General features: G+C 67.1%; 49 protein-coding genes and 2 tRNA genes (2 of these 51 cut by a window edge). 17 read left to right on the plus strand and 34 right to left on the minus strand.

The window, feature by feature from the left end:
- The 4 genes from VA613_RS04395 to dnaE form a co-directional block, all read left to right on the plus strand.
- Positions 1 to 9 carry the 3' portion of a PsiF family protein gene (locus VA613_RS04395; RefSeq protein ID WP_407702865.1) on the plus strand. 294 nt of this gene lie to the left of the window's left edge, so 9 of the gene's 303 nt are visible here — the last part of the coding sequence; its start codon lies beyond the left edge, outside the window; its stop codon occupies positions 7 to 9.
- Positions 10 to 80: 71 nt separating this feature from the next.
- Positions 81 to 1,226 carry an elongation factor P maturation arginine rhamnosyltransferase EarP gene (gene earP / locus VA613_RS04400; RefSeq protein ID WP_324780645.1) on the plus strand — a complete coding sequence of 382 codons (1,146 nt, stop codon included), beginning with the start codon at positions 81 to 83 and terminating at the stop codon, positions 1,224 to 1,226.
- A gap of 43 nt (positions 1,227 to 1,269) precedes the next feature.
- Positions 1,270 to 1,830, plus strand: a complete 561-nt coding sequence (gene efp, locus VA613_RS04405; protein WP_324780646.1) for an elongation factor P — start codon at positions 1,270 to 1,272, stop codon at positions 1,828 to 1,830.
- A 105-nt stretch (positions 1,831 to 1,935) separates the two neighbouring features.
- Positions 1,936 to 5,382 (plus strand): DNA polymerase III subunit alpha, encoded by a 3,447-nt coding sequence (dnaE, locus tag VA613_RS04410; protein WP_324780647.1) that lies wholly within the window; start codon positions 1,936 to 1,938, stop codon positions 5,380 to 5,382.
- A gap of 233 nt (positions 5,383 to 5,615) precedes the next feature.
- On the opposite strand, the gene VA613_RS04415 is transcribed toward dnaE, so the two are convergent.
- The 14 genes from VA613_RS04415 to ispB form a co-directional block, all read right to left on the minus strand.
- Positions 5,616 to 5,885, minus strand: coding sequence for an acylphosphatase (locus tag VA613_RS04415; RefSeq protein ID WP_324780648.1), 270 nt, complete (start codon positions 5,883 to 5,885; stop codon positions 5,616 to 5,618).
- A gap of 7 nt (positions 5,886 to 5,892) precedes the next feature.
- On the minus strand, positions 5,893 to 8,049 hold the full coding sequence (metG, locus tag VA613_RS04420; protein WP_324780649.1) for a methionine--tRNA ligase: 2,157 nt from the start codon (positions 8,047 to 8,049) through the stop codon (positions 5,893 to 5,895).
- 196 nt (positions 8,050 to 8,245) lie between these two features.
- Entirely contained in the window at positions 8,246 to 8,848 is a 603-nt protein-coding gene (locus VA613_RS04425; RefSeq protein WP_324780650.1) for a DUF924 family protein, read from the minus strand.
- A gap of 16 nt (positions 8,849 to 8,864) precedes the next feature.
- Entirely contained in the window at positions 8,865 to 9,116 is a 252-nt protein-coding gene (locus tag VA613_RS04430) for a CDGSH iron-sulfur domain-containing protein (RefSeq protein WP_324780651.1), read from the minus strand.
- Between the two features lie 124 nt (positions 9,117 to 9,240).
- On the minus strand, positions 9,241 to 10,623 hold the full coding sequence (locus tag VA613_RS04435) for an efflux transporter outer membrane subunit (RefSeq protein WP_324780652.1): 1,383 nt from the start codon (positions 10,621 to 10,623) through the stop codon (positions 9,241 to 9,243).
- On the minus strand, positions 10,616 to 13,717 hold the full coding sequence (locus tag VA613_RS04440) for an efflux RND transporter permease subunit (protein ID WP_324780653.1): 3,102 nt from the start codon (positions 13,715 to 13,717) through the stop codon (positions 10,616 to 10,618). Before VA613_RS04440 ends, VA613_RS04435 begins: the two co-directional genes overlap by 8 nt.
- A 1-nt stretch (position 13,718) precedes the next feature.
- Positions 13,719 to 14,828 carry an efflux RND transporter periplasmic adaptor subunit gene (locus VA613_RS04445; RefSeq protein ID WP_324780654.1) on the minus strand — a complete coding sequence of 370 codons (1,110 nt, stop codon included), beginning with the start codon at positions 14,826 to 14,828 and terminating at the stop codon, positions 13,719 to 13,721.
- Positions 14,829 to 14,837: 9 nt separating this feature from the next.
- Positions 14,838 to 15,428, minus strand: a complete 591-nt coding sequence (locus tag VA613_RS04450; RefSeq protein WP_324780655.1) for a TetR/AcrR family transcriptional regulator — start codon at positions 15,426 to 15,428, stop codon at positions 14,838 to 14,840.
- 245 nt (positions 15,429 to 15,673) lie between these two features.
- A tRNA-Sec gene (locus VA613_RS04455) sits at positions 15,674 to 15,766 on the minus strand.
- A gap of 5 nt (positions 15,767 to 15,771) precedes the next feature.
- Positions 15,772 to 17,700 carry a selenocysteine-specific translation elongation factor gene (gene selB / locus VA613_RS04460; protein ID WP_324780656.1) on the minus strand — a complete coding sequence of 643 codons (1,929 nt, stop codon included), beginning with the start codon at positions 17,698 to 17,700 and terminating at the stop codon, positions 15,772 to 15,774.
- Between the two features lie 10 nt (positions 17,701 to 17,710).
- Entirely contained in the window at positions 17,711 to 18,811 is a 1,101-nt protein-coding gene (locus tag VA613_RS04465) for a transglutaminase-like domain-containing protein (protein ID WP_324780657.1), read from the minus strand.
- A gap of 49 nt (positions 18,812 to 18,860) precedes the next feature.
- Entirely contained in the window at positions 18,861 to 20,285 is a 1,425-nt protein-coding gene (gene selA, locus VA613_RS04470) for an L-seryl-tRNA(Sec) selenium transferase (protein ID WP_324780658.1), read from the minus strand.
- A 421-nt stretch (positions 20,286 to 20,706) separates the two neighbouring features.
- Positions 20,707 to 20,783: transfer RNA gene (locus VA613_RS04475), tRNA-Pro, on the minus strand.
- A gap of 84 nt (positions 20,784 to 20,867) precedes the next feature.
- Entirely contained in the window at positions 20,868 to 21,836 is a 969-nt protein-coding gene (ispB, locus tag VA613_RS04480; protein WP_324780659.1) for an octaprenyl diphosphate synthase, read from the minus strand.
- 168 nt (positions 21,837 to 22,004) lie between these two features.
- On the opposite strand from ispB, the gene rplU reads away from it, so the two are divergent.
- The 3 genes from rplU to cgtA all read left to right on the plus strand — a co-directional run bounded on the left by rplU (position 22,005) and on the right by cgtA (position 23,731).
- Positions 22,005 to 22,316, plus strand: a complete 312-nt coding sequence (gene rplU / locus VA613_RS04485) for a 50S ribosomal protein L21 (protein WP_324780660.1) — start codon at positions 22,005 to 22,007, stop codon at positions 22,314 to 22,316.
- A 12-nt stretch (positions 22,317 to 22,328) separates the two neighbouring features.
- On the plus strand, positions 22,329 to 22,592 hold the full coding sequence (rpmA, locus tag VA613_RS04490; protein WP_324780661.1) for a 50S ribosomal protein L27: 264 nt from the start codon (positions 22,329 to 22,331) through the stop codon (positions 22,590 to 22,592).
- Positions 22,593 to 22,672: 80 nt separating this feature from the next.
- Positions 22,673 to 23,731: an Obg family GTPase CgtA gene (gene cgtA / locus VA613_RS04495; RefSeq protein WP_324780662.1), complete on the plus strand. Its 1,059-nt coding sequence runs from the start codon at positions 22,673 to 22,675 to the stop codon at positions 23,729 to 23,731.
- On the opposite strand, the gene VA613_RS04500 is transcribed toward cgtA, so the two are convergent.
- From VA613_RS04500 to VA613_RS04545, 10 genes are all read right to left on the minus strand, one after another.
- Positions 23,728 to 24,000, minus strand: a complete 273-nt coding sequence (locus VA613_RS04500) for a hypothetical protein (RefSeq protein ID WP_324780663.1) — start codon at positions 23,998 to 24,000, stop codon at positions 23,728 to 23,730. The two genes, cgtA and VA613_RS04500, sit on opposite strands and share 4 nt — an antisense overlap.
- A gap of 66 nt (positions 24,001 to 24,066) precedes the next feature.
- Complete coding sequence (locus VA613_RS04505; RefSeq protein ID WP_324780664.1) at positions 24,067 to 26,184, minus strand: nitric oxide reductase activation protein NorD; 2,118 nt, start codon at positions 26,182 to 26,184, stop codon at positions 24,067 to 24,069.
- Between the two features lie 16 nt (positions 26,185 to 26,200).
- Entirely contained in the window at positions 26,201 to 27,013 is an 813-nt protein-coding gene (locus tag VA613_RS04510; protein WP_324780665.1) for a CbbQ/NirQ/NorQ/GpvN family protein, read from the minus strand.
- Positions 27,014 to 27,024: 11 nt separating this feature from the next.
- On the minus strand, positions 27,025 to 27,468 hold the full coding sequence (locus VA613_RS04515) for a DUF4124 domain-containing protein (protein ID WP_324780666.1): 444 nt from the start codon (positions 27,466 to 27,468) through the stop codon (positions 27,025 to 27,027).
- Between the two features lie 4 nt (positions 27,469 to 27,472).
- The gene (locus tag VA613_RS04520) at positions 27,473 to 28,384 is read right to left on the minus strand and encodes a YkgJ family cysteine cluster protein (RefSeq protein WP_324780667.1); all 912 of its coding nucleotides are present in this window, start codon (positions 28,382 to 28,384) and stop codon (positions 27,473 to 27,475) included.
- Between the two features lie 183 nt (positions 28,385 to 28,567).
- Positions 28,568 to 30,589 carry an adenylyl-sulfate reductase subunit alpha gene (aprA, locus tag VA613_RS04525; RefSeq protein WP_324780668.1) on the minus strand — a complete coding sequence of 674 codons (2,022 nt, stop codon included), beginning with the start codon at positions 30,587 to 30,589 and terminating at the stop codon, positions 28,568 to 28,570.
- Between the two features lie 21 nt (positions 30,590 to 30,610).
- Positions 30,611 to 31,096, minus strand: a complete 486-nt coding sequence (gene aprB, locus VA613_RS04530; RefSeq protein WP_324780669.1) for an adenylyl-sulfate reductase subunit beta — start codon at positions 31,094 to 31,096, stop codon at positions 30,611 to 30,613.
- Positions 31,097 to 31,218: 122 nt separating this feature from the next.
- Complete coding sequence (sat, locus tag VA613_RS04535) at positions 31,219 to 32,427, minus strand: sulfate adenylyltransferase (RefSeq protein ID WP_324780670.1); 1,209 nt, start codon at positions 32,425 to 32,427, stop codon at positions 31,219 to 31,221.
- A 166-nt stretch (positions 32,428 to 32,593) separates the two neighbouring features.
- Positions 32,594 to 33,007, minus strand: a complete 414-nt coding sequence (locus VA613_RS04540) for a hypothetical protein (protein WP_324780671.1) — start codon at positions 33,005 to 33,007, stop codon at positions 32,594 to 32,596.
- A 108-nt stretch (positions 33,008 to 33,115) separates the two neighbouring features.
- Complete coding sequence (locus tag VA613_RS04545) at positions 33,116 to 33,826, minus strand: type 1 glutamine amidotransferase (protein WP_324780672.1); 711 nt, start codon at positions 33,824 to 33,826, stop codon at positions 33,116 to 33,118.
- Between VA613_RS04545 and VA613_RS04550 the strand changes: the two genes are divergently transcribed.
- On the plus strand, positions 33,825 to 34,478 hold the full coding sequence (locus VA613_RS04550) for a retropepsin-like aspartic protease family protein (RefSeq protein WP_324780673.1): 654 nt from the start codon (positions 33,825 to 33,827) through the stop codon (positions 34,476 to 34,478). The two genes, VA613_RS04545 and VA613_RS04550, sit on opposite strands and share 2 nt — an antisense overlap.
- 60 nt (positions 34,479 to 34,538) lie before the next feature.
- Here VA613_RS04550 and folE2 read toward each other — a convergent pair whose 3' ends face one another.
- The 4 genes from folE2 to VA613_RS04570 form a co-directional block, all read right to left on the minus strand.
- On the minus strand, positions 34,539 to 35,348 hold the full coding sequence (gene folE2 / locus VA613_RS04555) for a GTP cyclohydrolase FolE2 (RefSeq protein ID WP_324780674.1): 810 nt from the start codon (positions 35,346 to 35,348) through the stop codon (positions 34,539 to 34,541).
- 61 nt (positions 35,349 to 35,409) lie between these two features.
- The gene (dxs, locus tag VA613_RS04560; protein ID WP_324780675.1) at positions 35,410 to 37,266 is read right to left on the minus strand and encodes a 1-deoxy-D-xylulose-5-phosphate synthase; all 1,857 of its coding nucleotides are present in this window, start codon (positions 37,264 to 37,266) and stop codon (positions 35,410 to 35,412) included.
- 1 nt (position 37,267) lies between these two features.
- Positions 37,268 to 38,161, minus strand: a complete 894-nt coding sequence (locus VA613_RS04565) for a polyprenyl synthetase family protein (protein WP_324780676.1) — start codon at positions 38,159 to 38,161, stop codon at positions 37,268 to 37,270.
- On the minus strand, positions 38,148 to 38,390 hold the full coding sequence (locus tag VA613_RS04570) for an exodeoxyribonuclease VII small subunit (RefSeq protein ID WP_324780677.1): 243 nt from the start codon (positions 38,388 to 38,390) through the stop codon (positions 38,148 to 38,150). Before VA613_RS04570 ends, VA613_RS04565 begins: the two co-directional genes overlap by 14 nt.
- A 243-nt stretch (positions 38,391 to 38,633) precedes the next feature.
- Between VA613_RS04570 and VA613_RS04575 the strand changes: the two genes are divergently transcribed.
- The 3 genes from VA613_RS04575 to VA613_RS04585 all read left to right on the plus strand — a co-directional run bounded on the left by VA613_RS04575 (position 38,634) and on the right by VA613_RS04585 (position 41,085).
- Positions 38,634 to 39,746, plus strand: a complete 1,113-nt coding sequence (locus tag VA613_RS04575; RefSeq protein WP_324780678.1) for an aromatic ring-hydroxylating oxygenase subunit alpha — start codon at positions 38,634 to 38,636, stop codon at positions 39,744 to 39,746.
- 73 nt (positions 39,747 to 39,819) lie between these two features.
- Positions 39,820 to 40,686: a DMT family transporter gene (locus VA613_RS04580; RefSeq protein WP_324780679.1), complete on the plus strand. Its 867-nt coding sequence runs from the start codon at positions 39,820 to 39,822 to the stop codon at positions 40,684 to 40,686.
- Positions 40,687 to 40,716: 30 nt separating this feature from the next.
- Positions 40,717 to 41,085, plus strand: a complete 369-nt coding sequence (locus VA613_RS04585; protein WP_324780680.1) for a SpoIIAA family protein — start codon at positions 40,717 to 40,719, stop codon at positions 41,083 to 41,085.
- A gap of 28 nt (positions 41,086 to 41,113) precedes the next feature.
- On the opposite strand, the gene VA613_RS04590 is transcribed toward VA613_RS04585, so the two are convergent.
- The 3 genes from VA613_RS04590 to pip are packed head-to-tail and all read right to left on the minus strand — an operon-like array spanning position 41,114 to position 43,688.
- The gene (locus VA613_RS04590) at positions 41,114 to 41,866 is read right to left on the minus strand and encodes a DUF3025 domain-containing protein (protein ID WP_324780681.1); all 753 of its coding nucleotides are present in this window, start codon (positions 41,864 to 41,866) and stop codon (positions 41,114 to 41,116) included.
- Positions 41,863 to 42,744, minus strand: coding sequence for a tetratricopeptide repeat protein (locus VA613_RS04595; RefSeq protein ID WP_324780682.1), 882 nt, complete (start codon positions 42,742 to 42,744; stop codon positions 41,863 to 41,865). Before VA613_RS04595 ends, VA613_RS04590 begins: the two co-directional genes overlap by 4 nt.
- Positions 42,726 to 43,688 carry a prolyl aminopeptidase gene (pip, locus tag VA613_RS04600; RefSeq protein ID WP_324780683.1) on the minus strand — a complete coding sequence of 321 codons (963 nt, stop codon included), beginning with the start codon at positions 43,686 to 43,688 and terminating at the stop codon, positions 42,726 to 42,728. The genes VA613_RS04595 and pip overlap by 19 nt, the downstream gene beginning before the upstream one ends.
- Positions 43,689 to 43,904: 216 nt before the next feature.
- Here pip and VA613_RS04605 point away from each other — a divergent pair, with 216 nt between their 5' ends.
- The 4 genes from VA613_RS04605 to VA613_RS04620 all read left to right on the plus strand — a co-directional run bounded on the left by VA613_RS04605 (position 43,905) and on the right by VA613_RS04620 (position 48,021).
- Positions 43,905 to 44,294 (plus strand): hypothetical protein, encoded by a 390-nt coding sequence (locus tag VA613_RS04605; protein ID WP_324780684.1) that lies wholly within the window; start codon positions 43,905 to 43,907, stop codon positions 44,292 to 44,294.
- A gap of 75 nt (positions 44,295 to 44,369) precedes the next feature.
- The gene (locus VA613_RS04610) at positions 44,370 to 45,473 is read left to right on the plus strand and encodes an FIST signal transduction protein (RefSeq protein ID WP_324780685.1); all 1,104 of its coding nucleotides are present in this window, start codon (positions 44,370 to 44,372) and stop codon (positions 45,471 to 45,473) included.
- A 27-nt stretch (positions 45,474 to 45,500) separates the two neighbouring features.
- Entirely contained in the window at positions 45,501 to 45,764 is a 264-nt protein-coding gene (locus tag VA613_RS04615; protein WP_324780686.1) for a hypothetical protein, read from the plus strand.
- A gap of 16 nt (positions 45,765 to 45,780) precedes the next feature.
- Positions 45,781 to 48,021 carry a putative bifunctional diguanylate cyclase/phosphodiesterase gene (locus tag VA613_RS04620; protein ID WP_324780687.1) on the plus strand — a complete coding sequence of 747 codons (2,241 nt, stop codon included), beginning with the start codon at positions 45,781 to 45,783 and terminating at the stop codon, positions 48,019 to 48,021.
- A gap of 55 nt (positions 48,022 to 48,076) precedes the next feature.
- Here VA613_RS04620 and acnA read toward each other — a convergent pair whose 3' ends face one another.
- The 3 genes from acnA to lysS all read right to left on the minus strand — a co-directional run bounded on the left by acnA (position 48,077) and on the right by lysS (position 52,874).
- On the minus strand, positions 48,077 to 50,881 hold the full coding sequence (gene acnA, locus VA613_RS04625) for an aconitate hydratase (protein WP_324780688.1): 2,805 nt from the start codon (positions 50,879 to 50,881) through the stop codon (positions 48,077 to 48,079).
- Between the two features lie 96 nt (positions 50,882 to 50,977).
- On the minus strand, positions 50,978 to 51,328 hold the full coding sequence (locus VA613_RS04630) for a DUF3147 family protein (RefSeq protein WP_324780689.1): 351 nt from the start codon (positions 51,326 to 51,328) through the stop codon (positions 50,978 to 50,980).
- 40 nt (positions 51,329 to 51,368) lie between these two features.
- Entirely contained in the window at positions 51,369 to 52,874 is a 1,506-nt protein-coding gene (gene lysS, locus VA613_RS04635; protein WP_324780690.1) for a lysine--tRNA ligase, read from the minus strand.
- Between the two features lie 341 nt (positions 52,875 to 53,215).
- On the opposite strand from lysS, the gene recQ reads away from it, so the two are divergent.
- Positions 53,216 to 55,012, plus strand: coding sequence for a DNA helicase RecQ (gene recQ, locus VA613_RS04640; RefSeq protein WP_324780691.1), 1,797 nt, complete (start codon positions 53,216 to 53,218; stop codon positions 55,010 to 55,012).
- Between the two features lie 240 nt (positions 55,013 to 55,252).
- Positions 55,253 to 56,379: the 5' portion of a GNAT family N-acetyltransferase gene (locus tag VA613_RS04645; protein ID WP_324780692.1), read on the plus strand. It continues 1,033 nt past the right edge of the window; 1,127 of the gene's 2,160 nt are visible here — the first part of the coding sequence; the start codon lies at positions 55,253 to 55,255; its stop codon lies beyond the right edge, outside the window.

Raw genomic sequence — 56,379 nt, forward strand, 5'->3', positions numbered from 1 at the left:
AAGGACTGAGGGGCCGGACGCCGGCGCGACAGGGGCTCCGCAGGGAGCCCCTTTGTTTTGCGGTGCGGTAGCATGCGGGCATGCGCGTCAGCTGGGACATCTTCTGCAACGTCATCGACAACTACGGCGACATCGGCGTCGCCTGGCGGCTGGCGCGCGGCCTCGCGCGTGACGGCGATCGCGATGTCCGCCTGTGGGTCGACGACCTGCGCGCCTTCCGCCGCATCTGGCCGGCGATCGATCCCGCTGCCGACGCCCAGGCCTGTGCGGGCGTTACGGTGCGCGCCTGGCGCGAACCGTTCGCCGCGGTCGAGCCGGCGCAGGTGGTCGTCGAGGCCTTCGGCTGCGCGCTGCCCGGCGTCTACCTGGAGACGATGGCGCGGCGCTCGCCGGCACCGGTCTGGATCAATCTCGAATATCTGAGCGCGGAAGCGTGGGTGGAGGCGCACCACGGGCTGCCGTCGCCGCACCCGCGGCTGGCGCTGACCAAGTTCTTCTTCTTTCCCGGCTACACGCCGGCGACCGGCGGCCTGCTGGTCGAACCCGACCTGGCGCAGCGGCGCGCCGCGTTCCTCGACGCGGGCAGGGCGGAATTCTGGCGGGCGCTCGGGCTCGGCGCGCTCGTGGCCGGCGAATTGCGGGTGTCGCTGTTCGCCTACGAGAATCCCGCGCTCGCGGGGCTGCTCGATGCCTGGGCGGCGGGCCCGCAGCCGGTGACCTGCCTGGTGCCGGAGGGACGCATCGTGCCGCAGCTCGCCGCGTGGTTGGGCGTGCCGACGGCGGAGGCCGGCGAGCGCTTCCGGCGCGGCGCGCTGGAGCTGCGCATCCTGCCGTTCACCGACCAGGATGCCTACGATCGCCTGCTGTGGGCGTGCGACCTCAATTTCGTCCGCGGCGAGGATTCCTGCGTGCGCGCCCAGTGGGCGGGTCGTCCGCTGGTCTGGCAGGCCTATCCGCAGGCGGAGGGGGCGCACGCGGACAAGCTCGAAGCGCTGCTGGCGCGATACGTTCACGGCCTGGGGCGGGCTGCGGCCGCCGCCGTCGGCGGCCTGTGGCGTCACTGGAACGGCCTCGCGCCGGCGCCCGATCCGGCGAGCTGCTGGGTCGCCTGGCGCGCGCAGCAGGCGGCGATCGAACAGCAGGCGGCCGCCTGGCTCGACGCGCTGGGGCAGGCCGGTTCGCTCACCGAAAAGCTGGTGGAATTCGCCGAAAACCGGTTAAAATAACGAGTTTTCTCAAACCCTTAGCTCTCTCCGCAGGACACACACCATGAAAACCGCAATGGAACTCCGCGCCGGCAACGTCGTGATGATCGGCAAAGACCCGATGGTCGTGCAGAAGGCCGAATTCTCGAAATCCGGCCGCAACGCCTCCGTCGTCAAGATGAAGCTGAAGAACCTGCTCACCGGCTCCGGCATGGAATCCGTCTACCGCGCCGACGACAAGTTCGACACCGTGACGCTTGACCGCAAGGAATGCACCTATTCCTACTTCGCCGACCCGCTGTACGTGTTCATGGACAGCGAGTACAACCAGTACGAAGTCGAAGGCGATAACCTCGGCGATGCGCTGAACTACCTCGACGACGGCATGCCGGTGGAAGTGGTGTTCTACGACGGCAAGGCAATCTCGGTCGAGATGCCGACCACGGTGATCCGCGAGGTCGAGTACACCGAGCCCGCCGTGCGCGGCGACACCTCCGGCAAGGTCATGAAGCCTGCGCGCATCAAGCCCACCGGCTTCGAGCTTCCGGTTGCCGCGTTCGTCGAGATCGGCGACATGATCGAGATCGATACCCGCACCAACGAATTCAAGCGCCGCGCCAACTGAGCCGATCGCTTGCACGGACAAAAAGGCAGCCGCGGCTGCCTTTTTGTTTTTCGGCGCCTTCGGCTACGGCGTTAAAATGGCTGCCTGATTGTCCGCCGCCTTCCCATGACCGACCCGCGCTTCGTCCACCTCCGACTGCACAGCGAATTCTCCGTCTCCGACGGCCTGGTGCGGGTCGACGAGGCGGTCGACCGCGCACGCGCCACCGGCATGCCGGCGCTGGGCTTCACCGACCTTTCCAACACCTTCGGCTGGATCAAGTTCTACCGCGCCGCGCGCGGCGCCGGCGTGAAGCCGGTATTCGGCTGCGACGTCTGGGTGACCAACAGCGCCGACCGCAACCGGCCGTCGCGCCTGCTGCTGCTGGTGCAGCATCGCGAGGGCTATCGCCGCCTCTGCGAAATCCTGTCGCGCGCCTACCAGGAAAACCTGTACCGCGGTCGTGCCGAAATCGATCCGGCCTGGTTCGCCGAGGGGACCGAGGGGCTCCTCGCACTGTCGGGCGGCGACGCCGGCAATGTCGCCCAGGCGCTGCTCGACGACAAGCCGGCCGCCGCGCGCGCGGCGGCCGAAGCCTGGGCTGCACTGTTCCCGGGACGCTACTACCTCGAATTGCAGCGCTTCGGCCAGCCGCACACCGAGCGCCTGATCGACGGCCTGCTCGACGTCGGCGCCGCCCTGAACCTGCCTGCGGTTGCCACCCATCCGATCCAGTTCCTCGCGCCCGACGACTTCAAGGCGCACGAGGCGCGCGTGTGCATCGCCGAGGGCATGATGCTCGGCGACCCGCGCCGGCCGCGGCCGTTCACCGCCGAGCAGTATTTCAAGTCGCCCGACGAGATGGCCGGACTGTTCGCCGACCTGCCGGAAGCGCTCGCGAACAGCGTCGAGATCGCCAAGCGCTGCAACCTCACGCTCGAGCTGGGAAAAAGCAAGCTGCCCGACTTCCCGACGCCGGACGGCATGAGCCTCGACGACTACATCCGCCAGCGCTCCTACGAAGGCCTGCATGAGCGCATGGCGCACCTGTATCCGGACGAGGCGGCGCGCGCGGCGAAGCTGCCCGAGTACACCGAACGCCTCGAATTCGAGCTCGGCACCATCATCCAGATGGGTTTCCCGGGCTACTTCCTGATCGTGTCGGACTTCATCAACTGGGCCAAGCACAACGGCGTGCCGGTGGGGCCGGGGCGGGGCTCGGGCGCGGGCTCGCTGGTCGCCTACTGCCTGTCGATCACCGACCTCGACCCGCTCAGGTACGACCTGCTGTTCGAGCGCTTCCTCAACCCCGAGCGCGTATCGATGCCCGACTTCGACGTCGACTTCTGCCAGGACGGGCGCGACCGCGTGATCCAGTACGTGAAGGACACGTATGGCCACGCCGCGGTGTCGCAGATCGCCACCTTCGGCACGCTGGGCTCGAAGTCGGTCATCCGCGACGTTGGTCGCGTGCTCGACATGCCCTACACCTACTGCGACAAGCTCTCCAAGCTGGTTCCGGTCGAAGGCGTGAAGCCGGTATCGCTCAGGAAGGCGCTGGAGATGGAGCCGCAGCTCAAGGAACGCTACGACCAGGAAGAGGAGGTGCAGGAGCTCTTCGGGCTGGCGGAGAAGCTCGAGGAGCTTACGCGCAACGTCGGCATGCACGCCGGCGGCGTGCTGATCGCGCCCGGGAAACTCACCGACTTCTGTCCGCTCTATCGCGCCGAAGGTTCCGAGGCGGTGGTGTCGCAGTTCGACAAGGACGACGTCGAGGCGATCGGTCTGGTGAAGTTCGACTTCCTCGGCCTGCGCACGCTGACCATCCTCGCCGAGGCGGTGCGCTTCGTGCAGCGCCAGCCCGGCATGGAGACCTTCCGGCTGGAGGACCTGCCGCTCGACGATCCGGCGGTCTACAGGCTCTTCGCCGACGGCAACACCACGGCGGTGTTCCAGTCGGAATCGCGCTCGGCCAAGGATCTGGAGAAGAAGCTCAAGGGCGACTGCTTCGAGGACATCATCGCGCTGATGGCGCTGAACCGGCCGGGCCCGCTCGGCTCCGGCATGGTCGACGACTTCATCGTGCGCAAGAACGAGCAGCGCAAGACCGGCCGCGGCAAGGCGGAGTGGTATTTCCACCCCGATCTCGAAGACACGCTGAAATCGACCTACGGCATCATCGTCTACCAGGAGCAGGTGATGCTGGTGGCGCAGATCCTCGCCGGCTACTCGCTCGGCGGCGCCGACCTGCTGCGCCGCGCGATGGGCAAGAAGAAGGCCGAGGAAATGGCCAAGCAGCGCGAGATCTTCCTTGCCGGGGCGAAGGGCCGCGGCGTCGATGATGCGCTGGCCGGGCGGCTGTTCGACCTGATGGAGAAGTTCGCCGAATACGGCTTCAACAAGTCGCACTCGGCGGCGTACGCGCTGGTGGCCTACCACACGGCCTGGCTCAAGGCGCATTACCCGGCCGAGTTCATGGCGGCGACGATGTCCTCGGAAATGTCCGACACCGACAAGGTGCGCATCTTCTACGAGGACTGCCGCGCCAACGGCCTTGCGATGCTGGGACCGGACATCAACTTGTCGGGCTACCGCTTCGACCCGGTCAGCAAGACCGAGATCCGCTACGGCCTGGGCGCGATCAAGGGCAGCGGCGAGGCGGCGATCGGCGCGATCGTCGCCGAGCGCGAGGCGAATGGTCCCTACAAGGGCCTGTTCGACCTGGCGCGCCGCGTCGACAAGCGCTATCTGAACCGCCGCGTGCTGGAGGCGCTGGTCAAGGCGGGCGCATTCGATTCGCTGAACGACCACCGCGCGAGCCTGATGGCGTCGATCGGCCCGGCGCTCGATGCCGCCGACCGCAAGGCGAGGAGCGGCGGCCAGGTCGGCCTGTTCGGCGAGGCGCTCGACGGCGGCGAGGAGCCGGTCGACGTGCCGCGCTGGCCCGAGCAGGAGAAGCTCGCCCAGGAAAAGTCCGCGCTCGGCTACTTCTTCAGCGGCCACCCGTTCACCGCGTACAGCCAGGAGGTCGCCCGCTTTGCCAAGAAGCGCCTCGACAGCCTGGAGCCCTCGCGCGACCCGGTCCTGCTCGCCGGCATCGTCGTTTCGCTGCGCACGCAGATGACGCGGCGCGGCAAGATGCTGATCCTGCTGCTCGACGACGCCACCGCGCAGGTCGAGGTCGTGATCTTCAACGAACTGTTCGAGCAGAACCGCCACCTCCTGAAGGAGGACGCGCTGCTGGTGATCGAGGGCAAGGTCAACCGCGACGACTATTCGGGCGGCGTGCGGGTGACCGGCGACCGCATCTACGACCTCGCCGGGGCGCGCACCCGCTTCGCGCAGGGCCTGCGGCTGGCGTGCAACGGCGAGTCGAGCGGCCGCAGGCTGGCCGAACTGCTGGCGCCCTACAAGGCCGAGGAGGGCGGCTGCCCGGTCTGGGTCGAGTACCGCAACCACGACGCCCGCTGCAGCGTGCGGCTGGGCGAGGACTGGCGGGTGCGGCTGGACGACCGCCTGCTGGAATCGCTGGGCGGCTGGCTCAAGCCCGAAGCGGTCAGCGTCCTGTACTGAAGCGGGGCCGCGCCTGGCACAAAACTACCAATCCGGCAATTCGGCCCTTGAAAGTGCTTGACAAGCGTTTTCTTATATAAGATTATTCTAATAACACTGAGGACGCCGCAACGGCTCCTGGGTGTTGTCTCCTCCAATCCTCCTCCTTTGGTGGATCCTCTGCCCGACTCCTCCCCGAGTCGGGCATTTTTTTGCCCGGCATGCCCGTGGGGCGCGCCCTGGCCGGCGGGCGGTCAGTCGACCTGCTTCACGAAGCCATTGAACCGCCCCTCCGCCGCACCGATCTCGACGCGGTCGACCCGCGCCAGCGGCGGCCCCCGGTGCGCCCATTCGATCAATGCAGCGACCGCCTCGGCCGGGCCCTGCACCACCGCCTCGACCTTGCCGTCGGGCGTGTTGCGCACCCAGCCCGCCACGCCGAGGCGCTCGGCCTCCTGCCGCATCGCCTCACGGAACCACACGCCCTGCACGCGGCCGTGAATGCGCAGGTGGTGCGTCTTCACCGCAGGCTCACTTCACCTTCATGCCGGGCTCGGCGCCGGAATCGGGCGACAGGATGAAGAGGCCCGGGGCGTCGCCGGAGGCGGCCAGCACCATGCCTTCGCTCATGCCGAACTTCATCTTGCGCGGCGCGAGGTTGGCGACCATCACCGTAAGCCGGCCGACCAGCGCCTCGGGCGCGTAGGCCGACTTGATGCCGGCGAACACCTGGCGCGTGCCGAGCGGGCCGAGGTCGAGCGTCAGGCGCAGCAGCTTGTCGGCGCCCTCGACGTGCTCCGCGTTGGCGATGCGCGCGATGCGCAGGTCGACCTTGGCGAAGTCGTCGATCGAGATCGTCTCGGCGCCAGCGGCAACGTTCGCCCCCTCTCCCTTGGAGGGAGAGGGTTGGGGATAACCAGCGACTTGCCCGCTTGCGGGCCTAGTCGAATGGCTAGTGGTTTTATCAGAGGGTGATGCCACCTTGGCCGCCCCGTGTGCCTGCGCTTCGGCGTGGCGCGCCGGTGCGGGAGCAGGGGTCGGTTCGAGGTTCTGCTTGTTGGCGTCGATCATGGCGTCGATGGCTTTCGGGTCGATGCGGGTCATCAGGTGGGTGTATTCGTTGATGCGCTGGCGGATGAACAGCGTCGGTGCGTCGTCCCAGCCGAGCGGCTTGACGTTCAGGAAGGCTTCCACCTGCTCCGCCAGTTTCGGCAGCACGGGCTTCAGGTACAGCGTCAGCAGGCGGAACAGGTTCAGCGCGACGGTGCAGACCTCGTGCAGGCGGTAGACCGCGGCTTCGTCCTTGGCCAGTTCCCACGGCTTCTCGTCGGCGACGTACTGGTTGGCGCGGTCGGCCAGCGCCATGATCTCGCGCAGCGCCTTGGCGTAGTCGCGCGCCTCGTAGTACGCCGCGATCGTGTCGGCGGCGGCCTGAAATTCTCCGATCAGCTCGATGTTGGCCACGCCGTCGGCGAGCCTGCCGTCGAACTTCTTGTGGATGAAGCCGGCGGTGCGGCTGGCGATGTTGATGAACTTGCCGACCAGGTCGGAATTCACCCGCGCGACGAAGTCGTCGAGGTTGAGGTCGATGTCCTCCATCGTGCCGTTGAGCTTGGCCGCGTAGTAGTAGCGCAGCCACTCGGCGTTGAGGCCCTGATCGAGATAGCTCGCGGCGGTGATGAAGGTGCCGCGCGACTTCGACATCTTCTGGCCGTTGACGGTGAGGAAGCCGTGCGCGTACACGGCCGTCGGCAGGCGGTGGCCAGAGAACTTCAGCATCGCCGGCCAGAAGAGCGCGTGGAAGTAGAGGATGTCCTTGCCGATGAAGTGCACCAGCTCGGCCTTCGAATCCTGACCCCACCAGGCGTCGAAGTCGAGGCCCTTGTCCTTGGCGTATTTCGCGAAGCTCGCCATGTAGCCGACCGGCGCGTCGAGCCAGACGTAGAAATACTTGCCCGGCGCGCCGGGAATCTCGAAGCCGAAGTAGGGCGCGTCGCGGCTGATGTCCCAGTTGGAAAGCCCCGAGGCGAACCACTCCTGCATCTTGTTGGCGGCCTCGGCCTGCAGCGTGCCCGACTTCGTCCACTCGGCGAGGAAGGCCTCGCAGTCGCCGAGCCTGAAGAAGTAGTGCTCGGAATCCTTGTGCACCGGCGTCGCGCCCGACACCGCCGACACCGGGTTCTTGAGCTCGGTCGGGCTGTAGGTCGCGCCGCACACCTCGCAGTTGTCGCCGTACTGGTCGGCCGCCCCGCACTTGGGGCATTCGCCCTTGATGAAGCGGTCCGGCAGGAACAGGTTCTTCACCGGGTCGTACAGTTGAGCGATGGTCTTGACCTCGATCAGGCCGGCATCCTTCAGCGCGAGGTAGATTTTCGACGCGAGCGCGCGGTTCTCGTCCGAGTGCGTCGAGTAGTAGTGGTCGAAGCCGATGTGGAAGCCTGCGAAGTCGCGCGTGTGCTCGTCCCACACGCGGCCGATCAGCGTCTCGGGCGTGATGCCTTCCTTCTCCGCGCGCAGCATGATCGCAGTGCCGTGGGTGTCGTCGGCGCACATGTAGCGGCAGTCGTGGCCGCGCATCTTCTGGAAGCGCACCCAGATGTCGGTCTGGATGTATTCGACGAGGTGGCCGAGGTGGATGCTGCCGTTGGCGTAGGGCAGGGCGGAGGTGACGAGGATCTGGCGGGACATGGGCGGGCCGGAAGGCGCAAAAGCCGCCATTTTAACGGTTTGTGGGGAGTGGGGAGTGGGGAGCGGGGAGTGGGGAGCGGGGAGCGGGGAGCGGGGAGCGGGGAGCGGGGAGCGGGGAGCGGGGAGCGGGGAGCGGGGAGCGGGGACTTCGTGTTCCCCTCCCCCTTTAGGGGGAGGGGCAGGGGAGAGGGTGCCGTCAGAAGCGCGATCCAGGCAGCTTCAGGAATTCGAGTTCGTCCGCGCTCGACGGGCGGCCGAGGACGGCGTTCCGATGCGGAAAGCGGCCGAAGCGGGCGACGACGTCGCGATGCTTGATCGCGTAATCGAGGAAGTTGTCGAACAGGGCGCGTTCGGACGGGATGGCTTCGTGCGCCAGCTGTTCATAGAGCGTCACTGCCCGCTCCTGCATCGCCAGCGACTCGGCATGCTCGAGCGGCAGGTAGAGAAACACGCGCTCGATCGGCGCGAGCAGCCGGTCCTCGCCGGCATCCAGCGCAGCGAGGCTCTGCGCCAGTGCCTGCGGATCGGTCGCGAAGGCTTGCGGACGGTCGCGGTGAACGTGGTGCGGGAATTGGTCGAGCACGATCACCAGTGCGAGGCGGCCGCGCGGCGTGGCCGCCCAGCGATCGAGGCGGCCGGCGGCGGCATCGACCAGCGTGTCGGCAAAGCGCTCGGCGACCGCCCGGTCGTTCTCGGGCGACTTGCCGAACCAGAGCCGCGTCTGCCGGCCGGCGACCTCGGCGGCGCTGCCGGGCGCGCCGAACCAGAAGCCCGGCACGTCCTCGGCTGCGGTGCTCATGCGCGCTGTGCCGGGATCAGAACGCGTCGTCGGGCAGGTCGTTGTGGGTGCCGTCGCAGAAGGGCTTGTCCTTGGTGTGCTTGCAGTTGCACAGCCACACCGTGGTCTTCTCCTTGATCACGAAGGGCATGGGCTCGAGGCCGGTCCCCTCGTGCGAGCCGTCGCAGAAGGGCTGCGTCATCGAGCGGCCGCACGAGCACCACCAGTATTCGCCGGGCTCGAGCTCGAGTTCGGCGGGGTTGCGGTCGTAGACGACGGGTTCGGTCATGGGAGGCTCCTGGAAAAAGCGCCCATTCTAGACGCAATGCACACCGGCAAGACCGTATGGAAATTGGGGCAATTGGCCGGCGCGGGAACGCTGTCGGCTCCCGCGCCGGCCGCAGGCGGCGGCGTCAGGCGCCGCCGCCGAGTGCCTTGTAGAGCGCGACCTCGGCGCCGACCAGCTGCAGGCGCGAGGCGACCACGGCCTGCTCGGCGCCGAAGGCGCCGCGGCTGGCGTCGAGCACCTCGAGGTAGCTCGCGAGCCCGGCCTGCTCGCGCGCCTTCACGCGCTCGAGCAGGGCGTGCTGGGCGCGAAGGTTGGCCTCCTGCGCGGTCAGCTGCGCTCGGTAGGTGGTGCGCGCGGCGAGCGCGTCGGCGACTTCGCGGAAGGCCTGCTGGATGGTCTTCTCGTAATCGGCGACCGCCTGGACCTTGCGTGCCTGCGCCACTTCCAGGTTGGCGCGGTTGCGACCGGCGTCGAACAGCGGCAGCGTCAGCACCGGCTGGAACAGCCAGGCCTCGCTGCCGGCGCCGAACAGCCCGGACAGGGCACTGCTTGCGGTGCCGAGATTGCCGGTCAGCGCGATGCGCGGGAAGAAGGCCGCGCGCGCCGCGCCGATATTGGCGTTGCTGGCGATCAGCCGCTGCTCGGCGGCACGCACGTCCGGGCGCCGCAGCAACACCTCGGACGGCAGGCCCGGCGCGAGTTCCGCCAGCGCCGGCTGGCGCGAGACGGCAGGCACCGCCGGAAGCGGAACCGCCATGCCGGTGAGCAGGCGCAGGGCGTTCTCCGTCTGCGCCCGCTGCCGATCGAGGTCAGCTGCCTGGGCGCGCACCGTTTCGACCAGGCTCTCGGCGGCGAGCACGTCGAGATCGCTCGCCAATCCGGCATCGTGCCGCTTGCGGATGAGGCCGAGGCTGTCCTCGCGCGTCTTCAGCGTGTCGCCGGCCAGCTGCGATTGCTCGGTCAGCGCAGCGAGCTGATACCAGGTGCTGGCGACGTCGCCGACGAGGCTTACGCGGAAGCTCCGTGCGGCTTCGTCGCTCGCCAGGTATTGCGCCCGGGCCGCGTCGCTCAGCGCGGCCACGCGCCCCCAGAAGTCCAGCTCGAACGCGGTGATGCCCAGGTTCACGTCGTAACGGCGGGTGGTGCGCGCGACACCGATTCCGGTGAGGTCGGCCGGCGTGCGGGCGCGGCTGCCGTCCGCCTGCGCCGCCACCGTCGGGAAGCGGTCGGCGCGGGCGACGCCCGCCAGCGCGCGCGCTTCCTCGACCCGGGCCAGCGCGATCCGCAGGTCGCGGTTGTTGGCGAGCGCTGCCTCGATCAGCGCGTGCAGCGCCGGGTCGGGGAAATAGGCCTGCCAGCCGGGCAGCGCCGAGGCGGTCGCCGGCAGGTCTGCGGCAAAGGTCTGCGGAACCGGCGCGGCCGGCCGCTGATACGCAGGGATCATCGAGCAGCCGGCCAGCAGCGCGGCGGCGATGGCCGCCGCGGTAACGGATTTGCGTTCAGTCATGTTTCGGCTCCTCCCGACGCCGGGTGGGGAACAGCTTGCGGATCACCACGAAAAACACCGGCACGAAGAAAATGGCGAGGACGGTCGCGGCGATCATCCCGCCGACCACGCCGGTGCCGACCGCATGGCGGCTGGCCGCGCCGGCGCCGGTGGAGATGGCGAGCGGCAGCACGCCGAGGATGAAGGCGAAGCTCGTCATCAGGATCGGCCGCAGGCGCAGGCGGCAGGCCTCCAGCGTGGCGGCCATCAGGTCCATGCCCTCCTCGTGCAGCTGGCGCGCGAACTCGATGATGAGGATCGCGTTCTTCGCCGACAGGCCGATGATTGCGATCAGGCCGACCTTGAAGAACACGTCGTTCGGCAGGCCGCGCAGATAGACCGCCAGCACCGCGCCGAGGATGCCGAGCGGCACGATCAGGATCACCGAGAAGGGGATCGCCCAGCTCTCGTACAGCGCTGCGAGCGCCAGGAACACGACCAGCAGCGACAGCGCGAACAGGATGGGCGCCTGCGCGCCGGCGAGCCGTTCCTCGTACGAGGTGCCGGACCACTCGAAGCCGTAGCCCGGGGGCAGCTTGGCGGCGATCTGTTCCATCGCCTGCATGGCCTCGCCGGTGGAATGGCCGGGGGCCGGCGTGCCGGCGATCTTCATCGACGGGTTGCCGTTGTAGCGGTCGAGCTTGGGCAGGCCGACGATCCACTTCGGCCGGGCGATCTCGCCCAGCAGGACAATGCCGCCCGCACGGTTGCGGATCGGCAGCTTGAGCAGGTCCTCGGGGGTCTCGCGCAGGTCGGCGTCGGCCTGCATCTGCACCTTGAGGATGCGCCCGTTGCGCACGAAGTCGTTGACGTAGGAGACGCCGATGGCCGAGCTCAGGGTGTCGTTGAGATCGGCCATGTCGATCCCCAGTGCCTGCGCCTTGTCGCGGTCGATGTCGAGGAAGACCTGCGGGCCGGGCTCCTGGCCTTCCGGACGTACGCCGGCCAGGCGCGTGTCCTGGCTCGCCATGCCGAGCACCATGTTGCGCACGTCCATCAGCGCCTCGCGACCCTGGCCGGAACGGTCCAGCAGGCGGAAGTCGAAGCCGCCGACCGCCCCGAGTTCCGGGATCGACGGCGGGTTCACCGCGAACACCATCGCATCCTTGATGCGCATGAAGGTGCCCATCGCGCGCCCGATCACGCCCGTGGCCGAGTGCTCGGGCCCGATGCGCTCGTCCCAGTCCTTGAGGCGGGTGAAGACGAGCGCGGCGTTTTGCCCGCGGCCGAAGAAGGAGAAGCCCACCACGCCGATGACGCGCTCGACTTCAGGCTGCTTCAGGTAGAACTGCTCCACCTGCGACAGCACCTTCACCGTGCGTTCCTGCGTGGCGCCCCCGGGCAGCTGCACCATGGTGATGAAGTAACCCTGGTCCTCGTCCGGCAGGAAGCTCCCCGGGAGCCGGGAGAACAGCCAGCCGACGGCGACGACGATGGCGAGGTAGATCACCATCCAGCGGCCGCTGCGCGCGAGGATGCGCGCGGTGAGGCCGCGGTAGCGGGTGGTCATGCGGCCGAAGAAGCGGTTGAACCAGCGCTTCTCGTCCGCCTCGGCCTCGCCCGGCTTGAGGAGCGTGGCGCACATCGCCGGCGTCAGCGAGAGCGCCATCAGCACCGAGAACGCCATGGTGAGGATGAGCGTGGCGGCGAACTGCCGATAGATCGCGCCGACCGAGCCGCCGAAGAACAGCATCGGCATGAACACCGCGGACAGCACCACCGAAATACCCAGGATCGCGCCGAGGATCTGGTCCATCGCCTTGAGCGTGGCCTGTAGCGGCGGCAGGTGCTCCTCGCGCATGATGCGCTCGACGTTCTCCACCACCACGATGGCGTCGTCGACCAGCACGCCGATCGCCAGCACCATGGCGAACAGCGTCAGCACGTTGATCGAGAAGCCGAAGGCGTAGAGGCCCGCGGTCGCGCCCGCCAGCGCGACCGGCACGACGACCGCCGGAATCAGCGTGGTGCGCCAGTGTCCGAGGAACACGTACATCACGATGAACACCAGGATCATCGCCTCGCCGAGGGTCTTCACGACCTCGAAGATCGAGATCTCGATGAAGCGCGACGTGTCGTAGGGGACGGCCCAGTCGACGCCCTGCGGGAAGAAGCGCGCGAGCTCCGTCATGCGCGCCTTGACCGCTTTCGCCACGTCGAGGGCATTGGCGCCGGGTGCGACGCGGATGGCGATCGCGGCGATCGGCTGGCCGTTCATGCGGGCATAGCGTTCGTAGGTATCGCCGCCGAGTTCGACGCGGGCGATGTCCTTGACCTTCACCGTCGCGCCGTTCGGCAGCGCGCGGACGACCACGTTGCCGAATTCCTCCGGCGTGTTGAGGCGGCCGCGCGTCACGATCACCGCATTGACCTGGGCGCCCGACGCGGCCGGCGCCTGGTTCAGTTCGCCGGTGGCGAGCTGCACGTTCTGCGCCTGCAGCGCGCGCTTGACGTCGGCGGGCGTCAGTCCATAGGCGGTCAGCTGCTCCGGCTTGAGCCAGATGCGCATGGAGTATTCGCTGCCGAACAGGATCGCCTCGCCCACGCCGGGCACCCGCAGCAGGGGATCGAGCACGTTGGCGGCGGCGTAGCTGCCGAGGTCGATGGCGTCGCGCTTGCCGTCCTTGGAATAGATCGCGACGAACATCAGGTAGTTGCGCTGGGGCTTCGTCACGGGCACGCCGAGCCGCCGCACGTCCTCGGGCAGGCGGGCCTCGACGCGCTTGTAGCGGTTCTGCGCCTCCACCGAGGAAATGTCGACGTTGGTGCCGGGCTCGAAGGTGAGCGTCAGCGTGCCGGCACCCAGCTCGGACGAGGCCTCCATGTACAGGAGGTGCTCGATGCCGTTCATCTGCTGCTCGATCAGCTTGATGACCGTGTCCTCGACCACCTGCGCCGAGGCACCGGGGTAGGTGACGTTGAACGCGATCTGCGGCGCCGCCACCGGCGGATACTGCGAGACCGGCAGGTTCTTCAGCGCGATGACGCCGCCGAGCAGAATGAGGATGGCGATGACCCACGCGAAGATGGGCCGGTGGATGAAGAAGCGTGCCATCTCAGTTCCCCTGCTGCTGGGGAACCGGCTTTACCACCGAGCCGGGCTTGGCCTTCTGCACGCCGTCCACGATCACGGTCTCGCCGCCCTTGAGGCCCTCCTCGATGGTGAAATCCGAGCCCGCCATCGGGCCGACCTTGACCGGCCGCGGCATCACCTTGTTCTCCGCGCCCACCAGCAGCACGAACTGTCCCTGCGGGCCCGACAGCACCGCGCGCTGCGGCACCGTGATCGCGTCGCTTTCGACGGCCTGCGGCAGCCGCACGCGGACGAAGGTGCCGGGCAGCAGCAGGCGCTGCGGGTTGGGGAACTCCGCCTTCAGCGTGATCGCCCCGGTGCTGGGGTCGACGCTGAGGTCGCTGAAGAAGAGCTTGCCCTTGTGGGCGTAGGTCTGGCCGTTCTCGAGGATGAGCTCGACGACGCGGCTGTCGGTCGCCTTCAGGCGCCCGGCGGCGAGCGCGCTCTTCAGCCGCAGGACGTCGGCGTTGGGTTCGGTGAACAGCACGTTGACCGGGTCCAGCTGGTCGATGATCGCGAGCAGGGTGGCCTCGCCGTGCCCGACCAGCGCGCCTTCGGTGACCAGCGTGCGGCCGATATGGCCCGCGATGGGTGCCGGAACCGTGGTGTTCTCGAGGTCGAGGCGCGCGCGCGCGAGCTGCGCCTGCGCCTGCTTCAGCGCAGCGCGGGCGAGGTCGACTTCCTGCTGGCTGACCGCCTTGATCGGCAGCAGCGATTCGACGCGGGACAGATTGAGCTTCTTCACCTCGACGTCGGCTTCGGCCGCCTGGGCCGCGGTGCGATAGGTGCGGTCGTCGAGCCGGAACAGCGGCTGGCCGGCCTTCACGTCGCTGCCTTCGGTGAACAGGCGCTTCTCGACGATGCCCTCGACGCGGGCGCGCACCTGCGCGGTGCGCACGGCTTCCACGCGGCCGGGCAGTTCCCGCGTCAGCGTGGCGGCGGCGCTGCCCACCTTCACCACGGTCACCTCCGCCGGCGGCATGCCGCCGGGCGGGCCGCCGGCGCCGGCGCCGGGGCCGCCGGCACCATTCTTGCCGCCGGGACCGCAGGCGGCGAGCAGGGGCAGAACGAGCAGCAGGGTCATCCGTTTCATGGTGTGTCCTTATTCGGGGGCAAAGGTACGCAGGAAGCAGTCCACCACCCGCGCCGTCTTCGCCGGGTCGAGGAAATCGGTCTGCAGGTCGATGAGACCGCGCAGGCGGTCGAGATCCAGCAGCATGGCCGTCAGCATCTCGGCGGCGAAGTCGGGATCGTCGCGCCGCAACCGGCCCGACGCCATGGCCTGCGCCAGGTAGTGGGCGAGGCGCTTGCGGGTCGCTTGCGGGCCCTGGCGGAAGAACTGCCTGGCGAGATCGGGAAAGCGCGGGGCTTCGGCGACCATGGTGCGGAAGATCGCAAGGCCGGTCGGGCTCAGCAGGCGGGTGCGGTAGGCGTCGCCGAACGCGAGCAGCGTGGCGCGCAGGTCGCCGTCGCCCTCGAGGGTCACCAGCACCGACTGCACGGAGTGGCGCACGACCTCGCCGAACAGCTCGTCCTTGCTGTGGAAGTGGTTGTACAGCGTCTGTCGCGCAACCTGCGCGCGGGCGGCGATGCGGTCGATGCTGACCTGATAGCCCTCTTCGCGAAAGGCTTCGCAGGCCGCCTCGAGCAGGCGCTGGCGGGTGCCGTGCGGGGTTTCGACATCAGGGGACATGCCGGTCCGTGCGAAAAAGTAGACGGGGTAGTCTAGTCGCCTGCCGAAACGGGCGCAAGGCCTGTCAGCGGGTGGGGAAGGCCGCTGTGAAGCGATCGTGCAGGCGGATGCGCGAGGACCGGGCCGGCCACGCTGCAGGGGCGATCTCGCGATTCCGGCGCGTGCAGCGTGGGCCGCGCCCGCCCCTTCGTTGCCTGCGCAAGGGGCCATGCCGGGCTGCAAGCGGGGCATCAGGCCAGGACGGGCGGAAGAGAGCAGGAGTCGAACCTACCAGGGGCCGCATGGCGGCCCCTCCCGGTTTTGAAGACCGGGCGCCCCACCGGGGAACGATCTCTTCCGTATTTCATGACGGCGTCCACTCGGGTATCGCACCCTCGTGGCGCACCAGATGGTCATCGCGAATGCGCCGAGTGTAGCCGACGCGATCGAAGAACTCGAGGATCTGCGTCGCCACCTTGCGGCCGCCGCCGCCGTCGCCATAGATGACGTCGCGCAGGCTGGCGACGCGCGCGCCGCCCGCTTCCTCGTTGAGCTTGCGCACGATGGCGGCCAGCTCGGCGACCGCGGCGGCGGTGAAATAGTGATCGTGGGCGACCGGATAGAGCTCGCCGGCACGCGCGATGCGCCTGAACAGCTGGCGCACGGCCTCTTCCGGCGTGCCCGTGGCTCGGGCCACGTCGCGCACCCGCGGCGGGTTGTAAGGCGTGGCATCGAGCAGCGGCTTCAGCGCGGCGAAGCGCGCGCGATCGGCATCCGAGACGCTGGCCCGGTGGTCGGGCAGATGCAGCCAGGCGCGGGTCGGGACGATCCGGTTCGCGGCCAGCAGCTCTGCGCTTGCCGCATCGAAAGCGGCACGCGACAGCTTGGCCGCCCCCATGCGGCGCAGCCGTTCGCGCTCGACGCCGATCATGTCCGGCGCGCGCGCGTGCTCGCGTGCCAGCGTCTCGAGCAGGTTGGTCTTGAGCGCCTCCCAGGCGGCAGCGGTGAACCCGAGCGATGCGCTGCCATCGCGAATCACGCGCAGGCCGACGCGCTGCCACAGGGATACGGCCTCATCCTCCGCGAGGTTCCAGTTCACGCCGAAGCGGTCGAGATCGACGCCCGCCGTGGCCTGTTCAGCCAGCAATCGGAGTGCGATGAACGGGTCGTCGGCGCGCATCGCATCGAGCAGGGCTAGACGGTCCGGCGTGCGCTTGTGCCGCGCAGGCGGGAAGATGTCGAGCACGCGCCCGCCGGCGACGGTGCGCTGCGCCCCGGCATCGCGCAGGATGAAGCGGTCGCCGTGCAGCGCCAGGGTTTCGCGCTCGAGCAGGATCTCGGCCAGTGCAATCTCGCCGGGCCCCGCTTCCTTGCAGTCGAGCAGGGCGACGCGTCCGAGGATGTCCGCGGTGCCGAGGTGAACGTGCACGGCCTGCATGTGCGCCAGCGGCTGCCCGCCAGCGGGAACGCGCACCTCGCCCTGGAAGCGCGCCAGCGGGACGGCGAGGGCCCCGTTGACCACCCACATGCCGCGCGCGACGTCCTTCTTCTCGAAGTCGCCGGTGAGGGCGAGCGCGCAACGCTCGCCCGCCCGCCCGCTTCGTGCCGGGCGATCCTGCACGTGCAGGCTGCGCACGCGCGCCTTCAAGCCGGGCGGCGAGAGGATGGCGATATCGCCGACGCCGACGGTTCCCGCATGCGCCGTGCCGGTGACCACCGTGCCGATGCCGGCAAGCGAAAAGCAGCGGTCGATGGCCAGCCGGAAGCGGCCCGCTGCCGGGCGCCGGGGCAAGGCCGCGGCGGTCGCGTCCAGATGCGCGCGCAGCGCGGCCACCCCCTCGCCCGTGCGCCCCGATACTGCAAACACGGGACTGCCGGAAAGCTCCGTGCCGGCGACGAGTGCCGCCACTTCCCGCTGCGCCTCGGCAAGCCGTTCAGGCGAGACGGCATCGATCTTGGTCAGCGCGATTGCGCCATGATCCAGGCCCAGCAGGTCGAGCAGTTCGAGATGCTCGCGCGTCTGGGGCATGGGGCCGTCATCGGCGGCGACGACCAGCAGCACGAAGTCGATGCCGGTCGCGCCGGCGAGCATGTTGTGGATCAGTTTTTCGTGCCCCGGCACGTCGACGAAGCCGAGCACCGACCCGTCCGCAAGCGGCGTGTAGGCATAGCCGAGGTCGAGCGTGATGCCTCGCGCCTTCTCCTCGGGCAGGCGGTCGGCATCCACGCCGGTGAGCGCCTTCACCAGCGTGGTCTTGCCGTGGTCGATGTGGCCGGCGGTGCCGATCAGCATGCTGATCGCCTCAAGCGGTGATTTCCTTCGCGCTCAGCGCATAGGCAAAGCCGGCAGGGTCGAGACTGTCGAGTCGTCCCTTCGCGTTCTCGCCCTGCGGGTACATGAGAAAGGGAATCGGCGCGCCGGCGGAACCCGGCAGCTTCAGATCATGGGCGAAGTTGTAGGCGAGCCAGTTCATTTCCCATGCGCCGAAAAGCTTCTGGCGCACGGCGACCACCCTGGCGTCCGCCAGGCTCAGATTGCCGGGCGGCTCCTCCAGTACCACCTTGCGCACGTCGGCGGGATCCACCGGCACCCAGCCGAAGTCCGTCAGCCAGACCTCGGCTCGGCAATGCTGTGCCTTGCTGATGTCTCCGCTCTTGCCGAGGCACTGGTAGCCGAAGCGCGAGTCGGCGACGCGTATGCCATAGACATCGCGCGCCGGCAGGCCGACGGCATGCGCGAGGCCGACAAAGAGCGAGTTGAGGTCGGCGCACTTGCCGCTGAGGTCGCCGGTTTCCAGCATGAAGCGGATGTCGCCCAGGCCGCAGCCGCGGGTCTTGGGGTTGCGCTGGGTGTTGTCGACGATCCACTCGTAGATCGCCCGGGCCTTGTCGAGGTCGGTCCGTGCCCCCCGGGTGATTTCGAGCGCGGACTTCCTGACTATGCCGTCAGTGGGCAGCAACGCGGTGGGCCTGGTGTACAAGCGGCGCGTGGCCGCATCCAGGGGGGCGACCTTGCCTGGCTGGCCGAGATCGATGGCGCGGTCACGCGTGGCAAAGCGGCTCACGACTTCCAGCATGGGCCTGGATTCGCCGGCCTCCCAGCGGGCCGCAAGCATGCGCGCGCCATAGATGGGGTCGCGCCATTCCTGCACGATGCTGGCATTGCCCTGCCAAAGATTGCCCATGGGCCTGATCCAGTCGGCCTCTTCCACCGATGGCAGGGGTACCCAGGCCCGCGTTACGCCATCCGCGGTGGGCTCGACGTGCGTGGTGACCTCGAACACCCGCCAGCCGTGGCTCGGACTGGGCGCGAAGCTTGGGTCGGCCGCACCGGCAAAGCGGTCGAACCCGAACCCGGCCGCGGCCACTGCCGATGTTTTGAGGAAAGTACGACGATCCATCATTGCGTTCCTCCTTTTGAATGAACCGCCGCGGTGCGGAAGCCACCGTGGCTTACCTGCCTCCGGAGAGGCTGCGTGATGCGCCGAGTCGACTCAGGGCCGAAAGCCGGGCAGCGAATTCGGGTTCCTCGTCGGGCGCGAGACAGCGCAGGTCCAGCAGCAGCGCGCCGTCCTCGATGCGGCCGACGACCGGGCGTTCGAGGCCGCGCAGCGCGGCCTCGATGCGGTTGAGCACGCCGCCTTTCCTGCCCTGCGCGCGGACGGCGAAGCCGGCCGAGGGCAGGCGGTCGACCGGCAGCGAGCCCGAGCCGATCTGCGACTTGAGCGACGCGATTTCCACGTCGACCGGCAGGGAAGCCAGGGCGGCCTGCAGGACAGGCAGCAGCCGTTCAGCCGCCGCGCGAATCTCGGCTTGCGGGCGAGTGAGCTGGCCGAGCGCCGTCAGCCGCTCGTGCAGGCGGTCCGGGTCGCGGTAGAGGCGCAACACCGCTTCCAGTGCGGCGAGCGTGATCTTGCCCACGCGCAAGGCGCGCTTGAGCGGGTTCTTCTTGATCTTCGCGATCAGATCCCGGCGGCCCACCAGCAGCCCCGCCTGCGGGCCGCCCAGGAGCTTGTCGCCGGAGAAGGTCACCAGGTCCGCGCCGGCGGCGAGGTTCTCGCGCGGGGTCGGCTCGTGCGGCAGGCCCCAGCGTTCGAGCTCCGTCAGCGTACCGGAGCCGAGATCGACGACGAAGGGCAGGTCGTTTGCATGCGCCAGATTCGCCAGCTCGCTTTCCGGCACCGCGTGGGTGAAGCCCTGGATCGTGTAGTTGCTGGCATGCACCTTCATCAGCATGGCGGTGCGCGGCGACAGGGCTTCGGCGAAGTCTTCCAGATGCGTGCGGTTCGTGGTGCCCACTTCGACGAGCTTCGCACCGGCGCGCTTCATGATGTCGGGCACGCGGAAGGCGCCGCCGATCTCGACCAGTTCGCCGCGCGAAACAATCACTTCCTTCTTCTGCGCCAGCGTGTTGAGCAGCAGGAAGACGGCGGCGGCATTGTTGTTGACCACCGTCGCGGCTTCGGCACCGGTGAGCTCGCACAGCAGGTCGCTGACGACGTCGTCGCGGTCGCCGCGCCCGCCACTCCCGATGTCGTATTCGAGCGCACAGGGGCTGCGCGCGGCCGCGACCAGCGCCGCGACCGCTTCCTCCGGCAGGGGCGCGCGGCCGAGATTGGTGTGCAGCACCGTGCCGGTGAGGTTGTAGACCGGGCGCAGCTTGGGGGTCGCCTGCGTCCTCGCATCGGCGCCGATGTCTGCGACCAGGCGTGCGGTCCCCGGCAGCGGCGCGCCGGCGCGGATCGCGTCGCGCGCCTTGGCCAGCGCAGTGCGAACGAGCTGGGTGACGATGGCGCGGCCGTGGATATCGACGAGCGAGGCGACCGCGGGCTCGGACAACAGGCGATCGACGGAAGGCAGCTGCGAGAGCGGATTCATGGCTTCACCCGACCGGGCAGAAACGGGAATGTCTGGATTCTAGTCGCTAAAAACCGGATGGTGCGGTGACCGGGCTTCCCATGCCCGCATGCGGCATGCCCTGGCTGCCCGCCGGCAGGCGAATCCCGCAGCCGGCGCGCATTCGGCTGGCCGCAGGAACGGATCGGGAAGCCAATGAGTCGGCCTGTCGGGCCCGGCTGCCGAGGTATGCAAGAGCCTGCCGCCGGGAGCGGCTCCCCGCGCGGGCCATCCGAGCGGGGCCGGCTGCCCAGGGGAAACGCTTGCTGAAGCTTGCCAGCGCGCCGTGCTTGGGAATTGCGTGCAGCGAGACCGCTTGTCGCACGAGCCGGGTACTTCAGCGAGACACCGGAATTCAGGCTGCCAGGGGCCGGCAGGCCGTCGAATCGGCTGTAGGAAATCGTGGTCGGGGTGAGAGGATTCGAACCTCCGACTCCTGCGTCCCGAACGCAGTACTCTACCAGGCTGAGCTACACCCCGAGGCAGATGGCGGGTCCAACGTGCGCTGAACCCTGGCTTGTAAAACTACCGGGAAACGTTCCAGAAAACGTCTTTGCGTCGCGGTCAAAAACTGCGGTCAACCGCGAAAGCCGCTAATTGTAGCAAAGCTGATTTGGAATTTGAATCCGGCAACGAAGAAATTGCTTCGTTCGCCGTCTGGATTTCCCGCTGCGCGACCTCACGCGTGTACTGCAGCGCGCGCGTATCCTTGATGGCGGCGAGCACGCTCTGGAATTCGGTCAGGCCGCCGTGTTCGATGGCCTGGCGGATGCTGGCTGCCTGTTCCGGGGTGCCGTGCTTCATTGCATACAGCAGCGGCAGGGTGGGTTTGCCTTCAGCCAGGTCGTCACCGATGTTCTTGCCGGTCTTGAGGAAATCACCGGAGTAGTCCAGCACATCGTCGATCAGCTGGAACGCGGTGCCAAGATGCATGCCGTAGCGCGCCAGCGCGTCCTTTTCCGCGTCGCTGCCGCCACCGATGACGGCGCCCAGCCGGCTCGCGGCCTCGAACAGCTTGGCGGTCTTGTAGCGGATGACGCGCAGGTAGTGCTCTTCGTCGATGTCGGGGTCGTGGCAGTTGAGCAGTTGCAGTACCTCGCCCTCGGCGATGATGTTGGTGGCGTCGGACAGGATGCGCATGACTTCCATGTTGTCGATTCCCACCATCATCTGGAAGGCGCGCGTATAGAGGAAGTCGCCGACCAGCACGCTGGCGGCATTTCCGAACAGGGCGTTGGCGGTTTCACGGCCGCGCCGTAGTTCGGATTCGTCGACCACGTCGTCATGCAGCAGCGTCGCGGTATGGATGAACTCGACGACCGCCGCCAGTTCGTGGTGCGCGCGCCCCGAATAATCGAAGCAGCCGGCCGACAGCAGGACCAGAGCCGGACGCAGCCGCTTGCCGCCGCTGTTGATGATGTACTCGGAAACCTGGCGGATCAGCACCACGTCGGAATACAGGCTTTGGCGAATGACATGGTCGACGGCGCGCATGTCGTCGGCCAGGAAGGATTGCAGGCTCTCCAGGGACACGATAGGGCAGGGGCGTTGGTAAATCCCGCCATGGTAGCAGCCCGGCCGCGGTTTTTCACCGCGCGCGCCCGGATAATCGTGGGCGCGGCCCGTCAAAGCGTTTGACTTGGCACTTCTTCGCCGCTAGAATTTCGCGTTTTCCTGGGTTCGAATTGGTTGGAGACCCCCATGTACGCAGTCATCAAAACCGGCGGCAAGCAGTACCGCGTGAGCGCCGGCGACAAACTGAAGATCGAGAAGCTCGATGCCGACGTCGGCAGCGAAATCACCTTTGACCAGGTCCTGATGGTGGGCGACGGCGCCGACATCAAGATGGGCGCGCCCCTGCTGCGCGGCGCCACGGTCAAGGCCACGGTGCTCAATCAGGCCCGCGGCGACAAGATCAAGATTTTCAAGATGCGCCGTCGCAAGCACTATCGCAAGAGCCAGGGCCATCGCCAGTACTACACCGAAGTGCAGATCGCCGGCATTTCCGCATAAGGAGCACACAACATGGCACACAAGAAAGCAGGCGGCAGCTCGCGCAACGGCCGCGATTCGGAATCGAAACGCCTGGGCGTCAAGCGCTATGGCGACCAGCTGGTTCAGGCCGGCAACATCCTGGTTCGTCAGCGTGGCACCCAGTTCCATCCGGGTGACAACGTCGGCATCGGCAAGGATCACACCCTGTTCGCCAAGGTCGCCGGCACCGTCAAGTTCGAGATCAAGGGCGCAGCCCGTCGCAAGACGGTACGCATCGAGCCGGTCGCGGCCTGATCGATTTGCACTGAATCCGACTTGACCGCCAGAAAGCCCTGTCCGCCGGATGGGGCTTTTTTGTTTGTGGGGACTTTCCAATGAAATTCATCGACGAAGCGAAAATCCAGGTCATCGCCGGCAAGGGCGGCGACGGCAGCGCTTCGTTCCGCCGCGAGAAGTACATCCCCAAGGGCGGTCCGGACGGCGGCGACGGCGGGCGCGGCGGCAGCGTGTACGCCGTGGCCGACTGCAACATCAACACCCTGGTCGAATTCCGCTATACGCGCATCTTCAAGGCGCAGAAGGGCGAGAACGGGCGCGGCGCGCAGTGCTACGGCAAGGGGGGTGAGGATCTCACCATCCGGGTGCCGGTCGGCACGGTGTTCACCGATCTCGACAGCGGCGAAGTCGTGGCCGACCTCGCCGAGAACGGGCAGACCGTGTGCCTGGCGCGCGGCGGCAAGGGCGGGCTCGGCAATATCCACTTCAAGTCGAGCACCAACCGTGCGCCGCGCCAGCACACGCTGGGCGAGCCGGGCGAGGAATTCGAGCTGGGGCTGGAACTGAAGGTGCTGGCCGACGTCGGCCTTCTGGGCATGCCCAACGCGGGCAAGTCGACCTTCATCCGCGCCGTGTCGGCGGCGCGCCCCAAGGTGGCCGACTATCCGTTCACGACGCTCGCGCCGAATCTGGGCGTGGTGCGGGTCGACAGCGAGCGCAGCTTCGTCATCGCCGACATCCCCGGCCTGATCGAGGGCGCCGCGGAAGGCGCCGGCCTGGGGCACCAGTTCCTGCGCCATCTGCAGCGCACCCGCCTGCTGCTGCACCTGGTCGACATCTCGCCGCGCTGGGAAGGCGGCGATCCGGTGCGCGAGGCGCGCGCGATCGTCGAGGAACTGAAGAAGTACGACCAGGCGCTCTATGAAAAGCCGCGCTGGCTGGTGCTGAACAAGCTCGACATGGTCGACGAGGCCGAGCGCGAGGCGGTGGTGGCGAAGTTCGTTGCCGATTACGGCTGGGACGGCCCGGTGTTCGCGATCTCGGCGCTCGATGGCACCGGCTGCAGCGCGCTGACCTACGCGGTGATGGATTACCTCGACACGCAGGCGCGGCCCGCGGCCGAGGTGGATGCGCCGGCAGAGCCGGCCGGCGACTAGGGCTCCTGGCCTTCTTCGTCCGCGTCGCCGCCCACCCGCTTCCAGTCGTTTTCGACCAGCGTGACCTGGTAGCGGGCCCAGCGCGCAAACTCTTCCGGGCTGCAATGGCCCTTCTTGCGGCGGCACGTGCCGGCGATGCCCTTGAAGTGATACACGATCGTGCCGGTCGCCGCGTCGGCGGCGATCTCGGCGAGCTGGCGCACGCCCCAGGTGCGGCCGTAGGCGCCGTTGCTGTAGAAATATCCCACTTTCAGTTCGTCGATTGACATGGGCCTGGCCTGGTTACCTTCTCCCGCGGGCGGGAGAAGAATGCGGAGAGGGGGAGCGTAGCAATTTCATGTCGTGATGCGGCGGTAGATGTCGGTCACTTTTACGGGCAATTGTCGCACGTCGTCGAGGATGATGTAACGCGCCGCGCCGTACATGTGCGGCAGGTAATCGCGGGCGTCGCGGTCGAGCGTGATGCAGAAGGGGTGGATGCCGGTGCGCGCGGCTTCCAGCAGCGCCATGCGGGTATCCTCGACGCCGTACTGGCCGCGGTAGACGTCGAAGTAGTCGTCGGGGCGGCCGTCGGACAGGGTCACCAGCACCCGCGTCTTCGCCTCGACCTGATTCAGGAGCTTGGTCATGTGCCGCAGTGCGAAGCCCATGCGCGTGTATTCCTGCGGGCGGATGCCGGAGATGCGCGCCTTCACCTCGTCGTCGTAGCGGTCGTCGAAGGTCTTGATGCGGAACAGTTCGCAGCGCTTGCGCGTGGTGCCGGAGAAGCCGTAGATCGCGTAGCGGTCGCCGAGCAGTTCGAGCGCCTCGCACAGCAGGATCAGGGCCTCGCGCTCGGCCTCGTTGATCCAGCCCTTGGTCGAGCCGCTCATGTCGACCAGGAAGGCGACCGCGATGTTGCGCTCCGCGCGGTGCAGCCGCACGAACAGGCGGTCGCTCATCTCGCGGCCGTCGCGGGCGTCGGCGAGCGCCTCGACCAGCGCGTCGAGGTCGATCTCGTCGCCCTGTGCCTGCCGCTTCTCGAAGCGGTTCTCGTCGCGCAGCGCCTCGAACTTGCGGCGCAAATGGCGCACCAGGCCGGCGTGGCGGTCGAGCGTGTCGCGCACGAAGCCATCGTAGACCGGAGCGACTGCCTTCTCGCGCATGGTGCACCAGTTCTTGCGGTAGTGCTGGCGTCCGTGATCCCACTCGGGGTAAAGCTCGGCGCCCTTCTCGTGGTAGGTGCCGTGCCACACGGCATCAGGATCCTCCGGCCGGTCGAACACGAGATTGGGGTCGTATTCGCCTTCGCCCGCCGGGACGAGGTAATCGGGCGGAATGTCGCCGAAATCCAGATACACCGAAGTCAGCAGCTGCTTCACGTCGTCGGGCGGCGCGACCGGCGCGCCGTCGAGCGTGATGTCGAAATCGAGCGCACCGTTCTCTTCGCGCGGCGTCGCGTCGATCGCGGGTGGCGCCGGCGGGGCGGCCGCGTCCTGCGCCTTGGCGGCGGCGTGTTCGTCCGCGAGCTGCGCCAGCTTGACGCGCAGGCGCGCCTTCTCCTTGTCCAGGCGTTGCGCACGGGCCGCGGCGACGGCATCGGGGCGCAATTCCCCCTGGAAGCACCAGGCCGGAAAATCCGGCAGATGATAGGCGCGCTCGAGGAGCGCGAGGCTGTCTTCGACCTGCGCGTCGGACGCACGCAGGCGCTCGGCCAGCGGCTGCCATTCGCCTGGAAGCGTGTCGCCCAGGATGCCCATGAGCCGCTGGATCTCGCGATGCAGGCCCGGCAGCTCGCGCGCGATGCAGGCGGTCAGGCGCAGGGTCTCGAGCGCGTTGAACTGCTGCAGGGCGCGACCGGGATGCGGATAGCCGGCGCAGGCCGCGGCGAGGTCGGCGCGCAGTGTGCCGAAGCGCGTCTGCGCCCACAGCAGGGCGACGGTCGCCTTCGTCAGCTTGAAGTTGTCGTCGCGGCTCGGCAGCCGCGTCGTGATGGCGGGCAGGACGATCTTCTCGCTGTCGGTGTAGATGCCGTCGCCCTGTTCGATCTTGAGCTTGCGGCCCGCGAGCCCGCGCACGAAGTTGCCGAGCACGCCGGCGATGTCGTCGAAGAGCGCCCCTTCGGTATGCGTCTGCCCCGCGCGTGCGTAGCCGTCGACCTGCTCGGCGATCGACAGCGCGGCATAGATGCCGGCGCGATCGTAGGTGTCGCACAGCTGCACCGCCCACGCCTCGATCGCGCGCGGGTCGAGACGGCGGATCAGGTCCGGCGCCCGCTTGGCGAAATGGAAAGCCAGCGTGATGTGGGTACTGGCGACGCGGCGGATCCAGTCGAGCACGAAGTCCTGCTCGTCGCGTTCGAGCCTGGACAGCGCGCGCGCGACCGGGCCGACGGCATGGAAGGTGAATTCGGTCTCCAGCCAGACGTCGAGCAGCGGCTCGATCTCGGCACGGGTCAGTTGCGGGCTGGCCATGGGCCGCGGCGTCGCGTCAGAACAGCGAGGACGAGAGTTCCTGGATCGCGGTCAGCATGTCGGCGTCGTCGGTGACCGCTTGCGCCACCGCACTGCGGCACGCCACCACCGGATCGACGCCGCTGGAAATGAGCTTGCCGGCATGCACCAGGAGCCGCGTCGATGCGCCTTCCTCGAGGCCGCTGCCCTTGAGGTTGCGGGTCATCTGGGCGAACCTGACCAGCTTTTCCGCCATGCCCGCGTCGATGCCCGATTCGTTGACGACGATGCGGCGCTCCAGCTCGGCTGCGGGATAGTCGAACTCCAGCGCGACGAAGCGCTGCCGGGTAGACTGCTTGAGATCCTTCAGCACGCTCTGGTAGCCCGGGTTGTAGGAAATCGCGAGACAGAACTCGGGCGGCGCCTCGACCAGCTGGCCGAGCTTCTCCATCGGCAGGGTGCGGCGGTCGTCGGCGAGCGGGTGGATCACCACCATGGTGTCCTTGCGCGCCTCCACGATTTCATCCAGATAGCAGATGCCGCCAGCACGCACCGCGCGGGTGAGCGGGCCGTCGACCCACACCGTTTCGCCGCCCTTCACCAGATAGCGCCCGACGAGGTCGGACGCGGTGAGGTCGTCGTGGCACGACACCGTGATCAGCGGGCGCTTCAGACGCCACGCCATGTGCTCCATGAAGCGCGTCTTGCCGCAGCCCGTCGGTCCCTTCAGCAGCACGGGAATCTGCTGCCGGTACGCCGCTTCGAACAGCTGGATTTCGTCCCCGATGGGCTCGTAGTAGGGTTCGCGTTCGATCAGGTGCTGGGCGGGGTCGAGAGTTCGGGCGTTCATGATCCAGGAGGTCAGAAGCAGCCGGCGCGCTGCTTCTTGCGTTCGATTTCCTTGGCTTCGAGGTTCCACGCGTCCATCTGCTTTTGCGTGTAGCCGTTGCGGCGGGCCTGGTCCATCTTGTCGAGCACACGCCCGAGCTTGTCGGACAGCGTATCGCACTGCCGCATCGAGCGTGTTGCGACCGGCTGCTTGCGGGGCGGTTCGGCAGGGTCGGTCTTCGGGGCCGGCGACGCCGCCCTGGCCCCGGAGGGGCGCGGCTGGACCGAGGCTGGCGGTGCGGCCGGGGATGGCGCGGGATCGACGTCGACCGTGCGGGCCTCGCGGGCATCGTGGCAGGGCAGGTTGGAATAGGTGACCCGGCCCCGTGCGTCGATGCACTTGTTGAGCGTGGCGCCCGCCGCCCCCAGGCTCAGGGCGAGAGCGGCGAGTGCCGGAAGGACGATCGCGGCGCGCATCGGGTCAATGGTCGCCTGCGTACTTCTCGTCCTCCAGCGCCATCTTCTGCTGGAATTCGGCTTCCTTCTGCTGCTCGGCCATCGCGCGACGGCGCGCGAGCCGCTTCTCGTAGGCATCCGGTCGCTCGTCGACGAACTTCTCGCCGAACAGCGTGTGGCGCAGGAAATTGAGGCCGAAGTCGAGCAGGGCCTCGTCGTCCGCGACGAGCGTCGCCATCACCTCGACCGGGATGTCGTAGGTCTCGTTGAAGCTCTCGCTCATGACGAAGGCGCGGAAGCGGTCGACGTCATAGCTCGCCATGAAGAACAGCTGGTTGGACACCGGCGTCGGCTTGCCGATCGCGGGGCCGGCGGACTTGCGCTTGACCACCAGCTGGCGCCAGGCGTGCGCCTTCCGGTCGTAGAGGTCGACGCCCTGATCGCGGCGGTATTCCTCGATGGTCTGCGTCTTGTCCTCGAAGTGCCCGAGGCAGTGGGGCTCCTTCACCAGCGCGTAGGCGGCGCGGTCGAAGTACTCGTCGGAGCGGCGCATGGTCAGCAGCGCGACCGGGTAGTAGCGGCACGCGGTGGGGCGGTCCTCGTAGACGCCGCAGCCCTCGGGCTTCATGAACTGGCAGGCGGTGCCGCCGTCGACCGGCTTCAGCTTGATGCCGGGCATGCCGTCCTTGTCCATCTCGAACGGCACGGAATACTGCTTGAGGAATTCACCCGAGGAGAGGTCGAGGCGCTTCTTCAGGCGCAGCACGTCGTAGGGGGTGAGCGGGATGTCGATGTTGGAACAGCAGGCGTTCCAGCACTTGACGTCGCGGTGGCAGCGGAACTGCAGCTTCGCATCCTCCGCCAGCATGATGGGTTTGACCGGGCTTCCCGCGAAGGGCGAGTCGGCGATCATGTCCTTGAATTCGGCTTCGTTCATTTCAATCACTACCTTCCGGGGCCGGGCCCCTTACTTCAAAAAACAGACAACACACGGTCGGGAACACGTAGGGTACGCGCTTTCGGCCGAATGCTGAACAACCCTGATTCGCTTGCGTGTTTCGTGGCCGGAAAAAAACCGGGCGCCATGAAGGCGCCCGGAGTTCACTGCCGATTCAAAGGATCAGTGGGCAGCGGGCTTGAACAGCTTGGACTTGTCGACCAGATCCACGTGGGCGCGCTTGAAGCAGTTCCACTTCTTGGAGTTCTTGTCGTACACCGAGTTCACGAAGCAGTGCCAGTTCTCCTCGTCGACGAAGTTCTTGTCGGCGCGGTAGTAGAAGCCGGGGTAACGGCTTTCCTGACGGAACTGGATGTGCTGCATGTGGGCTTCCGCCGTCAGGATGCGGTGGTAGTTTTCCCAGGCGCGGAGCAGCTCGTGCAGGTCCTTCGCACGCATCTTCTCGGCGTCTTCCTTCAGCATTTCCAGCTTCTCTTCGGCCACCTTCAGCATCTTGTCGTTGGTGGTGTAGTAGGTCGCGACACCGGCAACGTACTCGTCCATGATCTTCTGCAGGCGGAACTGCAGCATCTTGGGCGTGATGTAGTTGGGGTTGACGTCGATCGCCGTGGTGTAGTCCTTGAACTCGAGGTAGGTACGCACCGGCTTGTAGATCTCCTCGACCAGCTGCTCGACCGGGGTGTCGAGCTCGGGCTTCAGGTCCTTGTTGTCGATGCAGTACTTGACCATGGACTTGGCGCACATGCGGCCTTCGGCGTGGGAGCCGGAGGAGAACTTGTGGCCGGACGCGCCCACGCCGTCGCCGGCGGTGAACAGGCCCTTGACCGTGGTCATCGAGCGGTAGCCCCAGCTCCAGCCCTTCGGCAGGTGCGCCGGGATCTTGTCCTTGTCCGCGTGCAGCTCGTCGGTCGGGGCGCCGATGTCGGTCGGACCCGAAACCCAGATGCCGCAGCAGCCGGAGTGCGAGCCGAGCAGGTAGGGCTCGGTCGGCATCAGCTCGGAGTTCTTCTTCTCGGGCTCGATGTTCTCGCCGACCCAGATGCCGCACTGGCCGACGCACATGTCGAGGAAGTCTTCCCAGGCTTCGGCTTCGAGGTGCTTCACTTCGCGCGGGGTCAGGGTCTCACGCAGCTTGGCGAGGGCGGTCACGGTGTCCATGTAGATGGGGCCGCGGCCTTCCTTCATCTCCTTCAGCATCAGGTGGTTGCGCAGGCAGGACGCCGGCACCGCAGCCTGGCCGTAGGGGGGGTAGTCGTTCAGCAGTTCCTTGTTCTTCTGCATGTAGACTTCGCCGTTGGCGTTGACGGCCTGGGCCTTGAACAGCAGGAACCAGGCGCCGACCGGGCCGTAGCCGTCCTTGAAGCGGGCGGGCACGAAGCGGTTTTCCATCATGGTCAGCTCGGCGCCGGCTTCGGCAGCCATCGCGTAGGTCGAGCCGGCGTTCCACACCGGGTACCAGGCGCGGCCGGTGCCTTCACCGACGGAGCGCGGACGGAAGATGTTCACGCAGCCACCGGCGGCCAGCAGGATGGCCTTGGCCTTGAACACGAACACCTTGTGGTCGCGCGTCGAGAAGCCGACGGCCCCGGCGATGCGGTTGGGGTCGTTCTTGTCGTTGACCAGCTTGACGATGAACACGCGCTCCTGGATGCGGTCCATGCCGAGCGCCTTCTTGGCGGCTTCGGCGACGATCCACTTGTAGGATTCGCCGTTGATCATGATCTGCCATTTGCCGGAACGCACGGGCTTGCCGCCGTCCTTCAGCGCGGGCAGGCCCTGCGAGCCGTCGTGGCGCTCGCCGTTCTCGTCGGTCTTCCAGATCGGCAGGCCCCATTCCTCGAACAGGTGCACGGAGTCGTCGACGTGGCGGCCGAGGTCGTAGGCGAGGTCGTCACGGGTGATGCCCATCAGGTCGTTGGAGACCATGCGGGCGTAGTCGGCGGGGTCCTGCTCGGTGCCGATGTAGGTGTTGATCGCGGACAGGCCCTGCGCGACGGCGCCGGAACGGTCCATCGCGGCCTTGTCGACCAGCTTGATCTTGAGGTCCATGCCGAGCTCGGCCTTGGCGGCGTCGGCCCAGCGCATGACTTCGTAACCGGCGCCGCAGCATGCCATGCCACCGCCGATCAGGAGGATGTCGAGGTCCTCCTGGACAACTTCGGGATTACCAAATTCTCCAGCCATTTCCAAATACCTCTTGTCAGATTACTTGCGGATCAGTTCTGCGGGGTTGCCCGGGCGGTAGCCCTTGGTGATGCCGCCGTCGGCCGAGCCGGTGAAGAAGCCGATCGCGGTGATGTCGGCCAACTTGGCAGTCGGCTTGCCACCGTACGGATCGATCGAGCCCTCGGGCGTGGTGCGGATCGGGAACTTGAAGCGCTTCAGCGTGCCGTTGCGGAACTTGATGGTCCACATGATGGAGTCGGAACCGCGCAGGGGCTGCACCATGCCGCCCAGCGGCACGACGTCGGCGTAGTGGCGGGCTTCGATCGCCTGCTGCGGGCAGATCTTCACGCAGCTGTAGCACTCCCAGCACTGCTCGGGTTCCTGGTTGAACGCGCGCATGGCGTGGCCAGTTTCCGAACCGTCCTTGTCCAGCTTCATAAGGTCGTGCGGGCAGATGTACATGCAGGCGGTCTTGTCCTGACCCTTGCAGCCGTCGCACTTGTCGGTACGAACGTAGGTTGGCATTAACGTCTCCTTGAGTTAGCTAACAATCCGCGTACGTCGCGGTCCGTTTTTTCGAACTTCCACCTGACCTTGGCCGGGGCGACTCGCGAATCCGCTTCCGGCAGGTTTAAGTCACGAATGCTTTACGCGGCCGAGTGTCCCTTCAACTCGATCTTCACGTTCTGTTCGGCGGTCAGGCCCGCGTAGTACTTCTGAAGCACCTTGGCCACTTCCGGGCGGGAAAACTCGACCGGCAGGTCCTGGCCTTCGGAAAGCATGGCGCGGACCTTGGTGCCGGACAACAGGATGCGGTCTTCCTTGGTGTGCGGGCAGGTGCGCTGGCTGGCCATGCCGCCGCACTTCTTGCACCAGAAGGTCCAGTCGATGTTCATGTTCTTGGTTTCGAGCGCGTCCTTCGGGATCTCGTCGAAGATCTTCTGCGCGTCGAACGGGCCGTAGTAGTCGCCGACGCCGGCATGGTCGCGGCCGACGATCAGGTGCGAGCAGCCGTAGTTCTGGCGGAACAGCGCGTGCAGCAGCGCCTCGCGCGGACCGGCGTAGCGCATGTCGAGCGGATAGCCGGCCTGGATCACGGTGTTGGGGGCGAAGTAGTTGTCGATCAGCGTGGCGATCGCTTCGGAGCGCACTTCGGCGGGGATGTCGCCCGGCTTCAGCGCGCCGAGCAGGGAGTGGACCAGGACGCCGTCCATGGTCTCGATGGCGATCTTCGCCAGGTATTCATGGCTGCGGTGCATCGGGTTGCGGGTCTGGAACGCGGCGACCTTGGACCAGCCCATGGCCTCGAACTTGGCGCGGGTTTCGGCCGGCGTCATGAACTGTTCGCCGTATTCTTCCTTGAAGTTGCCGGTCGACAGGACCTTGACCGGGCCGGCCAGGTTGTACTTGCCCTGGGCCATGACCATCTTGACGCCGGGGTGCTCGAGGTCGGTGGTCTTGTAGACCATCATGCACTCGTGCGCCTTGTCGATGGTGTACTTGTCGGTGATCTTCATGGTGCCCATGATCTCGCCGGTCTCGCCGTCGACCAGGGCCACCTCGCTGCCTTCCTTGATGGTTTCGTCGTCGGTGGAGAGCGTGATCGGAATGGGCCAGAACAGGCCGCTGGCCATCTTGTAGCCGTCGCAGACGCCCTGCCAGTCGGCCTTGGTCATGAAGCCGTCGAGCGGGGTGAAGCCGCCGATGCCCATCATGATCAGGTCGCCGGTCTCGCGCGAGCTCATCTTGAGCTTGGGCAGGGAGGCGGCGCGGGCTTTTTCGGCGGTGAGCGCGTCACCCGTCAGCAGCAGGGGCTTGAGTTCTCCGCCGCCGTGGGGGCGTACCAGTTTGGACATGCTGTCTCCTCGGACTGTATGGGGATATTGGAGTCCGGGCAGAATAGCACTGGCCTACAGGCGTGAATAATCCTTTATTTTTATTTGAGGATAAGCAGGTTTGATATTCGCGCGCACCAAATAAAAAGCCCGGGCGAACCGGGCTTTTTATTTTGAGATCAGTTATTTACGCGTCGAAGAAGGCGGGCATGTCGGTCTGCTCGGTCTTGATGACGTCGACCCAGCACGGCTTGGTGTCCCCCCCGGCGGCGGCCAGTTTCTTGGTCTCTTCGTAGAGCATTTTCCAGCGGTTGTAAAGGCAGTCGCTGACCTTGCGCATGCCCGAATCGAAGTAGGAATTGTGCAGGTCGCCGACCGTGCGGGTGAAGGACTCCATCTGCTCCAGCAGGTTGTGCGGGTAGCCGTGGCGGTTGGGGTCGGCGTACTTGACCATCTCGCGCTTGACCGCCCGCACGAAGACCTTCTGGCCTTCGGTCAGGTCTGCCTCGGTGCGCGGGCTGCCGCCGGCATTCATCAGTTCCTGGATGAAGCCGTTGAGGCGTTCGCCGAAATCGAAGTTGGCGTAGTCGACGTTTTGCATAAATCCTCCGTTGTTCAGATGGTGCCTTTGCAGCTGGGTGTGACTCCGGTTTCTATCGTACCCCGCGCGAGGCACGTGTCCAGCGGTGTCCCCCGGCGTGGCGCGGGTTTATTGCCTAAGCCCTTGAATCCAGCGGGAATAAATTTTGTCGGCCAGCACGTGCAGGCGTGCGGTTCGCGCCGCGACGTCGGCCAGCATCGCCGCCGGTTGCTGCACCGCGGGGCTGTCGCTGGCGGCGATCTCGTCGGCGCCGTTGTCGCACCAGCTCGCGATGAGCTCGGGCGTCATCTCGACATGGCACTGCATGCCGATGTGACGATCGTCCAGGACGTAGGCCTGGTTGGGGCACCAGGCGCTCTCGAGAATGCGCGTCGCCCCCGGCGGAATCGAGAAGGTCTCGCCGTGCCAGTGGAAGGCCGGCAGCGGGTCCGGGGCGTCGCCGAGCCAGGGGCGCGCGGCTTCGGCGTCGGTGACGCGGACGTCGCCCCAGCCGATCTCCTTGACCGGGTTGCGGCCGACCGCGCCGCCGAGCGCCTTGGCCATCAGCTGGCCGCCGAGGCAGTGGCCGATCACCGGGACGCCCGCAGCCACCGCCTGCCGGATCAGCGCCAGCATCGGCGGTATCCACGGCAGCTCGTCGTTGACGCTCATCGGTCCGCCCATCAAGCACAGTCCCGAAACGCCGTTAAGGCTATCGGGCACGGCGTCGCCGGCGTCGATGCGAACCAGTTTCCAGGGGATGCCGTGGCGATCCAGGAAGGTGGCGAAATAGCCCGGCCCCTCGGTCGGGGCATGGCGGACAATCAGAACGGGATCCATGATGGCGGCTTTCAGGCGAAACACGATCGGGCTCATTATAGCGGCGGGCGGCCTCGCCTGCACCCCGGCATGCGCGACCGGGGTCGCGGTGGTGGGGCTGTTCACCGGCAAGGCCATCGTCAGCATCGACGGCGGCAGGCCGCGTACGCTGAATGTCGGCCAGACGGTTCAGGGCGTGCGACTGCTGGCGGCCGATTCGGACCAGGCGCGGATCGAGGTCGACGGCAAGGTCCGGCAGCTGGGCCTGGGGCAATCCTTCGCGGGCGGTGCGCAGGCCGGTGCGCGCCCCAGCGTGTCGCTCACCGCCGACGCACGCGGTCATTTCGCCGCGGCCGGCTCGCTCAACGGCTATCCGGTGAATTTCCTCGTCGACACCGGCGCGACGGCGGTCGCCATCGGCGCGGCCGATGCGCAGCGCATCGGCCTTGACTACAAACAGGGGCAGGCTGTGCGGGTCGGTACGGCGGCGGGTGTCGTCCCGGCGTGGCGCGTGACCTTCAACACCGTCAAGGTCGGAGGCATTGCCGTCAACCAGGTCGAGGGCCTGGTGGTCGAGGCGGGCCTCGCGGTGCCCTTGCTGGGCATGAGCTTCCTCAACCGGATGGAAATGACGCGCGACGGCCAGACGATGACGCTGACGCAGCGCTATTGACGGCGGCGGATAGATGCAAACGGGGCCTGCATCGCAGGCCCCGAGGGTCCCGGACGCCGCTTAGTTCCGGGTCTTGTCCCGCTCGATCAGCGCGTAGGCCGAGTGATTGTGGATCGACTCGAAGTTCTCCGCTTCCACCACGTACGAATCGATCAGCGGCTCGGCGTTCATCGCCGCGGCGACGTCGCGCACGATGTCCTCGACGAATTTCGGGTTGTCGTAGGCGCGCTCGGTGACCCATTTCTCGTCCGGGCGCTTCAGCAGGCCGAAGAGTTCGCACGATGCCTGGTCCTCCACCTTGCGCACCAGGTCCTCGATCCACAGGAAGCCGTTGGTCTTGGCCGTCACGGTGACGTGCGAGCGCTGGTTGTGCGCGCCGTAGTCGGAGATCTTCTTCGAGCAGGGACACAGGCTGGTCACCGGCACCAGCACCTTGGTGGTGTGGCTGTACTTGCCGTTCTCGATCTCGCCGATGAAGGTGACTTCGTAGTCGAGCAGGCTCTGCACGCCCGAAACCGGCGCGGCCTTGTTGACGAAGTACGGGAAGCTCATTTCGATGTAGCCGGAATCCGCTTCGAGTCGCTCGACCATCTGGCGCAGCATGTCTTCGAAATTCTCGATCGAGATCTCGCGCTCGCGCGTATTGAGGATCTCGATGAAGCGCGACATGTGCGTGCCCTTGAAGTTGTGCGGCAGGAACACGTACATGTTGAAGGTGGCGATCGTGTGCTGGACGCCGCCGCTCTTGTCGGCGACCCGTACCGGATGGCGGATGCTCTTGATGCCGACCTTGTTGATGGCGATCTGCCGCGTATCGGCCGAGCTTTGCACGTCGGGCATGCAAACGGCGGTGTCGCAAATCTGGTTCATGGCAGCTCCTGTGATGAATGCAGTTTAGACTCAGTATAAACTGCCTGAATAGTTGAGTAAACTACTCGGGTAATAGGGGTATCCGCTGCCGCACGGCGCGCGCGATACCGGCCGCATCGAGGCCGCAGTCGGCCAGCATCCTTGCCGGGTCGCCGTGTTCGAGGAAGGTGTCGGGCAGCCCAAGGTGCACGAGCGGCACGTCCAGGCCCAGTGCAGCCAGCGCCTCCGCCACGCCCGCGCCGGCGCCACCGGCCACCGCGTTCTCCTCCAGCGTCACCAGCAGCCGGTGCCCGTGCGCCAGGTCGCGCAGGAGCTCGACGTCGAGCGGCTTCACGAAGCGCATGTCGGCGACGCTGGCGTCGAGCGACTCCGCCGCCGCGAGCGCGGGGCCGACCAGACTGCCGAAGGCGATCAACGCCACCTCGCGGCCGCGGCGCCGGACCACGCCCTTGCCGATCGCGAGCGGCTCGAGCCCCGCTTCGATCGTCGCCCCGGAGCCGCCGCCGCGCGGGTAGCGCACCGCCGACGGACCGTCGTGCAGGAAGGCGGTCGTCAGCAGGCGCCGGCATTCGTTCTCGTCCGACGGCGCGGCGATCAGCATGTTGGGGATGCAGCGCAGGAAGGAGAGGTCGAAGCTGCCGGCGTGGGTCGGGCCGTCGGCGCCGACCAGACCGGCGCGGTCGATCGCCAGCATGACCGGCAGGTTCTGCAGCGCGACGTCGTGGACGAGCTGGTCGTAGGCGCGCTGCAGGAAGGTCGAGTAGATCGCCACCACAGGCTTCACGCCTTCGCAGGCGAGCCCCGCGGCGAAGGTCAGCGCATGCTGCTCGGCGATGCCGACGTCGAAATAGCGCTTCGGGTACTGCTGCGAGAAGTGCACGAGGCCGGAGCCCTCGCGCATGGCGGGCGTGATGCCGACCAGCCGGCTGTCGGCCGCCGCCATGTCGCACAGCCAGTCGCCGAACACCTGCGTATAGGTGGGCTTGCCGCCGGATTTTTCGGCTACGCCAGCATCGGGGTCGAAGCGGCCGACGCCGTGGTACAGGCAGGGGTTCGTTTCGGCCGGCGCGTACCCCTTGCCTTTCCGCGTCACCACGTGGAGGAACTGCGGGCCGGACAGCTGGCGGATATTGGTCAGGGTATCGACCAGCACGTCGAGGTCGTGGCCGTCGATCGGACCGATGTAGTTGAAGCCGAATTCCTCGAACAGCGTGCCGGGCGTCACCATCCCCTTCATGTGCTCCTCGGCGCGGCGGGCGAGCTCCTTGATCGGCGGCACGGCCGACAGCACCTTCTCGCCGGCGCGGCGCGCGGCGGCGTAGAACCTGCCCGACATCAGCTTGGCCAGGTAGTTGTTCAGCGCGCCGACGTTGGGCGAGATCGACATGTCGTTGTCGTTCAGCACGACGAGCAGCGGCAACTCCGTCGCGCCGGCGTTGTTCAGCGCCTCGAAGGCCATGCCGGCCGTCATCGCCCCGTCGCCGATGATCGCGACCGCGCGCTGCGCGGAGCCGAGCTGGTGGAAGGCCTCGGCCATGCCGAGCGCGGCCGAGATCGAGGTGCTCGAATGGCCGGCGCCGAAGGCGTCGTATTCGCTCTCGGCGCGGCGGGGAAAGCCGGCGATGCCGCCGGCCTGGCGCAGGCCGGCCATCGCGGCTCGGCGGCCGGTGAGGATCTTGTGCGTATAGGTCTGGTGGCCGACGTCCCACACGAGCCGGTCGCGCGGGGTGTCGAACACGTAGTGCAGCGCGATCGTGAGCTCGACCGTGCCGAGGTTGGAGGCGAGGTGGCCGCCGGTCTGCGCGACCGAGGCGACCAGAAACTCGCGCAGTTCGGCGGCGAGCCTGGGCAGATCGGCCGGCGCCAGCTTTCTCAGGTCGGCGGGCGAGTCGATGGCTTCGAGCAGGCGGGTCGGCATCTCAGAAGGTCCGCTCAACGACGAAGTCAGCCAGCTGGCGCAGCCGCACGGCGGGGGCGCCCAGCGTATCGAGCGCGGCGTGCGCGTCGGCGCGCAGCTCCTGCGCCAGTTCGCGTGCACGCGCGGCACCGAGCAGGCTGACGTAGGTCGGCTTGTTGTGGGCGGCGTCCTTGCCGGCGGTCTTGCCGAGCGTGGCGGTGGAGGCCTCGGCATCGAGCACGTCGTCGACGACCTGGAAGGCGAGGCCGATGCACTTCGCATAGTGGTCGAGTGCGCCGAGCGCGTGTTCCGAAGCCCTGCCGCACTGGGCGCCGAGCAGGACCGCGGCGCGGATCAGCGCGCCGGTCTTGTGGATGTGCATGAATTCGAGCTCGGTCAGATCGAGCGGCTTGCCGACGCTCGCGAGGTCGATCGCCTGGCCGCCGGCCATGCCGCGCGAACCCGCGGCCTGCGCGAGCAGCTGCACCATCTTCAGCTGCGTCACTGCGTCGTCGGCGAGCGTGTGCGACGCGAGAAGGTCGAACGCCAGGCTCTGCAGCGCGTCGCCGACAAGCAGCGCGGTCGCTTCGTCGAACTCGACGTGCACGGTCGGCTTGCCACGCCGCAGCGCGTCGTCGTCCATCGCCGGCATGTCGTCGTGCACCAGAGAGTAGGCGTGGATCAGTTCGACCGCCGCTGCGGCGTGCTCGACGCGCGCGGGATCGGCAGCGGTCACTTCGCCGGCCGCAAAGGCCAGCAGCGGCCGCACGCGCTTGCCGCCGCCCAGCACGGCATAGCGCATCGCGTCGTGGAGACGCTGCGGCGCGACGTGGGATGAGGGAAGCGCGTCGGCCAGCACGCTTTCGATGCGGGCCTGGCATGCCTGGACCCAGGCGGCAAAGTCAGTCGTCGCCATGTTCGGTCTTGAAGGGCTGCAGGGTGCCGTTTTCGAGAATCTTCACCTGTTGTTCCGCGTCGGCCAGCTGCTGGCGGCAGTACTGCAGCAGCTCGGCGCCGCGCTTGTAGGCGGCGAGGGAGGCCTCCAGCGGCAGTTGGCCCGACTCCATGTCGGCGACGATGGCTTCCAGCTCGGACAGGGCGGACTCGTAATCTTTGGGGGGTGTGGCGGCGCGGGATTTGGCCATTCAGAGAACCCGGCAGAGGCAAAGAACGCTACTTTAGCAAATTCAGCGTGCGTGCGCCTCCCGGGGAGCGCCGCTGTGCTAGAATCGCGCGCTTTCCCCGCAGGTTTTCAGGGGGTCATCCGTAAATCCGGTGGGCATCGGGGCGAAAGCCCCGATACGTTTTTTAATGGTGATCGTTCCGCGGTCACGCTTGCCGCTTCTGGTGCAGACCGGAAGGGGGCTTGGTTTTGAGTAGGGTACGCCATGAGCGATCTCGCCGAATCCAGCGCCTTGTCGCTAACTTCGCCGCAACTGCCGGTTTCCTGGTATTTCGATGCGGCCATCTACGACCTGGAACTGAAGCATCTCTTCAAATCCGGTCCGGGCTATGTCGGCCACCAGTTGATGGTGCCCGAGGCCGGGGACTACCACGCGCTGGAGATGTTCGAAGGCGGAAGAATGCTGGTCAACGGCGGTGCGGGCGTCGAACTCCTGTCCAACGTGTGCCGCCATCGCCAGGCGATCATGCTGAAGGGGCGCGGCAAGCTGCCGTCGAACAACATCGTGTGCCCGGTCCATCGCTGGACCTACGATGCCCAGGGCACGCTGATGGGCGCGCCGGAATTCCCCGGCAACCCCTGCCTCAATCTGAACCGTACCGGCCTGCAGGCCTGGCAGGGCCTGCTGTTCGCCGGCGGCCGCGACGTCAATGCGGACCTGGCCGGCATGCAGGCTGCGCGCGAGCTGGACTTTTCCGGCTTCGTGCTCGACCGCGTCGACGTGACGCATTACGCCTGCAACTGGAAGACCTTCATCGAGGTCTACCTCGAGGATTACCACGTCGCGCCCTACCACCCGGGCCTCGGCCACTTCGTCACCTGCGACGACCTCAAGTGGGAATACGGCGAGTGGTGGTCGGTGCAGACGGTCGGCGTGAACCGCGGGCTGGCGAAGCCCGGCTCGCCGGTCTACCGGAAATGGCACGAGCAGGTGCTGGCCTACGACCGCGGCCAGGCGCCGAAGCATGGCGCGATCTGGCTGACCTACTATCCGGGCCTGATGGTCGAGTGGTATCCGCACGTGCTCGTCGTGTCGTCGATCGTGCCGACCGGGGTCGAGTCGTGCAGCAACATCGTCGAGTTCTACTATCCGGAGGACATCGCGCTGTTCGAGCGCGCCTTCATCGAGGCCGAGCAGGCCGCCTACAACGAGACCGCCGTCGAGGACGAGGACATCTGCCTGCGCATGCACGAAGGCCGCCGTGTGCTCTACAAGCAGGGCATTTCGGAGACCGGCCCGTACCAGTCGCCGATGGAGGACGGCATGATGCACTTCCACGCCTTCCTGCGGCGGCAGATCGAGCCGCACCTGAAGTGAGGCGGGCGCGGCACACCGACGGGCGGCCGCGGCCGCCCGTTTTTTTGGCGTCGCCGGACACGGTGCGCAGCCGATGAAATCGGGCTGGATGCTGGTGGCGGCGGCGCTGTTCGCCTTGATGAGCGTGCTGGTGAAGCACGCTTCTGCGACCTTCTCGCCGGCCGAACTGGTGTTCTACCGCTCGGCCTTCGGGCTCGTCGCGATCTGGAGCGCGGTGGCCGTGCGTCACCGCAAGTTGCTGGGGCCGCTCGTGACGCCGCACATCCAGGCCCACTTCTGGCGCGGGCTGTCCGGGTTCGCGGCGCTGGTGCTGTTCTTCTTCGCCCTGGCGCGGCTGCCGCTCGCCACGGCGGTGACGCTCAACTACACCGCGCCGCTGTTCCTCGCCGCGCTGTCGGCCTGGTGGCTGCGCGAGGAGCACGGGCGCGGCCTCGTCGGTGCGGTGCTGCTCGGGTTTGCCGGCATCGTCATGCTGTTGCGCCCGCAGCTGGCCGGGCAGGCCTGGCTCCCCGCCGTGGGCGGGCTGGTGTCGGGGATGCTGGCGGCGGTCGCCTATGTCAACGTCAAGCAGCTGGGGCGTTTGGGCGAGCCCGAGTGGCGCGTGGTGTTCTATTTCACGCTGCTGTCGACCGCAGGCGGGGCCTTGTGGATGGCGTTCGCCGGATTCCATCCGCCGCAGGCCGGCGACTGGCCCTGGCTCGTCGGCATCGGCGTCACGGCGACCGTGGCACAGCTCGCGCTGACGCGTGCCTACCACCGCGGGCGCACGCTTGCCGTGGGGGCGCTCGCCTACGCCACGGTCGGCTTTTCGGCCCTGTATGGCGTGCTCCTGCTCGGCGAGCGGCTGCCGTTCCTTGCCTGGGTCGGCATGGCCGTCGTGGCGGCTGCGGGCGTCTGGGCGGTGTTCGCGTCCACGCCCCGCCGGGTCGATTCGCTATAGTTCAATGAAGATTTTCACGAGGAGTTCACCATGATCAGCCAGACCGTCAAGGACAACCAGATTGCCGTCACCGTGATGGGGCAGTTCACGCTCGACGACTATCGCGAGTTCGAGCAGGCGGTCGGCTACGGCATCCAGTTCCAGGGAACGGTCAACCTGCTGTTCGACCTGCGCGACATGCTTTCGTACAGCGTCGACGTCGCGTGGGAGGAGCTCAGGTTCTCGCGCGAGCACAAGACCGATTTCGGCCGCATCGCGATCCTCACCGGCGACCAGTGGGTGGCCTGGAGCATGTGGATCAACCGCCTGTTCATGACGGCCGACATCCGGCTGTTCGACGACCTCGACATGGCCGAGGCGTGGGTGGCGGGCGGCGAGCTGCCGGCCCCGGCGGCGTAGGCGGCGCGCAAGGCCGGCCGCGCGGCGCTCAGTCCGTGCGCGGGGGGGCCGGACGGAAGACGTCGCGGTTCGCGTAGTAGGCCGGATCGCCGTTTGCCGCGTCCCAGCCGGGAATCCCCTGGACGGGCAGCGGCGCGAGCCGGCGCGGCGTGTCGACGGCGTCCAGCGCCGTGACGGCGAGCGTCTCGGCCACATCCGGTTCGAGCGTATTCGTCGTGATCATCAGGCACTTGCCGGTCATCGAGGGGTAGGGGGCGAGCATCTTCTCCAGCAGGGCGTGGCCCACGACGATGCAGCGCATCTGTCGTTCCACCCGGGCGCGCGCCTCCACGAACAGCGCGGTCCAGGCATGGCCCCGCAGCAACTCGGGCAGTTCAGGGTCGCGGCTCAGCACCCACACGCCCGATTCGTCGAGGACGGTCAGCGCGTCGCGACGGCGCCCGCGCGCGCTGCCGGTCTCCTGCGCGATCGCCCTTCCGTGGGCGGCGTTGAGTGCCGCCTTGAAGCGGGGGAAGCGCAGCCACACCAGCGCATTCAACACGTCGTGCCAGGTGTCGGCGCGGGTGGGTACCTCGCCGCTTGCGAGGATCTGCATCTCGTAGTCGCGCGCCGCCATGCGGCCGTCGGGCGCGGCGAAGACAAGCGGCAGGCCGCGTGCCTGCCGCGTGTCACGGGCGGCCGCCAGCGAATTCAGCGCGGCGAGCGCGGGCAGCCCTTGCGCCAGTCCGAGCGCGTCGATCAGTTCGCGGTACGGTGCGAAGGCGGGGTGGGCGAAGCTCAATGCAGCGATTCGGACAGGGCCCGGCGGTAGCGCTGCGTCAGCGGATGCGTCGCGCCGAGCAGGTCGAACAGGGCGAGCAGGCTGATGCGGCCGATATCGTGTTGAAAGCCGCGATCGGTGCAGGCGATGGCCAGCAGCTCCGCCATCGCGGCTTCGAAGTCGTCTTCGGCGAGCCGGCGCGCGGCGCGCTGGTAGCGGGCCTCGAGATCCCTGGCGTCGCGCGCGATGCGTGCATCGAGCTCCGCGAGCGGCGGCGCCAGGCGTGCGGCTTCCGCGAGGCGCAGATGGGCATGCAGCGTCGCGAGCTCCGGCGCCGTGCGCGCCTCGGGCGGCAGGCTGTCGAGCAGCTTCAGCGCCTGTTCGCCGTCGCCCTCGGCCCACAGCAGCTTGGCGAGGTCGCGCGGGATGGCAAGATTGTCGGGCTCGGCCATCGCGGCATTGGCGAGCAGCATCCGCGCATCCTCGATCCGGCCGGCCTGCCAGGCGGCGACGCCGAGTGCGTGGGCGCGGTTCGCGTCACCCGCGATGAAACGGTCGAGCACCGCGCGGAAGCTGCTGTCGGGGTCGGCGCCGTGGATCGTGTGGGCCACCTCGCCGCGCCAGAAGAACTTCACGGTCGGCACCGAGTTCACGCCGAAGCGGCGTGCCAGCTCGGGCAATTCGTCGGCGTTCAGCATGACCAGGAGGAACTTGCCGCCGTACTCGGTCGCCAGCTTCACGAGGCGCGGCATGAGGACGAAGCAGGGGCCGGCCTTGGGGGTCCAGAAGTGCACCAGCACCGGTCCCTTGTGCGAGTTTTCCAGCACCAGGCGGTTGAAGTTCTCCGCGCTGGCATCGAAGACGTAGGGCGACAGCGACATCAGGCGAATCCCCCGCATGCGGCGAAGCGATCGCACGCCGCGACGAGCTCGCGCGCGATGCCGGGCTCGAACGCGGAGTGCCCGGCGTCCGGCACGACCACGTAGCGGGCTTCCGGCCAGGCACGCGCCAGCTCGTCCGCCGACACGATCGGGCAGACCGCGTCGTAGCGGCCCTGCACGATGACGGCCGGGATGTCGCGCAGGCGGCCGACGTTGGCGAGCAGGCTGTTGTCGGGGAGGAAGATGTCGTTCATGAAGTAATGGGTCTCGATGCGGGCGAGGGACAGTGCGGTCTTCTCGGTGCCGAAGGCGGCGATCAGCTCGGCGCTGGGGAGCAGCGTCGAACACGATGCCTCGAAGGTCGCCCACTGCCACGCGGCCGGCTGGTGGACGGCAGGATCGGAGTCCAGCAGGCGGCGGTGGTAGGCGGCGAGGAGGTCGCTGCGCTCGGCCTCCGGGATGAATTCCGCGAGCTGGCGCTGAGCCTCGGGAAAGAACGCGCGGATGCCGTGGAGGAACCAGTCGATTTCGCTCCGGCGGCAGAGGAAGATGCCGCGCAGGACCAGACCCAGGCAACGCGCGGGATGCGCTTCCGCGTAGGCGAGCGCGAGCGTCGAGCCCCACGAGCCGCCGAATAGCAGCCATTGCCCGATGCCGAGCGCGGCACGCAACGCCTCCATGTCGGCGATCAGGTGCGGCGTGGTGTTGTCGGCGAGCTCGCCGTGCGGGGTCGAGCGGCCGCAGCCGCGCTGGTCGAACAGCACGATGCGGTAGCGCGCCGGGTCGAAGAAGCGCCGCTGGTTGGGCGAGGTGCCCGAGCCGGGGCCGCCGTGGACGAACAGCACCGGGATCCCGTCCGGGCTGCCGGAGGTTTCCCAGTAGACGCGGTGGATGCCGCCCGTGTCCAGCATGCCGCTGGCATGGGGGCTGACGGGCGGATACAGGGCGGAGGCTTCGGGCATTGCGTCTTCGTCTCGGGTCGATAGGCGGAATCATATCGCCGGGATCGCCGCGCACGAAGCGGGGCGAGGCGCGGGACGGCCTGCGTCGGGCGCGGCCGCCGGGCCTGCCTGGCCCGCCGCGGACGCTCAAGTGGCGCGGCCGGCCGGCCGTAGATGCAGAGTGCAGCCGGACGCATTGCGGCCTGCGCCACCATAACGGATACGAGGAGCAACTGAATGAGCCATAACGTCAAGGTCGCCCTGCTCGGGCTGGGCGAAGTCGGGGAGAAATTTGCCGAGCACTTCCTGGAAAAGATCCAGGAGGACGGCGTCAACGTGGAGATCGTTGCGGTCGCGCACCGCAATCTCGAATCGCCTGTCGCGCTGGGATTTGCCCACAGCAAGGTGCCGGTGTTCAAGGATGCGATGGAGGTGGTGTCGATGGGCGCCAAGGTCGACATCATCTTTGACCTGACCGGCGACCCCGATCTGCGCAAGAAGCTGCGCGCGGCGCTGCAGGAATCCCACAACCAGCATACGGTGATTGCGCCGGAAGTCGTTGCGCACCTGCTGTGGAACTTCTTCGGCGAGGGCGAACTGCCGCGGAGCAGCCGAACGGGTTATTGAGCGGCGGCCGGCGCAGTTTGCCGCCGGTCGTGGCAGAATCGTCGCATCATCAGCTGGTGACGCCTGCCCGACGCAATGACTGCCCCTTTCAAATCGGCTCACGCCGCCCATCCCGACTGGACCCGGGCCGCGCAGGACTGCATGGGCCAGCTGGGCGCGATCCCCTCGGCGGCGACGCTGGGCTTTCTCTATGTCTCGGACGCCTACGCGGACGAGCTCGACGCCATCCTCGCGTTCTTTCGCAGCGCGACCGGGGTCCCGCACTGGACCGGCAGCGTGGGCGTCGGCGTCTGCGCGACGGGCGTCGAATATCTCGAGCAACCCGCGATGGCGGTGATGCTGGGGGAATTCGACCCGGGCGATTTCAGCATGCTGCCGCTGATGCGTTCGCCGCAGGACTTCGAGGGCCAGCCGACGACGGCCTACTTTGCCGTGGCGCACGGCGACCCGGCGAACAGCCACATCCAGGAATTGATCGACAGCCTGTCGGCACGCGTGTCGAGCGGCTTCGTCGTCGGCGGCCTGGCGAGTTCGCGCGGCGATGTCGCGCCGCAGATCAGCGATGGCGTGGTGAGCGGCGGCCTGTCCGGCGTGCTGTTCGGCGAGCACGTGAAGCTGGCGACGCGGCTGACGCAGGGCATCTCGCCGCTCGGGCCGCGCCATCGCATCACCACGGCCAACAAGAATATCGTCGGCAGCCTCGACCACCGGCCCGCGCTGGACGTGATGAAGGAGGAGATCGGCGAAGTGCTGGCGCGCGACCTGCGGCGTGCGGCGGGCTACATCTTCGTCGGCCTGCCGGTGCGCGGCTCCGATACCGGCGATTACCTGGTGCGCAACATCCTCGGCGTCGATCCGCAGAACCATCTGGTCGCCATCGGCGAGACCGTCGAGCCGGGCGACGAACTGCTGTTCTGCCGGCGCGATCAGCGCAGCGCCGAGGAAGACCTGCGGCGCATGCTGGCCGCGATCGGGCCGCAGCTCGGCGCGCCCATCCGGGGCGGCGTGTATTATTCCTGCCTGGGACGAGGGCAGCACATGTTCGGTGCGCCGAACCGGGAGCTCGAACTGATTCGCGAGGTGCTCGGTGACTTCCCGCTGGTGGGTTTCTTCGCCAATGGGGAAATTTCGCACAACCGCCTGTATGGCTACACCGGGGTGCTGACGCTGTTCGGCTGACCCCGGCGAAAGTAGATGGAGATCCGCATGACCCTGCAAGCCATGAAAGAAGACGAGATTCGCCTGCTGCGCGAGGAGATCGAAATGCTGATGAGCGAGCGTCGCCAGCTGCTGCAGGTGACGGGTGCCGCGGCGGTGTTCGTCGCCAATCTCGACACCGACAGCCTGCCCGACGAAACCGGCACCATCGACGCGGCGGAGATGCTGGCGGAACAGCTCAACGGCTTGTCCGAGGAGACGCTGAAGGACGCGCTGGAGTCCGTGCAGGCGGAACTCGATCCGACGCAGTAACCCGGGGTTCCGCGCCTTGCCCCGACCGACACTGCCACGCTTCCATGAAATCAGGCGCGCTGCGCTGATCGTCGGACTGGCCGCGCTGGCCTACGCGCTGGCGGGCTGGGCGAGCCTGAAGATCGCGGGCTACGTGGCCGGCGTGGTTGCCGCCGTCTGGCTGGCCGCCGGCATCGGCGCCGTGGCGAGCCTGCGGTTCGGCGTGGCCGGCGTGGCGGGCGTGCTGTTGGGCGCGCTCGCGGTCTACAGCCGGGTCATGCCGGCGGAAGGCGCTGCTTTCCTCTCGCTGGGCGCGGCCGCCGGAGCGGCAATCACGGGCTACCTGCCGCGCCATTTGCCGCCGTTCAGCGCCACCCTCGACTATGTATCCAGCGTGGCCAAGTTCACGCTGGTCGCCGCGCCGCTGGGCTGCGCGGTCAGCGCGATGGCGGGGGTGGCGAGCCTGCACTACCTGGGGATCCTGGATGGAGACGCGGCGCTGCGCGCCCTGTGGGTCTGGTGGCTGGGCGATCTGCTCGGGGTGTACCTGATCGCGCCGTTGCTGCTGACGGCGTCGCGCTGGGATCTGCTGCCGACCCACAAGGCCGCGCGCCTGGAAGCCCTGGTGCTGGTGCTCGGCATGCTGCTGCTGACGCGCGTGATGATGGAATACGCCGAGCCGCTGCGGCCTGCCGAGATCGTCCTGTTCGTGCTGCTGCCGACCGTGCTGTGGGCGGCGTTGCGCTTCTCGGTGACGGGCGCCAGCGTGGCGATCTTCCTGGCCGCGCTGATCGTCCTCGGCGTCTCGCTCGTGTCCTTTGGCGGGCTGACCGCCGCCACCACGGCGCGCGACGTGTTCGCGCTGCAGGTCAGCATGGTGACGATGGCGCTCGGCGGCCTGTTCGTGTCGGCGGCCCTGACCGAGCGCCGCTATTCGGAAATGCGGCTCGACATGCTCGCGAACCACGATCCGCTGACCGGCCTGCCCAACCGCTCGTATTTCCAGGACTTTCTCGGCCATGCGCTGGCGCGCGCCCAGCGCGAGAAGCTGCAGGTCTCGCTGCTGTTCATCGACCTCGACCGCTTCAAGCACATCAACGATTCGCAGGGCCACGAGGTCGGCGACCAGGTGCTGCGCGTCGTCGCCGGCCGGCTCGACGAGCAGCTGCGTGCCGACGACTTCGTGGCCCGCCTCGGCGGCGACGAGTTCGCGGTCGTCCTGATGCATCCGACCACTTCGCGCGCCGCGAGCCGCGTTGCGCGCAAGCTGTTGAAGGCGGTGGGCGAATCGTTCAAGGTCGCGCAGCGGCGCTATGCGATCGGCGCCAGCATCGGCATCAGCGTCTATCCGGACGACGGCACCGATGCGAACACGCTGCTGCGCCAGGCCGACCTGGCGATGTACCAGGCCAAGCAGCGGCGCAGTGGCTTCGAGTATTTCAGCGACGAACTGAACACCGTCGCGCAGCAGCAGATGACGCTTGAGTCCGGCTTGCGGCAGGCCTTCGAACGCAAGGAGCTCGCGCTCGCCTACCAGCCCAAGGTCGATCTCGCGAGCGGGCGCGTCGTCGGGCTGGAAGCCCTGGCGCGCTGGCTTCCACGTTCCGGCGGCATCATCTGGCCCGACCAGTTCGTCCCGGTGGCCGAGGAAACCGGGCTCATCGTGCCGCTCGGGCGCTGGGTGCTGCGTGCGGCGTGCGAGCAGTGGATCGCCTGGCGCGATGCCGGGCTCAACCCGCCGCCGGTGGCAGTCAACCTCTCGCCGCGCCAATTCACCGATGCGCGCCTGATCGAGGACATCGAGGCCATCCTGCAGGAAACGGGGATGGACGCGGGGCAGCTTCAGCTGGAAGTGACCGAGAGCGCGGCGATGGAAAATCCGGCGCGCACCTTCGACATGCTCGACGCCCTGCGCCAGCGCGGCCTGCACATCTACATCGACGATTTCGGCACCGGCCACTCCAATCTGGGCCAGCTGAAGCGCATGCCGATCGACGCGCTGAAGATCGACAAGAGCTTCGTGAACGACGTCCTGCGCGACGGCGACGATGCGGAAATCGTCAATGCGATCATCCGCCTCGCGCATGCGCTCAATCTGCGCGTCGTCGCCGAAGGCGTCGAGACGCAGGAGCAGGCGGCGTTCCTGAAACAGGGCGGCTGCGACGAAATCCAGGGCTACGTGATCGCCAAGCCGCTGCCTCCCGACCAGGCCAGCGCACTGTTCGCGCGGCAGTTCGCGCCGGGCGAACTCGAAGGCGTGCCGCCCGAGCTGGAGTGAGTGCCTTCCGCCCGGGGCGCGTGTCCCGAGCGGGCAGAATCTGCCCGGCTGAGGCTTATCCGAGCAGCTGCTCGAGCACGAAGGGCAGGATGCCGCCCTTGTTGTAGTACTCGACCTCGATCGGCGTGTCGATGCGCAGCTTCACCGCCACGCGCTCGGTTCTTCCATCCGCGCGGTGGATCACCAGGGTCACGTCCTGCTGCGGCGTGATGCCGTGCTCGATGCCTTCGAGGTCGAAGGTCTCGGAGCCATCCAGCTTGAGCGTGGCCGCGTCGACGCCGTCCTTGAACTGGCAGGGCAGCACGCCCATGCCGGCGAGGTTGGCGCGGTGGATGCGCTCGAAGCTCTTCGCCACCACGGCCTTCACGCCGAGCAGGTTGGTGCCCTTGGCCGCCCAGTCGCGCGAGGAGCCGGTGCCGTATTCCTCGCCGGCGAAGATCATCAGCGGCATGCCTTCGGCCTGGTACGCCATGGCAGCGTCGTAGATCGGCTGCTGCGCGCCGCCCTTCAGCGTGATGCCGCCTTCGGAGCCGGGGATCATCAGGTTCTTGATGCGCACGTTGGCGAAGGTGCCGCGCATCATGACTTCGTGGTTGCCGCGGCGCGCGCCGTAGCTGTTGAAGTCGGCCTTCGCGACGCGGTGCTCGGTGAGATAGAGGCCGGCCGGCGACGTCGGCTTGATGCCGCCGGCCGGGCTGATGTGGTCGGTGGTCACGGAATCGCCGAAGATCGCCAGCGCGCGCGCGCCCTTGATCGATGCGCTCGCTGCCTTGCTACCCGCGAAGAAGGGCGGCTCCTGGATGTAGGTGGAAGACGTGTCCCACTGGTATACCGCGCCGGCCGGGGCGGGCACCGCGTCCCACAGCGGGTTGTCGGCGCCGACGTCGGCGTAGATCTTGCGATAGGCGGCGGCGTCGGTGGCGGTGTTCATCACCGCGGCGATGTCTTCATTGCTGGGCCACAGGTCTTTCAGGTAGACCGGCTTGCCATCCTTGCCGGTGCCGAGGGCTTCCTTTTCGAAGTCGATGTCGACGCGCCCGGCGAGCGCGAAGGCCACCACCAGCGGCGGGCTCATCAGGAAGTTGGCCTTCACCGCCTGGTGCACGCGCGCCTCGAAGTTGCGGTTGCCGGAGAGCACCGAGGCGACCACCAGATCCTTGTCGGCGATGGTCTTCTCGATCTCGGGCTTCAAGGGGCCGGAGTTGCCGATGCAGGTGGTGCAGCCGTAGCCCACCACGCTGAAGCCGACCTGTTCCAGCGCGTCCATCAGGCCGGCCTTCTTCAGGTATTCGGTCACTGCGCGCGAGCCGGGGCCGAGGCTGGTCTTCACGTGCGCCGGCGGCTTCAAGCCCGCGGCGGCGGCCTTCTTCGCGAGCAGGCCCGCGGCCAGCATGACGCCGGGGTTGGACGTATTGGTGCACGAGGTGATCGCGGCGATCACGACGTCGCCGTGGCCGAGGCTGCCCTTGCCGTTGCCGAAAACGGTGCTGGGCGAGGCCGCCACGTGGTCGGGGCTGGGATGGCTGTCGAGCATTTCCTCCTCGGAGGCGGGTACCGGTGCCGCTTCGTCCTGGCTGCCGCCGCCGGCGATGTCCATCACTTCGTGGCTTGCCGCCGGGAGCGCATGGCGCTGGCCGAGTTCGCCCGCCTTGCCGTAGCCGCCGTCGGCGACGGCCTTGTCCATCAGGCCCGCGAACGCCGATTTCAGCACCTTCAGCTCGATGCGGTCCTGCGGACGCTTGGGACCGGCGACGGAGGGCTCGACGGTGGCGAGGTCGAGCTCCAGCACCTGCGAGTAGTCGATGTCGCCGGCCTTGGGAATGCCGAAGAGATTCTGCGCCTGGTAGTAGGCGCGGATCGTGTCGACCTGCGCCTGGCTGCGGCCGGTGGCGGCGAAATACTGGCAGGTCGCCTCGTCGACCGGGAAGAAGCCCATCGTCGCGCCATACTCGGGCGCCATGTTGGCGATCGTGGCGCGGTCGGTCACCGACATCGCGGCGGCGCCCTCGCCAAAGAATTCGACGAACTTGCCGACCACCTTGGCGCGGCGCAGCATCTCGGTGATCGTCAGCACGACGTCGGTGGCGGTGACGCCAGGTTTGGCATGGCCCTTGAGGTTCACGCCGACGACGTCGGGCGTGAGGAAATACACGGGCTGGCCCAGCATGGCGGCTTCGGCCTCGATGCCGCCGACACCCCAGGCGACGATGCCGAGGCCGTTGATCATGGTCGTGTGGCTGTCGGTGCCGACCAGCGTATCGGGGTAGGCCACGCCGTCCTTTTCCATCACGCCGCGCGCGAGGTATTCCATGTTGACCTGGTGCACGATGCCGACGCCGGGCGGCACGACCTTGAAGGTGTCGAAGGCCTGCATGCCCCACTTGAGGAACTGGTAACGCTCACGGTTCCGTTCGAACTCGATCTTCATGTTGAGGTCGAGCGCGCCCTGGTTGCCATAGGCGTCGACCTGGATCGAATGGTCGACCACCATGTCGACCGGCACCAGCGGCTCGATCTTCTTCGGGTCGCGGCCGGCCTTCTGCGCCGCGGAACGCATCGCGGCGAGGTCGGCCAGCAGCGGCACGCCGGTGAAGTCCTGCAGGATCACGCGCGCGACGGTGAAGGGGATCTCCTCGGTGCGCTCGGCGTTGGGCTTCCAGCCGGCGAGCTGCTTCACGTGCGCCTCGGTCACCTTCACGCCGTCGCAATTCCTCAGCACCGACTCCAGCACGACGCGGATCGACACCGGCAGGCGTGCGACGGAGGCGCCCAGTGCGGCCTCGAGTTTCTTCAGCGAGGCGAAGCGGTGCGTGCCGCTTGCCGTGGAAAAGGAATCGGTGGTGTTGAAGGCGTCGGTCATGGTCGTTTGACTCGTAGAGAAGAGGGCGTGTGAAACGGGCGAAAGGCCGGATTTTACCGGAAGCGCGCCGCCTCGCGCGAAGCGCTGCAGACGCTGCTACAGCTTGATGCCGAATGCGGCAAGCAGCCGAACCGCACCGAGATAGGCCAGCGCGGTGGCAGCGCTCGACAGGGCGAGGCTGGCCCAGAAGCCAATGCCGAGGCGCAGCAGCACCGGCAGCACGACGAGCAGGACCAGGGACGGCAGCACCAGCCAGAAGATGCTGCCCGACAGCGCAGCGATCTTCTGCACGTCGCCGGTGTCGAGATAGAGCCAGACGAAGGCGAGCACCGAGGTGAGCGGCAGCGAGGCCAGCGCGGCCGCCCAGAACGTGCTGCGCTTGGCGATCTCGGCGACCGCGACGATGATCAGCGCCGACAGCCCGACCTTGAGCGCGTATTGCCCCATGGTCTTCGGCTCAGCCCGCGCGCCGCATTGGCGGGCTGTCCTAGGCTTCCCGCCGCATTTGCGGGAAGAGGATGACGTCGCGGATGCTCGGGGAGTCGGTCAGCAGCATCACCAGGCGGTCGATGCCGATGCCGCAGCCGCCGGTGGGCGGCAGGCCGTGCTCGAGCGCGCGGATGAAGTCGGCGTCGTAGTGCATCGCCTCCTCGTCGCCGGCCTCCTTCGCGCGCACCTGCTCCATGAAGCGCTCGGCCTGGTCCTCGGCGTCGTTGAGCTCGGAGAAGCCGTTCGCCATCTCGCGCCCGGTGATGAAGAGCTCGAAGCGCTCGGTGATGTCGGGCTGGGTGTCGGAGCGGCGCGCCAGCGGCGACACCTCGGCCGGGTAGTCGATGATGAAGGTCGGCTGGATCAGCTGCGCCTCGGTCGTCTCCTCGAAGAAGGTCAGCTGCAGGCCGCCGATGCCGTCGTGCTCGCGGTACTTGGCCTTCATCGCCTTGAACTGGGCGACCAGCCAGTCGCGGTCGTTGAGCTGCTCGACCGTGTATTCGGGGTGGTACTTGCGGATCGCCTCGACGATGGTGAGGCGGTCGAACGGCTTGCCGAGCTCGACGGTGTGGCCCTGATAGTTCACGGTCGTCGAGCCGGTCGCGGCGACCGCGGTGTGGCGGATCAGCGCCTCGGTGAAGTCCATGAGATACCGGTATTCGCGGTAGGCCTCGTAGAACTCCATCATGGTGAACTCGGGGTTGTGCCGCGTCGAGAGGCCTTCGTTGCGGAAGTTGCGGTTGATCTCGAACACCTTCTCGAAGCCGCCGACGACCAGGCGCTTGAGGTAGAGCTCGGGCGCGATGCGCAGGAACAGCTCCATGTCGAGCGCGTTGTGGTGGGTGATGAAGGGCTTGGCCGCCGCGCCGCCGGGGATCGGGTGCATCATCGGCGTCTCGACTTCGAGGAAGCCGTGGCCGGTCATGAACTCGCGGATCGACTGGATGATCTTCGAGCGGCGCACGAAGGTCTCGCGCGCGTCTTCGCTGGTGATGAGGTCGAGGTAGCGCTGGCGGTATTTCTGCTCCTGGTCGGCGAGCCCGTGGAATTTCTCCGGCAGCGGGCGCAGCGCCTTGGACAGCAGGCGGATCGATTTGGCCTGGATCGTCAGTTCGCCCTTGTTGGTCTTGAACAGCGTGCCGGTCACGCCGAGGAAGTCGCCGAGGTCCCAGTGCTTGAAGGCGTCGTGCGCATCAGTGCCGGTGAGGTCGTTCGAGACGTAGACCTGGATGCGGCCGCTCATGTCCTGCAGCGTGGCGAAGCTCGCCTTGCCCATCACGCGCTTCAGCATCATGCGGCCGGCGAGCCGCACCTGCACGCCCTCGGCTTCCAGCGCTTCCTTGGATTTGTCGCCGTGGTCGCTTGCGAGCTTGCCGGCGTAGTCGTGGCGCTCGAAGTCGTTGGGGAAGGCGACGCCCGCCTCGCGGATCGCGGCGAGCTTGGCGCGGCGCTCGGCGATGATCTGGTTCTCGTCGAGGGCAGGAGCGTTGGTTTCGGTGTTCATTGTCAGGATGGCAAAAGGGCAGGGGCCGGACACGGCCGGCAAACATTCAGTCAGGGCGCGGCAGGGTCCGGGCGGGCGGAAATTCCTGCAAAACCTCGGGCTGGCTCAAGGAAACGCGCAAAAACGTGACAAAATTATATCCGATCCAAGCCCATGATTTCCCGGCCTTAGGAGACCCTGAACAAGTCCTTCGACAGGCTCAGGCTGCGTCGTGAGCCTGTCGAAGGACGAACGGCATGTCGTTGATTCCGTTCGTGGTGAGCTTGTCGAACCATGAGCGGAATCAAGCTGTTCAGATACTCCCATATACGCCGGAATTCCCCACGCCCCGCCCGATTCCCATGTCCGACACGCCCCTAAAACTGCTGAATCGCGTCTTCGGCTACCCCGCCTTCCGCGGCCAGCAGCAGGCCATCATCGAGCAGGTCGCGGGCGGCGGCGACGCGCTGGTGCTGATGCCGACCGGCGGCGGCAAGTCGCTGTGCTACCAGATCCCGGCGCTCTTGCGCGAGGGGTGCGCGGTCGTGGTGTCGCCGCTGATCGCGCTGATGCACGACCAGGTCGCGGCGCTGCAGGAACTCGGCATCGCCGCGGCCTACCTGAATTCCAGCCTCGACGGCGCTGCCGCGATGCAGGTCGAGCGCGAGTTCGTGACCGGCCAGCTGAAGCTGCTGTACGTGGCGCCGGAACGCTTGCTGACGCCGCGCTTCCAGAGCCTGCTGGAGCAGGCGCGGCTCGCGCTCTTTGCAATTGACGAGGCGCACTGCGTCTCGCAGTGGGGGCACGATTTCCGTCCCGAGTATCTCGGCCTGTCAGCGCTGCACGAGCGCTTCCCCGAAGTGCCGCGCATCGCGCTCACGGCCACTGCCGACGCCGCCACGCGCGCCGAGATCGTCGAACGGCTCGACCTGCACGAAGCGCAAGTCTTTGCCGCCAGCTTCGACCGCCCCAACATCCGCTACCGCATCAGCGAGAAATCCGACCCGCGCCGCCAGCTGCTCGCCTTCCTCGACGAACACGCCGGCGAGGCCGGCATCGTCTACTGCAGCACGCGCAAGAAAGTGGAAGAAACCGCCGAGGCGCTCGTCCAGGCCGGCTACACCGCGCTGGCGTATCACGGCGGCATGGACAACGACACGCGCCGCCGCCACCAGGAGCGGTTCCTGCGCGAGGACGGCGTCATCATGGTCGCCACGCTCGCGTTCGGCATGGGCATCGACAAGCCCGATGTGCGCTTCGTCGCCCACCTCGACCTGCCGCGCTCGGTCGAGGGCTACTACCAGGAAACCGGCCGCGCCGGCCGCGACGGCGAGCCCGCCGAGGCGTGGATGGCGTGGGGCCTGCAGGACGTCGTGACGCAAAGACGTTTTATCGACGAGGGCGAGGCCGAGGACACGCACAAGCGCATCGGCCACGCCAAGCTCGACGCCCTGGTCGGCCTGTGCGAAGCCGCCAGCTGCCGCCGCGTCGCGCTCTTGAGCTACTTCGGCGAAGCCAGCCAGCCCTGCGGCAACTGCGACGTCTGCCTCAACCCGCCCACGCTGTGGGACGGCACCGAGGCCGCGCAGAAGCTGTTGAGCACGGTCTACCGCACCGGCCAGCGCTTCGGCGCCGGCCACGTCATCGACGTGCTGCTCGGCAAGACCACCGAGAAAATCGACCGCTTCGGCCACAACCAGCTGAGCGTGTTCGGCATCGGCGCCAGCCAGAGCGACAAGGTCTGGCGTGCCGTGCTGCGCCAGCTCGTGGTGCGCGGCCTGCTGGAGGTCGATCACACCGCCTACGGCGCACTCAAGCTCACCCAGGCCGCCAAGCCCGTGCTGAAGGGCGAGGAAACCGTCATGCTGCGCGCCATCGAAGCGCGGCCGGCGCGCAAGAAATCGCGCCTCGCCCCCAGCTCCGGCGCCGGCGTCCACGACGACGAAGATCCCTTGTTCCTGTCCCTGCGCGCCTGGCGCCGCGAAACCGCCAACGAAAAGGGCGTGCCTGCCTACGTCATCCTGCACGACGCCACCCTGCGCGAGATCGCTGCGCGCCGTCCTGCCACGCTGGCGGAGCTGGGCGAAATTCCCGGGCTGGGTGCGAAGAAACTGGAGGCCTACGGCGAGGACGTGCTGGGGGTGGTGGCGGAGGGGTGAGCCGTATGTTCGATCGTCTTGTCCGGCGGATTGTTTTTGATGGCCGTTATTCGGCCAAAGCTGCCGCCGGTAATCGGTCCTCGGGGCGGCTGCTATGGATTACGTACAGGACATTTACCACTGTCGTAACGGGGAGGTCCGCTTTACCCGGTCTCATTGGCTAAGATCGACACCAATTAGAGATGTTTACAATCAGCAGCCTGTAATGGCCCCAAAAGAAGATGCCACGGGAGCAGCTTGATGACAAAAGCAGCGAATTCTTTCCATATCTTGAGCCGATTCGGCCAGACACAAGTCTACCTTGATCATGTGCGCAGGGCGGCTGATACACACAAAGAAGAGCTTGGCTTTTTGCCTGGCAAGGTTTACGACGAGTTTGCGCGCAAGGAATGTCTCTACGTGTTGGTGGCGGACACACCCCAAGGCTCGAAGTACGCGGGGCACTTGATTTTTAGTCAGTCGTATCCGACCGCCAAGGTCATCCAGATGTACACGGACCCTGGTTTCAGACGAAACGGAGCGGCCACAACTTTACTAAATCGGTTTAAAGCCGAGTTGACCGATGCAGGGTTTACATCGATATATGCCGGTGTCGCAGAAGACCTAGCCACAGCAAACGCCTTTTGGGAGCGACAACAATTTCATGTTCAAAGAATCAAGAAGGGGGGTGAATCTCGCAAGCGGGTCATCCTTCATCGTTGCCACGAACTAGACTCACCTCAGTTGTTTCCACGAAGTGGCCTCAACAAACACAATCCTCTCGGCCTCCAACCTCCTAAAGTCGGTAGCGATCTCCTCTTTCTGCTGGATTTAAATGTCGTTTTTGACCTTGCCGGACCTCGCCGCGCTCGTCACGAAAAGGCGGTTGGCCTTTTTCAGGCGGAGCGCTCGAACCTTTGTAGATTGGCAATTAGCGATGAGTTGAGAACGGAGTTAAAGGAGACAGCGACACCCGGAAAGATCGACCCCATGGAGGGGTTCATAGATATTCTCCCCGAGGTGCCGCTTCGGAAGTATGACCCCCTTGAGCCTCTATTGGCTGAACTACACGCTCTAGTGTTCCCTGAAAAAGAAAAGTTGTCGAGAAATGACAAATCCGACCTTCGACATATCGCGACTGCGGTCCAGCATGGCCTTGCAGGACTGATCACAAACGACGAATCCGTGCTTTCTGCAGCTCGGTCAATCAAGGATAAGTATGGCATCGAGCTAATTTCTCCCGATGCGTTCATGGCGGCCCGAATAGAGCCTCAAACAAACACGTTTGAAGGCCATGAAGACTTCGAATTGAGGCTCCACCATGTGGATAATGAGCACTCCGAGGCAATCCACGCCCTCTTGAAGGTGCAAGGAGTGCCTACATCACA

Origin of the sequence: Thiobacillus sp. SCUT-2, assembly GCF_035621355.1 — a bacterium.
GTDB lineage: Bacteria > Pseudomonadota > Gammaproteobacteria > Burkholderiales > Thiobacillaceae > Thiobacillus > Thiobacillus sedimenti.

Excerpts from the sequence above, each read along its gene's own strand:
- VA613_RS04515 (WP_324780666.1), bottom strand. The coding sequence starts at position 27,468 with ATGCGCGCCGCGATCGTCCTTCCGGCACTCGCCGCTCTCGCCCTGAGC.
- VA613_RS04510 (WP_324780665.1), bottom strand. The coding sequence starts at position 27,013 with ATGAACGCCCGAACTCTCGACCCCGCCCAGCACCTGATCGAACGCGAA.
- VA613_RS04440 (WP_324780653.1), bottom strand. The coding sequence starts at position 13,717 with ATGGCACGCTTCTTCATCCACCGGCCCATCTTCGCGTGGGTCATCGCC.
- VA613_RS04435 (WP_324780652.1), bottom strand. The coding sequence starts at position 10,623 with ATGACTGAACGCAAATCCGTTACCGCGGCGGCCATCGCCGCCGCGCTG.
- rpmA (WP_324780661.1), top strand. The coding sequence starts at position 22,329 with ATGGCACACAAGAAAGCAGGCGGCAGCTCGCGCAACGGCCGCGATTCG.
- cgtA (WP_324780662.1), top strand. The coding sequence starts at position 22,673 with ATGAAATTCATCGACGAAGCGAAAATCCAGGTCATCGCCGGCAAGGGC.
- VA613_RS04595 (WP_324780682.1), bottom strand. The coding sequence starts at position 42,744 with ATGCGGGGGATTCGCCTGATGTCGCTGTCGCCCTACGTCTTCGATGCC.
- VA613_RS04520 (WP_324780667.1), bottom strand. The coding sequence starts at position 28,384 with ATGAACGAAGCCGAATTCAAGGACATGATCGCCGACTCGCCCTTCGCG.
- efp (WP_324780646.1), top strand. The coding sequence starts at position 1,270 with ATGAAAACCGCAATGGAACTCCGCGCCGGCAACGTCGTGATGATCGGC.
- folE2 (WP_324780674.1), bottom strand. The coding sequence starts at position 35,348 with ATGAACCAGATTTGCGACACCGCCGTTTGCATGCCCGACGTGCAAAGC.
- sat (WP_324780670.1), bottom strand. The coding sequence starts at position 32,427 with ATGTCCAAACTGGTACGCCCCCACGGCGGCGGAGAACTCAAGCCCCTG.
- VA613_RS04580 (WP_324780679.1), top strand. The coding sequence starts at position 39,820 with ATGAAATCGGGCTGGATGCTGGTGGCGGCGGCGCTGTTCGCCTTGATG.
- VA613_RS04430 (WP_324780651.1), bottom strand. The coding sequence starts at position 9,116 with ATGACCGAACCCGTCGTCTACGACCGCAACCCCGCCGAACTCGAGCTC.
- VA613_RS04545 (WP_324780672.1), bottom strand. The coding sequence starts at position 33,826 with ATGGATCCCGTTCTGATTGTCCGCCATGCCCCGACCGAGGGGCCGGGC.
- VA613_RS04610 (WP_324780685.1), top strand. The coding sequence starts at position 44,370 with ATGACTGCCCCTTTCAAATCGGCTCACGCCGCCCATCCCGACTGGACC.
- aprB (WP_324780669.1), bottom strand. The coding sequence starts at position 31,096 with ATGCCAACCTACGTTCGTACCGACAAGTGCGACGGCTGCAAGGGTCAG.
- VA613_RS04550 (WP_324780673.1), top strand. The coding sequence starts at position 33,825 with ATGATGGCGGCTTTCAGGCGAAACACGATCGGGCTCATTATAGCGGCG.
- pip (WP_324780683.1), bottom strand. The coding sequence starts at position 43,688 with ATGCCCGAAGCCTCCGCCCTGTATCCGCCCGTCAGCCCCCATGCCAGC.
- acnA (WP_324780688.1), bottom strand. The coding sequence starts at position 50,881 with ATGACCGACGCCTTCAACACCACCGATTCCTTTTCCACGGCAAGCGGC.
- earP (WP_324780645.1), top strand. The coding sequence starts at position 81 with ATGCGCGTCAGCTGGGACATCTTCTGCAACGTCATCGACAACTACGGC.
- VA613_RS04505 (WP_324780664.1), bottom strand. The coding sequence starts at position 26,184 with ATGGCCAGCCCGCAACTGACCCGTGCCGAGATCGAGCCGCTGCTCGAC.
- VA613_RS04565 (WP_324780676.1), bottom strand. The coding sequence starts at position 38,161 with ATGGCGACGACTGACTTTGCCGCCTGGGTCCAGGCATGCCAGGCCCGC.
- VA613_RS04500 (WP_324780663.1), bottom strand. The coding sequence starts at position 24,000 with ATGTCAATCGACGAACTGAAAGTGGGATATTTCTACAGCAACGGCGCC.
- VA613_RS04630 (WP_324780689.1), bottom strand. The coding sequence starts at position 51,328 with ATGGGGCAATACGCGCTCAAGGTCGGGCTGTCGGCGCTGATCATCGTC.
- dnaE (WP_324780647.1), top strand. The coding sequence starts at position 1,936 with ATGACCGACCCGCGCTTCGTCCACCTCCGACTGCACAGCGAATTCTCC.
- selA (WP_324780658.1), bottom strand. The coding sequence starts at position 20,285 with ATGAATCCGCTCTCGCAGCTGCCTTCCGTCGATCGCCTGTTGTCCGAG.
- VA613_RS04615 (WP_324780686.1), top strand. The coding sequence starts at position 45,501 with ATGACCCTGCAAGCCATGAAAGAAGACGAGATTCGCCTGCTGCGCGAG.
- selB (WP_324780656.1), bottom strand. The coding sequence starts at position 17,700 with ATGCTGATCGGCACCGCCGGCCACATCGACCACGGCAAGACCACGCTG.
- VA613_RS04425 (WP_324780650.1), bottom strand. The coding sequence starts at position 8,848 with ATGAGCACCGCAGCCGAGGACGTGCCGGGCTTCTGGTTCGGCGCGCCC.
- VA613_RS04445 (WP_324780654.1), bottom strand. The coding sequence starts at position 14,828 with ATGAAACGGATGACCCTGCTGCTCGTTCTGCCCCTGCTCGCCGCCTGC.
- VA613_RS04570 (WP_324780677.1), bottom strand. The coding sequence starts at position 38,390 with ATGGCCAAATCCCGCGCCGCCACACCCCCCAAAGATTACGAGTCCGCC.
- VA613_RS04540 (WP_324780671.1), bottom strand. The coding sequence starts at position 33,007 with ATGCAAAACGTCGACTACGCCAACTTCGATTTCGGCGAACGCCTCAAC.
- dxs (WP_324780675.1), bottom strand. The coding sequence starts at position 37,266 with ATGCCGACCCGCCTGCTCGAAGCCATCGACTCGCCCGCCGACCTGAGA.
- VA613_RS04575 (WP_324780678.1), top strand. The coding sequence starts at position 38,634 with ATGAGCGATCTCGCCGAATCCAGCGCCTTGTCGCTAACTTCGCCGCAA.
- rplU (WP_324780660.1), top strand. The coding sequence starts at position 22,005 with ATGTACGCAGTCATCAAAACCGGCGGCAAGCAGTACCGCGTGAGCGCC.
- VA613_RS04605 (WP_324780684.1), top strand. The coding sequence starts at position 43,905 with ATGAGCCATAACGTCAAGGTCGCCCTGCTCGGGCTGGGCGAAGTCGGG.
- VA613_RS04465 (WP_324780657.1), bottom strand. The coding sequence starts at position 18,811 with ATGATGGATCGTCGTACTTTCCTCAAAACATCGGCAGTGGCCGCGGCC.
- metG (WP_324780649.1), bottom strand. The coding sequence starts at position 8,049 with ATGTCCCGCCAGATCCTCGTCACCTCCGCCCTGCCCTACGCCAACGGC.
- VA613_RS04585 (WP_324780680.1), top strand. The coding sequence starts at position 40,717 with ATGATCAGCCAGACCGTCAAGGACAACCAGATTGCCGTCACCGTGATG.
- recQ (WP_324780691.1), top strand. The coding sequence starts at position 53,216 with ATGTCCGACACGCCCCTAAAACTGCTGAATCGCGTCTTCGGCTACCCC.
- lysS (WP_324780690.1), bottom strand. The coding sequence starts at position 52,874 with ATGAACACCGAAACCAACGCTCCTGCCCTCGACGAGAACCAGATCATC.
- VA613_RS04450 (WP_324780655.1), bottom strand. The coding sequence starts at position 15,428 with ATGTCCCCTGATGTCGAAACCCCGCACGGCACCCGCCAGCGCCTGCTC.
- aprA (WP_324780668.1), bottom strand. The coding sequence starts at position 30,589 with ATGGCTGGAGAATTTGGTAATCCCGAAGTTGTCCAGGAGGACCTCGAC.